The organism is Microbacterium sp. MMO-20, assembly GCF_037147735.1.
GTDB lineage: Bacteria > Actinomycetota > Actinomycetes > Actinomycetales > Microbacteriaceae > Microbacterium.
The window spans coordinates 171,676-228,922 of record NZ_JBBCUU010000004.1; the positions used below are offsets into that span (position 1 = coordinate 171,676).

Annotated in this window: 57 protein-coding genes (2 of these 57 running past the window's edge); 53 read left to right on the top strand and 4 right to left on the bottom strand. The window is 67.5% G+C overall.

What is annotated here, in order from left to right; translation table 11 throughout:
• The 4 genes in view from WFI52_RS07830 to WFI52_RS07845 are tightly spaced (each overlapping or abutting the next) and all read left to right on the top strand, a layout consistent with a single transcriptional unit that may run on beyond the window.
• Nucleotides 1-608, top strand: the 3' portion of a protein-coding gene (locus WFI52_RS07830; RefSeq protein ID WP_336626651.1) for an AAA family ATPase. It extends 358 nt beyond the left edge of the window; only the last 608 of its 966 coding nucleotides appear in the window; its start codon lies beyond the left edge, outside the window; the stop codon is at nucleotides 606-608.
• A complete protein-coding gene (locus tag WFI52_RS07835) occupies nucleotides 605-1,990 on the top strand; it encodes a DUF58 domain-containing protein (protein ID WP_336626652.1) in 1,386 nt (461 codons plus the stop codon). The genes WFI52_RS07830 and WFI52_RS07835 overlap by 4 nt, the downstream gene beginning before the upstream one ends.
• Nucleotides 1,987-4,380 carry a DUF3488 and transglutaminase-like domain-containing protein gene (locus WFI52_RS07840; protein WP_336626653.1) on the top strand — a complete coding sequence of 798 codons (2,394 nt, stop codon included), beginning with the start codon at nucleotides 1,987-1,989 and terminating at the stop codon, nucleotides 4,378-4,380. Before WFI52_RS07835 ends, WFI52_RS07840 begins: the two co-directional genes overlap by 4 nt.
• Nucleotides 4,377-6,095 carry a DUF5684 domain-containing protein gene (locus WFI52_RS07845; protein ID WP_336626654.1) on the top strand — a complete coding sequence of 573 codons (1,719 nt, stop codon included), beginning with the start codon at nucleotides 4,377-4,379 and terminating at the stop codon, nucleotides 6,093-6,095. The genes WFI52_RS07840 and WFI52_RS07845 overlap by 4 nt, the downstream gene beginning before the upstream one ends.
• Nucleotides 6,096-6,304: 209 nt before the next feature.
• On the opposite strand, the gene WFI52_RS07850 is transcribed toward WFI52_RS07845, so the two are convergent.
• Nucleotides 6,305-7,303 (bottom strand): hypothetical protein, encoded by a 999-nt coding sequence (locus tag WFI52_RS07850; protein ID WP_336626655.1) that lies wholly within the window; start codon nucleotides 7,301-7,303, stop codon nucleotides 6,305-6,307.
• 518 nt (nucleotides 7,304-7,821) lie between these two features.
• Here WFI52_RS07850 and rpsL point away from each other — a divergent pair.
• The 38 genes from rpsL (at nucleotide 7,822) to WFI52_RS08040 (ending at nucleotide 43,153) form a co-directional block, all read left to right on the top strand.
• Nucleotides 7,822-8,190, top strand: coding sequence for a 30S ribosomal protein S12 (gene rpsL / locus WFI52_RS07855; protein ID WP_018187369.1), 369 nt, complete (start codon nucleotides 7,822-7,824; stop codon nucleotides 8,188-8,190).
• A 5-nt stretch (nucleotides 8,191-8,195) separates the two neighbouring features.
• Entirely contained in the window at nucleotides 8,196-8,666 is a 471-nt protein-coding gene (gene rpsG / locus WFI52_RS07860) for a 30S ribosomal protein S7 (RefSeq protein ID WP_018187368.1), read from the top strand.
• An 80-nt stretch (nucleotides 8,667-8,746) separates the two neighbouring features.
• Nucleotides 8,747-10,861: an elongation factor G gene (gene fusA / locus WFI52_RS07865; protein WP_336626656.1), complete on the top strand. Its 2,115-nt coding sequence runs from the start codon at nucleotides 8,747-8,749 to the stop codon at nucleotides 10,859-10,861.
• A 156-nt stretch (nucleotides 10,862-11,017) separates the two neighbouring features.
• Nucleotides 11,018-12,211 (top strand): elongation factor Tu, encoded by a 1,194-nt coding sequence (gene tuf / locus WFI52_RS07870; protein ID WP_336626657.1) that lies wholly within the window; start codon nucleotides 11,018-11,020, stop codon nucleotides 12,209-12,211.
• Between the two features lie 137 nt (nucleotides 12,212-12,348).
• Nucleotides 12,349-12,564, top strand: a complete 216-nt coding sequence (locus WFI52_RS07875; protein WP_336626658.1) for a hypothetical protein — start codon at nucleotides 12,349-12,351, stop codon at nucleotides 12,562-12,564.
• Between the two features lie 294 nt (nucleotides 12,565-12,858).
• Complete coding sequence (locus tag WFI52_RS07880; protein ID WP_336626659.1) at nucleotides 12,859-23,823, top strand: DUF5979 domain-containing protein; 10,965 nt, start codon at nucleotides 12,859-12,861, stop codon at nucleotides 23,821-23,823.
• 249 nt (nucleotides 23,824-24,072) lie between these two features.
• Complete coding sequence (locus WFI52_RS07885; RefSeq protein ID WP_336626660.1) at nucleotides 24,073-25,023, top strand: hypothetical protein; 951 nt, start codon at nucleotides 24,073-24,075, stop codon at nucleotides 25,021-25,023.
• Nucleotides 25,024-25,414: 391 nt separating this feature from the next.
• On the top strand, nucleotides 25,415-25,723 hold the full coding sequence (gene rpsJ / locus WFI52_RS07890; protein WP_005050520.1) for a 30S ribosomal protein S10: 309 nt from the start codon (nucleotides 25,415-25,417) through the stop codon (nucleotides 25,721-25,723).
• 10 nt (nucleotides 25,724-25,733) lie between these two features.
• Nucleotides 25,734-26,393: a 50S ribosomal protein L3 gene (gene rplC, locus WFI52_RS07895; RefSeq protein WP_292862933.1), complete on the top strand. Its 660-nt coding sequence runs from the start codon at nucleotides 25,734-25,736 to the stop codon at nucleotides 26,391-26,393.
• Between the two features lie 2 nt (nucleotides 26,394-26,395).
• A complete protein-coding gene (gene rplD, locus WFI52_RS07900; protein ID WP_336626661.1) occupies nucleotides 26,396-27,070 on the top strand; it encodes a 50S ribosomal protein L4 in 675 nt (224 codons plus the stop codon).
• Nucleotides 27,067-27,375 carry a 50S ribosomal protein L23 gene (rplW, locus tag WFI52_RS07905; RefSeq protein ID WP_336626662.1) on the top strand — a complete coding sequence of 103 codons (309 nt, stop codon included), beginning with the start codon at nucleotides 27,067-27,069 and terminating at the stop codon, nucleotides 27,373-27,375. Before rplD ends, rplW begins: the two co-directional genes overlap by 4 nt.
• Before the next feature lie 25 nt (nucleotides 27,376-27,400).
• Nucleotides 27,401-28,240 (top strand): 50S ribosomal protein L2, encoded by an 840-nt coding sequence (gene rplB, locus WFI52_RS07910; RefSeq protein WP_336626663.1) that lies wholly within the window; start codon nucleotides 27,401-27,403, stop codon nucleotides 28,238-28,240.
• A 12-nt stretch (nucleotides 28,241-28,252) separates the two neighbouring features.
• Nucleotides 28,253-28,534, top strand: a complete 282-nt coding sequence (gene rpsS / locus WFI52_RS07915) for a 30S ribosomal protein S19 (RefSeq protein ID WP_204962799.1) — start codon at nucleotides 28,253-28,255, stop codon at nucleotides 28,532-28,534.
• A gap of 38 nt (nucleotides 28,535-28,572) precedes the next feature.
• On the top strand, nucleotides 28,573-28,968 hold the full coding sequence (rplV, locus tag WFI52_RS07920) for a 50S ribosomal protein L22 (RefSeq protein ID WP_336626664.1): 396 nt from the start codon (nucleotides 28,573-28,575) through the stop codon (nucleotides 28,966-28,968).
• Entirely contained in the window at nucleotides 28,968-29,729 is a 762-nt protein-coding gene (rpsC, locus tag WFI52_RS07925; RefSeq protein WP_292862949.1) for a 30S ribosomal protein S3, read from the top strand. Before rplV ends, rpsC begins: the two co-directional genes overlap by 1 nt.
• Nucleotides 29,729-30,148 carry a 50S ribosomal protein L16 gene (gene rplP, locus WFI52_RS07930; RefSeq protein ID WP_215486825.1) on the top strand — a complete coding sequence of 140 codons (420 nt, stop codon included), beginning with the start codon at nucleotides 29,729-29,731 and terminating at the stop codon, nucleotides 30,146-30,148. Before rpsC ends, rplP begins: the two co-directional genes overlap by 1 nt.
• The gene (gene rpmC / locus WFI52_RS07935) at nucleotides 30,148-30,465 is read left to right on the top strand and encodes a 50S ribosomal protein L29 (RefSeq protein WP_336626665.1); all 318 of its coding nucleotides are present in this window, start codon (nucleotides 30,148-30,150) and stop codon (nucleotides 30,463-30,465) included. The genes rplP and rpmC overlap by 1 nt, the downstream gene beginning before the upstream one ends.
• Nucleotides 30,465-30,791: a 30S ribosomal protein S17 gene (rpsQ, locus tag WFI52_RS07940; protein WP_292862956.1), complete on the top strand. Its 327-nt coding sequence runs from the start codon at nucleotides 30,465-30,467 to the stop codon at nucleotides 30,789-30,791. The genes rpmC and rpsQ overlap by 1 nt, the downstream gene beginning before the upstream one ends.
• Nucleotides 30,788-31,156, top strand: coding sequence for a 50S ribosomal protein L14 (gene rplN, locus WFI52_RS07945; RefSeq protein ID WP_121060515.1), 369 nt, complete (start codon nucleotides 30,788-30,790; stop codon nucleotides 31,154-31,156). Before rpsQ ends, rplN begins: the two co-directional genes overlap by 4 nt.
• Nucleotides 31,157-31,160: 4 nt before the next feature.
• Complete coding sequence (gene rplX / locus WFI52_RS07950) at nucleotides 31,161-31,520, top strand: 50S ribosomal protein L24 (protein WP_336626666.1); 360 nt, start codon at nucleotides 31,161-31,163, stop codon at nucleotides 31,518-31,520.
• Nucleotides 31,521-31,522: 2 nt separating this feature from the next.
• On the top strand, nucleotides 31,523-32,113 hold the full coding sequence (gene rplE, locus WFI52_RS07955) for a 50S ribosomal protein L5 (RefSeq protein ID WP_336626667.1): 591 nt from the start codon (nucleotides 31,523-31,525) through the stop codon (nucleotides 32,111-32,113).
• A 66-nt stretch (nucleotides 32,114-32,179) separates the two neighbouring features.
• Nucleotides 32,180-32,578 (top strand): 30S ribosomal protein S8, encoded by a 399-nt coding sequence (rpsH, locus tag WFI52_RS07960; RefSeq protein ID WP_336626668.1) that lies wholly within the window; start codon nucleotides 32,180-32,182, stop codon nucleotides 32,576-32,578.
• A gap of 6 nt (nucleotides 32,579-32,584) precedes the next feature.
• Nucleotides 32,585-33,121, top strand: coding sequence for a 50S ribosomal protein L6 (gene rplF, locus WFI52_RS07965; RefSeq protein ID WP_336626669.1), 537 nt, complete (start codon nucleotides 32,585-32,587; stop codon nucleotides 33,119-33,121).
• Nucleotides 33,122-33,123: 2 nt separating this feature from the next.
• The gene (rplR, locus tag WFI52_RS07970) at nucleotides 33,124-33,483 is read left to right on the top strand and encodes a 50S ribosomal protein L18 (RefSeq protein ID WP_292862973.1); all 360 of its coding nucleotides are present in this window, start codon (nucleotides 33,124-33,126) and stop codon (nucleotides 33,481-33,483) included.
• Nucleotides 33,484-33,503: 20 nt separating this feature from the next.
• A complete protein-coding gene (gene rpsE, locus WFI52_RS07975; RefSeq protein WP_336626670.1) occupies nucleotides 33,504-34,169 on the top strand; it encodes a 30S ribosomal protein S5 in 666 nt (221 codons plus the stop codon).
• Nucleotides 34,169-34,354: a 50S ribosomal protein L30 gene (rpmD, locus tag WFI52_RS07980; protein WP_020098644.1), complete on the top strand. Its 186-nt coding sequence runs from the start codon at nucleotides 34,169-34,171 to the stop codon at nucleotides 34,352-34,354. Before rpsE ends, rpmD begins: the two co-directional genes overlap by 1 nt.
• The gene (rplO, locus tag WFI52_RS07985; RefSeq protein WP_336626671.1) at nucleotides 34,354-34,956 is read left to right on the top strand and encodes a 50S ribosomal protein L15; all 603 of its coding nucleotides are present in this window, start codon (nucleotides 34,354-34,356) and stop codon (nucleotides 34,954-34,956) included. Before rpmD ends, rplO begins: the two co-directional genes overlap by 1 nt.
• Before the next feature lie 129 nt (nucleotides 34,957-35,085).
• Nucleotides 35,086-36,414, top strand: a complete 1,329-nt coding sequence (gene secY, locus WFI52_RS07990; RefSeq protein ID WP_336626672.1) for a preprotein translocase subunit SecY — start codon at nucleotides 35,086-35,088, stop codon at nucleotides 36,412-36,414.
• On the top strand, nucleotides 36,411-36,998 hold the full coding sequence (locus WFI52_RS07995) for an adenylate kinase (protein ID WP_336626673.1): 588 nt from the start codon (nucleotides 36,411-36,413) through the stop codon (nucleotides 36,996-36,998). Before secY ends, WFI52_RS07995 begins: the two co-directional genes overlap by 4 nt.
• A gap of 2 nt (nucleotides 36,999-37,000) precedes the next feature.
• Nucleotides 37,001-37,855, top strand: coding sequence for a type I methionyl aminopeptidase (gene map, locus WFI52_RS08000; protein ID WP_336626674.1), 855 nt, complete (start codon nucleotides 37,001-37,003; stop codon nucleotides 37,853-37,855).
• Between the two features lie 98 nt (nucleotides 37,856-37,953).
• The gene (locus WFI52_RS08005) at nucleotides 37,954-38,640 is read left to right on the top strand and encodes a DsbA family protein (RefSeq protein ID WP_336626675.1); all 687 of its coding nucleotides are present in this window, start codon (nucleotides 37,954-37,956) and stop codon (nucleotides 38,638-38,640) included.
• 132 nt (nucleotides 38,641-38,772) lie between these two features.
• Nucleotides 38,773-38,994 (top strand): translation initiation factor IF-1, encoded by a 222-nt coding sequence (gene infA / locus WFI52_RS08010; RefSeq protein ID WP_028496510.1) that lies wholly within the window; start codon nucleotides 38,773-38,775, stop codon nucleotides 38,992-38,994.
• A 70-nt stretch (nucleotides 38,995-39,064) separates the two neighbouring features.
• Nucleotides 39,065-39,181 (top strand): 50S ribosomal protein L36, encoded by a 117-nt coding sequence (gene rpmJ / locus WFI52_RS08015; RefSeq protein ID WP_005050492.1) that lies wholly within the window; start codon nucleotides 39,065-39,067, stop codon nucleotides 39,179-39,181.
• 170 nt (nucleotides 39,182-39,351) lie between these two features.
• Complete coding sequence (rpsM, locus tag WFI52_RS08020) at nucleotides 39,352-39,726, top strand: 30S ribosomal protein S13 (protein ID WP_336626676.1); 375 nt, start codon at nucleotides 39,352-39,354, stop codon at nucleotides 39,724-39,726.
• Nucleotides 39,727-39,753: 27 nt separating this feature from the next.
• Nucleotides 39,754-40,152 carry a 30S ribosomal protein S11 gene (rpsK, locus tag WFI52_RS08025; RefSeq protein ID WP_292863005.1) on the top strand — a complete coding sequence of 133 codons (399 nt, stop codon included), beginning with the start codon at nucleotides 39,754-39,756 and terminating at the stop codon, nucleotides 40,150-40,152.
• 152 nt (nucleotides 40,153-40,304) lie between these two features.
• Nucleotides 40,305-41,294, top strand: coding sequence for a DNA-directed RNA polymerase subunit alpha (locus WFI52_RS08030; RefSeq protein WP_196323697.1), 990 nt, complete (start codon nucleotides 40,305-40,307; stop codon nucleotides 41,292-41,294).
• Between the two features lie 47 nt (nucleotides 41,295-41,341).
• Complete coding sequence (rplQ, locus tag WFI52_RS08035; protein ID WP_336626677.1) at nucleotides 41,342-41,899, top strand: 50S ribosomal protein L17; 558 nt, start codon at nucleotides 41,342-41,344, stop codon at nucleotides 41,897-41,899.
• 384 nt (nucleotides 41,900-42,283) lie between these two features.
• Complete coding sequence (locus WFI52_RS08040) at nucleotides 42,284-43,153, top strand: hypothetical protein (RefSeq protein WP_336626678.1); 870 nt, start codon at nucleotides 42,284-42,286, stop codon at nucleotides 43,151-43,153.
• Nucleotides 43,154-43,299: 146 nt separating this feature from the next.
• Here WFI52_RS08040 and WFI52_RS08045 read toward each other — a convergent pair whose 3' ends face one another.
• Nucleotides 43,300-45,342 (bottom strand): acyltransferase family protein, encoded by a 2,043-nt coding sequence (locus WFI52_RS08045; protein WP_336637403.1) that lies wholly within the window; start codon nucleotides 45,340-45,342, stop codon nucleotides 43,300-43,302.
• 101 nt (nucleotides 45,343-45,443) lie between these two features.
• On the opposite strand from WFI52_RS08045, the gene truA reads away from it, so the two are divergent.
• Both truA and WFI52_RS08055 read left to right on the top strand, forming a co-directional pair.
• Nucleotides 45,444-46,280 carry a tRNA pseudouridine(38-40) synthase TruA gene (gene truA, locus WFI52_RS08050; RefSeq protein ID WP_336626680.1) on the top strand — a complete coding sequence of 279 codons (837 nt, stop codon included), beginning with the start codon at nucleotides 45,444-45,446 and terminating at the stop codon, nucleotides 46,278-46,280.
• A gap of 79 nt (nucleotides 46,281-46,359) precedes the next feature.
• Complete coding sequence (locus WFI52_RS08055) at nucleotides 46,360-47,043, top strand: endonuclease/exonuclease/phosphatase family protein (protein WP_336626681.1); 684 nt, start codon at nucleotides 46,360-46,362, stop codon at nucleotides 47,041-47,043.
• A gap of 117 nt (nucleotides 47,044-47,160) precedes the next feature.
• Here WFI52_RS08055 and WFI52_RS08060 read toward each other — a convergent pair whose 3' ends face one another.
• Nucleotides 47,161-47,673, bottom strand: coding sequence for an LPXTG cell wall anchor domain-containing protein (locus tag WFI52_RS08060; protein WP_336626682.1), 513 nt, complete (start codon nucleotides 47,671-47,673; stop codon nucleotides 47,161-47,163).
• 146 nt (nucleotides 47,674-47,819) lie between these two features.
• Between WFI52_RS08060 and WFI52_RS14190 the strand changes: the two genes are divergently transcribed.
• From WFI52_RS14190 to WFI52_RS08080, 5 genes are all read left to right on the top strand, one after another.
• A complete protein-coding gene (locus tag WFI52_RS14190) occupies nucleotides 47,820-48,224 on the top strand; it encodes a glycosyltransferase (protein ID WP_442927721.1) in 405 nt (134 codons plus the stop codon).
• A gap of 1,125 nt (nucleotides 48,225-49,349) precedes the next feature.
• Nucleotides 49,350-50,369 carry a glycosyltransferase family 4 protein gene (locus WFI52_RS08065; RefSeq protein WP_336626701.1) on the top strand — a complete coding sequence of 340 codons (1,020 nt, stop codon included), beginning with the start codon at nucleotides 49,350-49,352 and terminating at the stop codon, nucleotides 50,367-50,369.
• Nucleotides 50,369-51,862: an MOP flippase family protein gene (locus WFI52_RS08070; protein WP_336626683.1), complete on the top strand. Its 1,494-nt coding sequence runs from the start codon at nucleotides 50,369-50,371 to the stop codon at nucleotides 51,860-51,862. Before WFI52_RS08065 ends, WFI52_RS08070 begins: the two co-directional genes overlap by 1 nt.
• Before the next feature lie 78 nt (nucleotides 51,863-51,940).
• A complete protein-coding gene (locus WFI52_RS08075) occupies nucleotides 51,941-53,251 on the top strand; it encodes a UDP-glucose dehydrogenase family protein (protein WP_336626684.1) in 1,311 nt (436 codons plus the stop codon).
• A 37-nt stretch (nucleotides 53,252-53,288) separates the two neighbouring features.
• Nucleotides 53,289-53,555: a hypothetical protein gene (locus WFI52_RS08080; RefSeq protein WP_336626685.1), complete on the top strand. Its 267-nt coding sequence runs from the start codon at nucleotides 53,289-53,291 to the stop codon at nucleotides 53,553-53,555.
• Nucleotides 53,556-53,724: 169 nt separating this feature from the next.
• On the opposite strand, the gene WFI52_RS08085 is transcribed toward WFI52_RS08080, so the two are convergent.
• Nucleotides 53,725-54,267 carry a hypothetical protein gene (locus WFI52_RS08085; RefSeq protein WP_336626686.1) on the bottom strand — a complete coding sequence of 181 codons (543 nt, stop codon included), beginning with the start codon at nucleotides 54,265-54,267 and terminating at the stop codon, nucleotides 53,725-53,727.
• Between the two features lie 168 nt (nucleotides 54,268-54,435).
• Between WFI52_RS08085 and WFI52_RS08090 the strand changes: the two genes are divergently transcribed.
• The 4 genes from WFI52_RS08090 to WFI52_RS08105 all read left to right on the top strand — a co-directional run.
• Complete coding sequence (locus WFI52_RS08090; protein ID WP_336626687.1) at nucleotides 54,436-54,630, top strand: hypothetical protein; 195 nt, start codon at nucleotides 54,436-54,438, stop codon at nucleotides 54,628-54,630.
• Between the two features lie 514 nt (nucleotides 54,631-55,144).
• The gene (locus WFI52_RS08095; protein ID WP_336626688.1) at nucleotides 55,145-55,753 is read left to right on the top strand and encodes a DUF2690 domain-containing protein; all 609 of its coding nucleotides are present in this window, start codon (nucleotides 55,145-55,147) and stop codon (nucleotides 55,751-55,753) included.
• 216 nt (nucleotides 55,754-55,969) lie between these two features.
• Nucleotides 55,970-56,773, top strand: coding sequence for a hypothetical protein (locus WFI52_RS08100; protein WP_336626689.1), 804 nt, complete (start codon nucleotides 55,970-55,972; stop codon nucleotides 56,771-56,773).
• 20 nt (nucleotides 56,774-56,793) lie between these two features.
• Nucleotides 56,794-57,247: the 5' portion of a hypothetical protein gene (locus tag WFI52_RS08105; protein WP_336626690.1), read on the top strand. The gene runs 44 nt beyond the window's last position; the window shows 454 of its 498 coding nt (coding positions 1-454); its start codon is at nucleotides 56,794-56,796; its stop codon lies beyond the right edge, outside the window.

Sequence of the window (57,247 nt, forward strand, 5' to 3'; positions counted from 1 at the left end):
CGAAGACGCAGGCGGCGCTCCTGGAGGTCATGGAGGAGGGGCACGTCACGATCGACGGCGTCACGCGATCCGTCGGCAAGCCGTTCCTCGTCCTCGCGACGCAGAACCCCGTCGAGCAGGCCGGCACGTACCGCCTGCCCGAAGCGCAGCTCGACCGGTTCCTCTTGCGCACGTCCCTCGGCTATCCCGACCATGCCGCGACGGTGCGGATCCTCGACCGGGGCGCCGCTCCGATCGGCGAGCTCGCGCCGATCATCACCCCCGGCGCGCTCGCCGGCATGGCCGAGCTCGCCGCCGACGTCTACGTCGATGCGCTCGTACTCGACTACATCGCGCGCATCGTGGATGCCACGCGCTCGGCCGACGAGGTGCGGCTCGGGGTCAGCATCCGAGGAGCTCTCGCGCTCACCCGGGCGACGCGCGCGACGGCGGCCGCGCAGGGCCGCACGTACGCGACGCCGGACGACGTCAAGCGCCTCGCCGTCGCGGTGCTCGCGCACCGACTGATCCTCCACCCCGAGGCCGAGTTCGACGGCGTCACCGCGGAAGCCGTGATCGGCCAGGTCCTCCTCGATGTCACTCCGCCCACCCGCCGGGAGAGTGCGTGACCGAACGCACCGGCACCTTCGGCGCTCGTGATCTGTCCGACACGCGACTGACCCGCACCTCGGCGGGCTCCCTGACGGGGGAGCGCACCGAGGTCACTTCCGCGCGCAGTCGTCGACTCGTCGGTGCCGCCGTGCGCGCATCGCGGGCGTGGGCGGCGACCCGCACGGCGCTGTCCCTGGCGTGGACCTGGGTGCGTCGCACGGTACGGCCGGCGGGCGTGCTCGCGGTCGCCACGGCGACCGTGGGACTCGGTGCGAGGCTCGTGTTCGGGTGGGTCGAGGCTCTCGTCGCCGGCGTCGCGGCGCTCGTGCTCCTCGCTCTGAGTGCGCCGTTCCTGTTCCAGGCGCGCACGTACGACGTCGATCTCGCCCTCGCGCACGAGCGCGTCGTGGCGGGCGCCGGCGTGCAGGCGACCGTGACGATCCGCAACACCGGACGCCGTCCGGCCCTGCCCGGTCGCATCGACGTCCCGGTGGGTGCGGGACTCGTGGAGTTCGGTGTCCCGCTCCTGCGGCCGGGGGCCTCCAGCGCGCAGGTCCTCGCGCTGCCGCCGCAGCCGCGCGGCATCGTGCGGATCGGTCCTGCGACGACGGTACGCTCCGATCCGATCGGGCTCCTTCGCCGCGAGCACGCCTTCGACGACGTCCACGACCTCTACGTGCACCCGCGCACGGTCCCCGTCCCCTCCACGAGCGCGGGACTCATCCGCGACCTCGACGGCAACCCGACGTCGCGGCTCGTGGATGCCGACATGTCGTTTCACGCGATCCGCGAGTACGCCCCCGGCGATTCGCGCCGTCAAGTGCACTGGAAGTCGACCGCCAAGACCGGTCGACTCATGGTGCGTCAGTACGAGGAGTCGCGGCGCTCCCGCATGGCGGTCGTCCTGGGGCTCGACGACGCCGAGTACGAGACCGATGCCGAGTTCGAGCTCGCCGTGAGCGCAGCATCCTCGCTCGCGGTGCGTGCCGTGCGCGACGCCCGCGACCTCGACGTCGTCGTCGGGGCGGAGATCCCGCGGGTCGTGCGCGGTCGGCTGCGCGCGATCCGCCACATCCCGACGACGGCGCCGCGCACCGTCCTCGACGGCTTCAGCGGCGTCGACCGGCTCACCGACACGATGCCGTTCGTCGACGTCTGCAGGCTGGCCGCCGAGGCGAACGAGCATCTCTCGATCGCGGTGCTCGTCACAGGGTCCAAGGTGGGCGTCGGCGTGCTTCGCCAGGCGGCGCTCGCCTTCCCCGCCGACGCCGCGACGGTCGCCGTCGTGTGCGATGAGCGCGCGCACCCGCGCACGCAGGTGCTCGGCGCGCTCACGGTCATCACGATCGGCACGCTCGACGACCTGGCGGGTCTGCTGCTACGGGGAGCGAGCTCGTGAGGCGGATCGTCGCGGGCGCGCTCTACGTCGGCATCGGCGTGCTCCTCGCCGCCGTCGCCGCGTGGCCGATCTACCGCTCGACGTCCTTCCTCCTGCTCGTCGCCGTCGCGACGGTGCTCGGGGCCGGGATCGCTGCACTCGTGCGCTGGCGACGCTGGAGCGGCTGGGCCGCCGCAGCGCTGCTCGCGGGGGCGATCCTCGTCGTCGGCGTACCGGTGGCCGTGCCGGGTCGGCTCGGCGACCCGGCATCCCTCGTGCGGGGTCTCGGGGAGCTGGGCGCGGGTCTCGTCTTCGGCTGGAAGGACCTCCTCACCGTCGACCTGCCCGTCGGCGCCTACCGCAACCTGCTCGTGCCGGCTCTCGTCGTCTTCCTCGTCGGGACGGCCTGCGCGCTCCTGCTCGCATGGCGGCGCGCTTCCGTCGGAGCGGTGGCGGTGCCGATCGTGCTCGCCATGGCGGGGTTCGGTCTGCTGTTCGGACGCACCGACGTCAGCGCGCCGCTGACGCTCGGCCCGCTCACGCTCAGCGCGCCCGTCGAGACCGCGATCGGGCTCGGCTCGCTCGGCTCCGCCGTTCTGTGGCTGTCATGGCGCACCCGCGAGGCGCGCGTCGTCGCGCTGCGGCGCGCCGCGGCATCCAGCGGCGTGCGGCTGCGGCGGGGCACGCGATCGGGGACGCGGCGCGTCGCTCTCGGCGCGGGTATGGTGGCCGTCGCTGTCGCGGCCTCCCTCGCGATCCCGATGGCGGCGGTGCCCGCCGAGCGCACGGTGCTGCGCGAGGCGACCGGGCCGCGCATCGAGATCTCGCGCGCCGTCAGCCCGCTCGCGTCGTACCGATCGATGTTCCGCGACGACCTGCACGACGAGGTCCTCTTCTCGGCGACGGGCGCCCAGCTGCCGGCACGGATCCGCCTCGCCGTCCTCGACGACTACGACGGGGCGGTCTTCCGCACCGGCGGTGGATCCGACTTCGTGCGCAGGGCGTCGGAGCGCGCCGCCGCCCCGGGCACGCCGGTGGACGCGGACATCGTCCTCGGCGCGCTGGACGGGATCTGGATGCCGTCGGCCGGTGTCGTGGCATCCGTCACCTTCTCCGGGGCGCGGGCCGCGGCGCTCGCCGACGGATTCTACGTCGATGACACTCTCGCCGCGGCCGTGCAGACCGCCGGGTGGCGGCAGGGCGACGGCTACCGGCTGCGCGCATCGGAACCCGCGACGAGTGCTCTCGCCGCCGCGTCGTCGCCCGGCGACGCGGGCGACGGCCCCGAAGCCCCCGCAAGCCTGCGCACGTGGATGCAGGAGCATGTGTCGGGCAGTGGAGGCGCGGCGCTCGAGGGCCTCGTCGCCCTCCTGCGCGAGCGCGGGTACCTCAGCCACGCGCTCACCGACGCGCAGGCGCAGTGGATGGCGGATGCCGGCGTCGACACCTTCGTGCCGAGCGCAGCGGGGCATTCCCTCGCGCGCATCGACCAGCTCTTCACGGCGCTCCTCGACCGCGAACAGGACCCGCGCGCGGAAGCCTCCGGCAACTACGTGGCGGCGATCGGCGACGACGAGCAGTTCTCCGTGGCGGTGGCGCTCCTCGCTCGCGAGCTCGGCTTCCCCGCGCGGATCGTCGTGGGCGCCCGGATGGAGTCCGCCGATCCCGACCTCGCGGTCTGCGGTGACGGTGCGTGTCGTGCCGACGACCTGGCCGCGTGGGTCGAGGTGCGCAGTGCTGCGGGGGAGTGGATCCCGGTGGACGCGTCGCCCCAGCACCGGCAGGCGCCGAGCCGCGAAGTGACCTCGCAGCCCGACCCGACGATCGGAACCGAGGTGCGTCCCGACAACGTCGACGAGGTCGAGCCGCCCAAGCCGGCGCAGGAGGATGCCGCGGCGAGCCCCGATCGCCCCGACACCGTCGACCTCGGGTGGCTGTGGGCGTCGGTGCGCATCGTCGGCATCTCGCTGGGGGCGCTTCTGGTCGTGGTCGGGCCGTTCCTCGCGATCCTCGCCGCGAAGGCGATCCGCCGGCGCTCCCGACGAGGCGCGGACGAGCCCGCCGCACGCATCGTCGGCGGATGGGACGAGTACCTCGATGCGGCGGCGGATGCCGGCCACCGCGCGCCCGCGGCGGCGACGCGGCTCGAGGTCGCGGGCGCGCTCGGCCAGGATGCCGCGCCGGGACTCGCCGTCGCGGCCGACCGTGCGGTCTTCTCGGACGGTGGTGCGACGGCCGACGACGCCACGGAGTTCTGGCGGATCGTGGATGCCGAGCGCACCGCCTTCACCGCGACACGCTGGCAACGGGTGCGCGCGGCCCTATCGTTGAGATCGTTCGTCCCCGAGGGTCTCACGAGGTCCTCGTCACGCGCCGAGAGGTCACGCACCGAGAGGTCACGCCCCGCATGAGCACACCCGCCGACGATTCTCTGGGCGCCCTGCTGGGTCTGCTCGCCCTCGCCGTGAGTCTCGCCCTGTACGTCTGGACCGCCCTCGCGCTGTCGGCGATGTTCCGCAAGATGGGCGAGGATGCCTGGAAGGGGTGGGTTCCACTCGTCAACCTCGCGACCCTGCTCGCCTGGGGCGGGTTCAGCCCGTGGTTGGTCCTGCTCGCCTTCATCCCGATCTTCGGTGCGTTCGCCGTGCTCGTGCTCCTCATCATCTCGGCGCACCGCATCAACTCCGGATTCGGCTACGGCGGAGGTATGACGGTGCTGGCCGCCCTGTTGTTGGTCGTCTGGGCGAGCATCCTCGGGTTCGGTCCCGCGCGCTGGCTCGGGGCGCGGCGCCGCGCGCGCGTGGCGCCGCCGACCCTCCCGCCGCCCACGGCGGAGCCGCCGCTCGCACCGGTCGCACCGGTCCCGCCGGTCGCTCACATCGCGCCGGTGGCCCCGATCGCTGAGTCGCACAGCGCTGATGCGTCGCCCGCGCCCGTGGATGTCGCTTCGGCTCCCGCCCCGGACGCACCCGCAGGGGTGTGGCAGCCCTGGGAAGAGATGCCGCAGGACGCCGCCCCGGCATCCTCGCGTGCGCTCGAGCCCGATGCGTCGTTCGCCCCGCCCGCCGCGCCCGCCGCGGATGCGTGGGCGCCGCCGGCCGCACCTGCCGCGCCCGCGCCGGATCCGGCCGATGCCCGCGAGGCGGCGATCGAATCCGTGCCGGTGCCGGGCGCGGGCCACGGCGGTGTCGATGGCGCCGACGAGGTGGACGACGTCGACGTCGACGAAGGGGATGCCGCGTGGCCATCCGAGATCGACGACGTCTCGGCGATCCAGCCTTCGCCGTTCCCGCCGAGTGCGGCAGGCGGTCGCCCGTTCGTCGCGCCACCGGTAGGCCTTGCCGGCCTCGTCGGAGAGGGGGGAGAGGTCGGCGACGATCCGAGTCCGATCGCGTTCGTGCCCGGTCGTCGCGCCGGCTCCGAGTCGTCGCGCCCGTCGGCTCCCGTCACCCGCGTGCCGGCCGTCCGTCCGACCGAAGCCGCACCGCCGGCGTCCCCACCGGCGCGCATGAGCGACCCGAACTCCGCGATCTTCGCGCAGCCGGCGCGCCCACGGCAGAGCGCCGATCCCGACCCGGACGGCTTCCTCGAGCTGTCGGGCGAGGTGTCCGCCGTCGTCGGCGCGCCCGCCGCCGGTCGCCCGCGTTCGGCGACGGGCGCCGTATCGGCCCAGCACCGCCGAGTCGATGACCCCGACGACGATGAGGGCGTCGACGAGCTCACGCGCGCGACGCGCGGCGGTGTGTCCCTCGACGACATCGACCAGACCGTCATCGCGCGTCGCTCGGTGCGGCCGACGTGGGAACTCGTCCCGGCCACGGGCTCCCCCGTGCCGCTCACGGCGCCGGTCGTCATCCTGGGGCGTCGGCCCGCCGCCGATCCCGCGTTCCCTGCGGCACAGCTCCTCGCCGTCGCGGGCGATGCGCGCACCGTGTCGAAGACCCACGCGCGCATCGAGCAGCGCGGCGAGAGCTGGATCGTGACCGACCTCGGATCGACCAACGGCGTCCTCGTGCGCACCCTCATGGGCGACGAGGTGGAGGTCGAACCCGGCGCTCAGCTGGATGCCGGTGAGCGGTTCTTCCTCGGCGACGAGGAGTTCCACCTGCGTCGCATCACGCACTGAACGGCGCCCGCGCGCGGCGAAGCGGCGCCCGCCCGCAGAGCCCGGGTCGGACTTGTGGTCAGTTGCGGCGCCCTCGCGTCGCGGCATCCCGCCATTCCTGTCCACAACTCGTCCCGTCGACGCGACTCATGGACAGAAGTGGCGGCCTCCTCCCCCCGAAGCCCGCCACTTCTGTCCAGGATCGGCCACGCCAGCGTGTCCGCGCGGGTTCAGTGCGCGCGTGAGAGTGCGTCGCCGATGAGTCGGGCCGCCCGCCCCGCGCGCTGCGCCCGCCCTGTGATCCTCACGAGGGTCCACCCGAGCGCCGCAGAGGCGCGATGCTTCTCGATGTCCCGATCCCATTGCGCTGCGCTGACGCGATGGTGGTCGCCCTCCACCTCGACCAGCACGCGCTCCGCGCGATAGGCGGCATCGGCGACTCCCACGAGGCATCCCCGCTCGTCGCGGATCTCCGCGTCGAGCAGTGGCTCGGGCAGGCCGGCGGCCGCGGCATCCAGTCGAACGTCTGTCTCCAGTGGCGACATGCTCCCCACTCGGATCAACGCCAGCGCGGCTTCGAGCGCTGCGCGCCCGCGCCGTTGCGGGGCGTCCGCGGCCGCGCGCAACTGCGCAATCGTCGCGAGCTGGTTCTGCGGGAGTCGGCGACCGCCGACGCCGCGTGGCACCCGCACGAACGCATCGCCGAGACGGACGAGGTCGCGCGTGCCGAGCCGGTTCGCGAATCCTGCCCACACGGTCGCGGGGCTCGCGACGGCGAGGCCCCCTACCTCGCGTACGGTCGCGAGACGCGACGACAGTTGGATGCCGCGCACGCCTCCCACCCGCGGGGCGCGCTCGGGCGCGAAGACCGCGACCTCGAGTGGACCCGAGCCCGGATCGTGGTCGAAGAGCCTGTCGTAGATCGCGACGGCCGTGCGCCCCGTGTAGAAGGCGCCCGGAGCGCGCAGCGGCTCGTATCCGGCAACCCGTCGCAACACGGCAGTGCGCACGGCGCGATCCCGCGCTCCTGGGTCTTCGCCGACGGCGAAGGAAGAGGCGATGGATGCCTCGGCATCCCCCGCCGTCGCTTGGCGCACACCGCGGTGCGGCCGCTGCAGGTCGGCTGCGCGCAGCCGTCCACGCGAGACGCCCGCCGCGCGTGCGGCGCCGACTGTGAACGCGGGAGCTCCGTCGAACGGCGGGGGGAGTGGCCGCGGAGGAACAGACATGCCCCCACGTTCGCAAGTGTGCACGCTCCCTGGAACCGGAACGCCCGATCTGTGGGGGGATCGCGCGCATCACCCTCCTGTGTAGGAGATGTTGCGCCGCGCCGCGAGGCCCCCCCGAGAACTTGTTGACAGTTGTCGTCTCCTTCATCGCCGCGACACTGCCACGGGCGTCCACAAGTCTCCCGCGGCCGCCTCCGCCACGCCCGCGTTCGCCCCACTCCGCACCCGACTCGGCGACACCCCCGCGCGTTTGCCCGCGATCGTCATACGGCGTAGTATTGGGCGGGTGTGCGCTCTGCGCGCCTTGTGTCGTGTCCGGCTCGTGCCGGAGGCGACCGGGCGATCGGCGCCGCACGACCGGGATCGATCTGCGAACAGGTCGCCCCCACGGCATATCCACCACGCAAAGGCACGACGGTTCCGTCGTGCCGGTGGATCTGTGGTGAAACCACGAACGCTGTCACCGTGCAGCACCTGTGCGGAACCAGAAGAACCGTGCAGCACAACAAGGAGAGAACGTGCCAACCATTCAGCAGTTGGTTCGCAAGGGTCGCTCGCCCAAGGTCACCAAGACCAAGGCGCCTGCCCTGAAGGCGAACCCGCAGCAGGCGGGTGTCTGCACCCGCGTCTACACCACGACGCCCAAGAAGCCGAACTCGGCGATGCGCAAGGTCGCCCGTGTGAAGCTCCGCAACGGCACCGAGGTCACCGCCTACATCCCCGGCGAGGGCCACAACCTGCAGGAGCACTCGCTCGTGCTCGTCCGTGGAGGCCGTGTGAAGGACCTCCCCGGTGTCCGTTACAAGATCGTTCGTGGCGCCCTGGACACCCAGGCCGTCAAGAACCGCAAGCAGGCCCGTAGCCGCTACGGCGCCAAGAAGGGCTGAGTCCGATGCCTCGCAAGGGACCCGCACCCCGCCGCGTCGTCGTCAACGACCCGGTCTACGGTGCTCCGATCGTCACCCAGCTGGTGAACAAGATCCTCGTCGACGGCAAGAAGTCGATCGCCGAAGCCATCGTCTACAACGCCCTCAAGGGTGTCGAGGCGAAGAACGGCCAGGATGCCGTCGCGACGCTCAAGAAGGCGCTCGACAACGTCCGCCCCACCCTCGAGGTCAAGAGCCGCCGCGTCGGTGGCTCGACCTACCAGGTGCCCGTCGAGGTCAAGCCGCACCGCGCGAACACGCTCGCGCTGCGCTGGCTCGTCTCGTACGCGAAGGGTCGTCGTGAGAAGACGATGACCGAGCGTCTGCAGAACGAGATCCTCGACGCCTCGAACGGCCTCGGTGCCGCGGTCAAGCGCCGCGAGGACACCCACAAGATGGCCGAGTCGAACCGCGCCTTCGCGCACTACCGCTGGTAATCAGCAGCGTTTCGGTGGCCGGCCGGGCACACCCCGGCCGGCCACCCCACGACATCCGTCACTACACGTAAGGACACCCCGTGGCACAAGAAGTGCTCACCGACCTCAACAAGGTCCGCAACATCGGCATCATGGCGCACATCGATGCCGGCAAGACGACGACGACCGAGCGCATCCTCTTCTACACGGGTGTCAACCACAAGCTCGGCGAGACGCACGACGGTGCGTCGACGACCGACTGGATGGAGCAGGAGAAGGAGCGCGGCATCACGATCACGTCGGCCGCCGTGACCTGCTTCTGGAACAAGCACCAGATCAACATCATCGACACCCCCGGCCACGTGGACTTCACCGTCGAGGTGGAGCGCTCGCTCCGCGTCCTCGACGGCGCGGTCGCCGTCTTCGACGGCAAGGAGGGCGTCGAGCCCCAGTCCGAGACGGTGTGGCGCCAGGCCGACAAGTACGACGTGCCGCGCATCTGCTTCGTCAACAAGATGGACAAGCTGGGCGCCGACTTCTACTTCACGGTCGACACGATCGTGAACCGCCTCGGTGCCAAGCCTCTCGTTCTGCAGCTGCCGATCGGCGCCGAGAACGACTTCGTCGGCGTCATCGACCTCGTCGAGATGCGCGCGCTCGTCTGGCCCGGCGACGCCAAGGGTGACGTGACCATGGGCGCCAAGTACGAGGTCCAGGAGATTCCCGCCGACCTCGCCGACCGCGCTGCCGAGTACCGCGAGAAGCTGCTCGAGACGGTCGCCGAGACCGACGAGGCGCTCCTCGAGAAGTACTTCGGCGGCGAGGAGCTCACGCTCGCCGAGATCAAGGGCGCGATCCGCAAGCTCACCGTCGGCGGCGAGATCTACCCCGTCCTCTGTGGCTCGGCGTTCAAGAACCGCGGCGTGCAGCCCATGCTCGACGCGGTCGTCGACTACCTCCCGTCGCCCCTGGACGTGCCCGCCATCGAGGCGCACGACCCCAAGGACGAGGAGATCGTCATCGAGCGTCACCCCGACGCCAACGACCCGTTCGCGGCGCTCGCGTTCAAGGTCGCCGTGCACCCGTTCTTCGGTCGCCTGACCTACATCCGCGTCTACTCGGGTCACCTCGACTCCGGTGCGCAGGTCATCAACTCGACCAAGGGCAAGAAGGAGCGCATCGGGAAGATCTTCCAGATGCACGCCAACAAGGAGAACCCGGTCGACTCGGTCACGGCGGGCAACATCTACGCCGTCATCGGCCTGAAGGACACCACGACCGGTGACACCCTCGCCGACCCGAACGCGCCCGTCGTCCTCGAGTCGATGACGTTCCCCGAGCCCGTCATCGAGGTCGCGATCGAGCCGAAGACGAAGGCCGACCAGGAGAAGCTGGGCACCGCGATCCAGAAGCTCGCCGAAGAGGACCCGACCTTCCGCACCGAGCTCAACCCCGAGACCGGCCAGACGGTCATCAAGGGCATGGGCGAGCTGCACCTCGACATCCTCGTGGACCGCATGAAGCGCGAGTTCCGCGTCGAGGCCAACGTCGGAAAGCCGCAGGTGGCGTACCGCGAGACGATCAAGAAGGCCGTCGAGCGTCACGACTACACGCACAAGAAGCAGACCGGTGGTTCGGGTCAGTTCGCCAAGATCCAGTTCGCGCTGGAGCCGCTCGAGGTCACGGCGGACAAGACGTACGAGTTCGAGAACAAGGTCACCGGTGGCCGCATCCCGCGCGAGTACATCGAGCCCACCAACCAGGGCTTCCAGGACGCGATGAACGTGGGTGCCCTCGCCGGCTACCCCATGGTCGGCGTCAAGGCGATCCTGCTGGACGGCGCGTCGCACGACGTCGACTCGTCCGAGATGGCGTTCAAGATCGCGGGCTCGATGGGCTTCAAGGAGGCCGTCCGCAAGGCGAACCCGGTCATCCTCGAGCCGCTCATGGCGGTCGAGGTGCGTACGCCCGAGGAGTACATGGGCGACGTCATCGGCGACCTGAACTCGCGTCGTGGTCAGATCCAGTCGATGGAGGACGGCTCGGGCATCAAGATCGTCCGCGCCCTCGTCCCGCTGTCGGAGATGTTCGGCTACATCGGCGACCTGCGCTCGAAGACTTCGGGCCGTGCGGTCTACTCGATGGAGTTCGACTCGTACGCCGAGGTCCCCAAGGCCGTCGCGGACGAGATCGTCCAGAAGAACAAGGGCGAGTGATCGTGAGGGATGCCGGGGGAACGACCCCTCGGCATCCATCGCTCGCTCACCTGTGACACACAACTTCATACCCGTAAACTAGAAACATCCCCGTGGAGCACCGGTCGCAATCCAGCGCCCGGAACCTCCACAACGAAATGTCCTGAGGAGGACCCAGTGGCCAAGGCCAAGTTCGAGCGGACCAAGCCGCACGTCAACATCGGAACGATCGGTCACGTCGACCACGGTAAGACGACGCTGACCGCTGCCATCTCGAAGGTGCTCGCCGACAAGTACCCGTCGGCCACCAACGTGCAGCGCGACTTCGCGTCGATCGACTCGGCTCCCGAAGAGCGTCAGCGTGGTATCACGATCAACATCTCGCACGTCGAGTATGAGACCCCCAAGCGCCACTACGCGCACGTCGACGCGCCCGGTCACGCCGACTACATCAAGAACATGATCACCGGTGCTGCTCAGATGGACGGCGCGATCCTCGTGGTCGCCGCCACCGACGGCCCGATGGCGCAGACGCGTGAGCACGTGCTGCTCGCCAAGCAGGTCGGCGTGCCCTACCTGCTCGTCGCGCTCAACAAGAGCGACATGGTCGACGACGAGGAGATCCTGGAGCTCGTCGAGCTCGAGGTCCGTGAGCTCCTCTCCTCGCAGGACTTCGACGGCGACAACGCCCCCGTCGTGCGCGTCTCGGGCCTGAAGGCTCTCGAGGGCGACGAGAAGTGGGTCGAGTCGATCGTCGAGCTCATGAACGCCGTCGACGAGTCCATCCCGGACCCGGTGCGCGACAAGGACAAGCCGTTCCTCATGCCGATCGAGGACGTCTTCACGATCACCGGTCGTGGCACGGTCGTCACGGGCCGCGCCGAGCGTGGCACGCTCGCGATCAACTCCGAGGTCGAGATCGTCGGCATCCGCCCGACGCAGAAGACCACGGTCACGGGTATCGAGATGTTCCACAAGCAGCTCGACGAGGCATGGGCCGGCGAGAACTGTGGTCTGCTCCTGCGCGGCACCAAGCGTGACGACGTCGAGCGCGGCCAGGTCGTCGTGAAGCCCGGTTCGGTCACCCCGCACACCGAGTTCGAGGGCACGGCCTACATCCTCTCCAAGGAGGAGGGTGGCCGTCACAACCCGTTCTTCACGAACTACCGCCCGCAGTTCTACTTCCGCACCACGGACGTCACCGGCGTCATCACGCTGCCCGAGGGCACCGAGATGGTCATGCCCGGCGACACCACGGAGATGAAGGTCGACCTCATCCAGCCCATCGCGATGGAAGAGGGCCTCGGCTACGCCATCCGTGAGGGTGGTCGTACGGTCGGCGCCGGTACCGTCACCAAGATCATCAAGTGAGCCTCGGCGGGATTCCCGCCGACTCTTGATCACAGTCAACGCCCCTGCGAGTTTCGGCTCGCAGGGGCGTTCTGCGTCTACCGCTCGACGCCGCCGCGCGCCATGATGGGACCACCATCACGTCGAAAGGGGAGCCCATGGGCATCGAGGATCTGGTCAACCAGGGCAAGGAGTTCCTGGAACAGAACAAGGACAAGATCGCGGAGACGCTGCACTCCGACCAGGCGGAGCAGGTCAGCGACAACGTGCTCGACGCGGCGGCCGACTTCGTGAAGAAGGTGGCGCCGGAGTCCGTCCATGGGCAGGTCGACGGCGTCCGCGACTCGATCGACAAGTCGATCGGCAACGAGTAAACGAACGGATCGCGTAGGGGTGGATGCCGCGGCATCCACCCCTACGTCGTGTCGCGGCGGTGCCGAACGCGGATGCGGAAAACAGTTATCTTGACGTTCCCTGAATGCTCACCTAGCGTCAGCAGTGGTCGGTCAGGTGCCGGGGGGCGCCGCTGACTGGACGGACTGTGGGGGTTCGTTCACCCGAGTGGACTGTGGGAGTCCGCTCGTCAGTGACAGGTCGTGGGGAACATGGGCACTGCTCGTGACGGTTTTGGGGACTCTTCGTCGCGGAAGGCGCTTCGCGCGCGTCGCATGCGGGACGAGCGCGAGCGCAGGCTCGTCCTGAGGCATCGCTGGTACGCGGGCGGCATCGCCACCGCGCTGTCGGCGGCGCTCGTGTTCGCGGGGCTGTCGCCCGCGATGGCCGACGACACCGCCTCGCCGTCCCCCTCGCCGAGCGACACGTTCACGGCGCAGGACGCCACCCCGCCCGCGGCGAGTACGTCGGATGCCGGGGACGCCCCCACCGATTCCACCACGCCGCCGGCGGACCAACAGGCCACCGATGCGCCGACGACGGAACCCACCGATACCGCCACGGACACCACGGACACCACCGACCAGCCCTCGCCGGAGCCGACGGAGTCGACGTCACCCCTTGCGCGCTCCCTCGTCGCGCCGCTGTCGATCGTCAACCCCGACCCGGTCGCAGCCGGCAGCACGACGCTGCGGATCTCCAAGGTCGGCGCGCGGACCTCGTCGGGCTCGGTCGCCGCGCTTCAGGGCGCGACCTTCGTCGCGTTCGGCTCGACGCGCGGCGGCGCGCGCACCGGCACGACGTCCTATACCTGCACCACCAACGCCGCAGGCACCTGCGACATCGTCGTGCCCGCGCTGACCGGCGGATCAGGTGGGAGCACCGCCGGTTACTGGGTCTACGAGACGGCGGCGCCGTCCGGCTGGATGAAGGTCGGCGACCTCGGGCTCGGCGACTACAACAGCGCGAAGACCGTGACGCCGTATTCGTACTTCACCAACAACGTCACGGGCACCGCGACGACGTACCTCGTGACGGCCGACTCCGGCGCGTACTACGCGAACGGCAGCCTGACATCGTCGCCGAAGTCGGCCACGGGGGCGTTCGCCGACGTGCGCACGAACCCGTCGTTCCCCGCGTCCTGCGGGCTGAGCATCGCGATCGTCTTCGACAAGTCGACCTCGATCAGCACCAGCGAGATGACGCAGATGCGCGAGGCTGCGCTCGGCTTCGTCGGCACCAACGGTCTCGGCGGCACGCCATCGTCGGTCGCGCTCTATCAGTTCAGCACGACGGCATCCAAGTTCCTCGCGTCCACATCGATCGCCGCGAACCAGACCGCGGTCAACAACGCGATCAACAGCAACATCACCGGTGCGGGCAACGGCTACACGAACTGGGACGACGCGATGCGCAAGGTCGCGTTCAACGGCAGCGAGTCGTACGACGTCGTCCTGTTCCTCACCGACGGCGACCCGACCGTCAGCGGAACGAGCGGCACCAACACCGACACGAACATCGGGTTCCAGAATCTCGAAGAGGGCATCTACTCCGCCAACGCCGTCAAGAGCATGACGGGCCCGGCGGGCGATCGGACGAAGGTCGTCGCCGTCGGCATCGGCCTGGCTTCGGGGTCGGACAACAACCTCAAGGCGATCTCCGGCAACAACCCCAGCGACGACTTCTACACGACCAACTTCTCCGAGCTGGACAGCAAACTGCACGAGATCGCGGTCGCGAACTGCGGTGGCTCGGTCACCGTCGTGAAGAAGACGGTGGATGCCTCGGGCAACACGATCGACGCGCAGGCGGGTGGCTGGACCTTCACCGGCACGACCGCCGGCGGTAACTACATCAAGACCCCTGGCGGCAACGTCGGAACCCTCGCGCAGACGACACCGTCCTCGGGTGCGAGCAAGGGCGCGGTCAACTACTCCCTCGACCTCTCGGGCGGCACTGCACGCACTCTCAACGTCGTGGAGACCGTCGCCGGCGGATTCACTCCCGACAGCGTCACCTGCACCGGCGCGACGCCGACCGGCACCGCGGGCAACTTCTCGGTTTCGGTGAGCGCGAACGCCATCATCAGCTGCACGGTCGTCAACAAGCAGACGACGGGCAAGCTGACGCTCAAGAAGGTCGTGAATGCCGGGTCGTCCGGCAGCACCGCCACGACGGCGGACTGGACTCTCACGGGAACCGGACCGACGACGGGTGTCTCAGGCAAGACGGGCGATGCTGCGATCACGAACAAGGTCGTTCTGACGGGCGACTATGCGCTGTCGGAGGTCGGTCCCGCCGGCTGGACCCCGTCGGCGTGGACCTGCACGGGCGGCACCGTTACGACAGGGGGTGTGGTGACGGTCGCGAAGGACGCGAACGTGACCTGTCAGATCACGAACACGGCCGTCATGCCGGAGATCACCCTCGTCAAGGTCGTCGACCAGGGCGCGAGCGGCGGGTCGGCCGCGCCGACCGCGTGGACCCTGACCGCGGCGCCCGCGACGGCGAATCAGACGTCCGGTGTGACGGGCACGATGGGGGCCGCCGCCGTCACGAACAAGGCCGTGAAGGTCGGCCAGTACAACCTCAGCGAGTCGGGCGGGCCCGGCGGGTACACGTCGACGAACGTCTGGACGTGCACGAACTCGGGGACGGGCACGTTCACGCAGACGAACACGAGCGTCACCGTGAACCCGGGCAACAAGATCAGCTGCTCGATCACCAACACAGCCGTCGCACCCAAGCTGACCCTCGTGAAGAGGATCGTCTCGGCAGGCGGCGTCGTCGACCCGGCGACCTCGTGGCAGCTCACGGCCGCCGGCGCGCCCGGGTGGGTCGCAGCAACGACGGGAACGGTCGCAACGGCATCCACAGCGACGCAGAACGTGAAGGCGAACACACCGATCACGCTCGGTGAGGCCGGACCGACGACGGGGTACACCGCCAGCGCCTGGTCCTGCGACTCCGGGGTCACCCCCTCTACGGGCGGAGTGATCTCTCTCACGCTCGGGCAGAACGTGACCTGCACGATCACGAACACGCAGGCACCGGCGAAACTCACCGTCGTCAAGAAGGACATGGGCGAGACCGTCCTCGAGGGTGCGACGTTCCAGCTGTGGCGTGAGACGAACGGAACCACCGGACTGCAGACCCTCGCCGACCAGCTCGTGGCGATCGTATCCGCCGGTACCTACAACTGGACGAACCTGGCCTGGGGCACCTACTACCTCGTCGAGACGGTGCCGCCGGCGGGCTACGACCTGGCGACGCCTGCCACGCAGGAGGTGGTTCTGGGCGCTGCCCACACCAGCGCCGCCGCGGTCGTGACCTTCCACAACCCGCGCTCGACGGGACAGCTCACGATCAAGAAGCTCGTGAACGACCCGAACGGCGGCTACAACGGCGCACCGGGCAAGACCTTCACCGGGACGTACGACTGCGGCACGGGATACACGGGGGACTTCTCCGTGACGATCGCGACGGGTCAGACGATCAGCGGCATCCCGGCAGGGAACACCTGCACGGTGCAGGAATCCGCACCGAGCGGCGGGCTCCGGAACGACTCGTTCTCGTGGGGTGCCGCGATCTACGACCCGTCGCCCGTGAAGATCGTGGCGAACCAGGCCGTCACGCTGACCATCACGAACCCGGTCGTCCAGTCGTTCGGGTCGCTCACCGTCAGCAAGACGATCGTGGGAACGCCGTCCGATTACACGGGCACGTTCACGGGCACCTGGCAGTGCTCGTTGACCAACGGTCCGTCGCCGACGGGAACGTGGAGCATCGCGTTTACGAACGGCTCCCCGGCGGCGACCCAGTACAGCGGTTCGGATGACCACACCAAGATTCCGCTCAACTCTTTCTGCACCGTGTCGGAGAACACGGGTGCGCTGCCGCCGTTCGCCGACGGCTCGTATTCGTGGAAGTCGTCGTCGGTCTCGCCGTCGGGCCAGACCAAGATCACCTCGACCACGACGCCCGTCGCCTTCACCGTGACCAACACGGCGCAGCGTACGTCGCTTCAGCTCGTGAAGGTCATCTCCAACACTCACGGCGGGACGGTCACGGACCCGACGAGATGGAACGGTCTCCTGCAAGCCCAGAAGAGCGGCTCGGGTGCGGTGACGTTCGACCACCAGCAGGTCCAGTACGTGCCGAGCGGCACATACGCGATCAGCGAGCTGTCGGGCGGACCCGCGGGGTACGAGCTCAGCGGCATCCGGTGTTCCATCGACAACGGACCTTTCTCGGCCGGCGCGAATGTCGTGATCCCGGCGGGCAGCGCTGCGGTCTGTCAGCTCACGAACACCGACGTCGCCCCGAAGCTGACCCTCGTCAAGAAGGTCGACAACAAGAACGGCACCGGGTCGGCGACCCCCGACCAGTGGCTGCTCACCGCGGCCGCGGGCAGCAACCCGCCGGTCGTCAGCGGGAACGGCACGGCCACGGGACCGGTCGTGGGTGGCACGACCTACACGCTCAAGGAGCAGAACGGTCCCTCCGGCTACACGCCGGGGCTGTGGAGCTGCGTCGTCACGGGGACGCAGACGCCGTTCCCGATGGCCGGGGCCAACGTCACGCCGGTCGTCGGCAAGGATCTGACGTGCGAGATCACCAACACGGCGATTCCGGCGACGGGGACCGTGGCCAAGTCGGTCACCTCCACGACACAGCAGGCGAACGGGTCGTGGCAGATCACCTACGACGTCGTCGTCACGAACAACTCGTCGACCTCGACCTACTTCTACAGCCTGACGGATGCACTGTCTCTCGGAGCCGGCATCACACCGACGGCGGCGTCGTGGGCAGGGCCAGGCGGGACATCCGGCACGTTCGTCCTCCCCGCCGGCACAGCGACGCTCGCGTCCAGCGCCTCGCTCTCGGCGGCGACGCACACGCACACCTACACGATGACCGTCACCGCGACGGTCTCGAACGCCGCCTCGACGGCGCCGACGAGCGTCTGCACGTCCACCGAGCCGAAGCGCGCCTTCCGCAACACGGCCACGATGACGTCGGACGGCACGCCCACCACCGTGGACGCGTGCGCCCAGCCCTGGTTCCCGACGGTGACCAAGACGGCTGCGGCGCCCACGCAGAACCCGGATGCCTCGTGGAACGTCTCCTACACGGTGACCGTCGCGAATCCCGGCAGCGGTCCGCTGCAGGCGACCCTGAAGGATGCCTTCCCGGCGGCTCCGTCCGGCTGGTCGTTCGCCCCTGCGACGTGGCAGGTCGCCGCGGTCGGATCCGCGCCCGCGCCCGTCTCCAGCACCTACACGCCCGGCACGACGGGCACGATCTTCACGGGGACGCTCCCGGCCAGCACCTCCTACGCGTACACGGTGAGCGCGAAGCTCGTGCCGTCCGCCGCGGCGGTCGCGCTCGGCTCCTGCGAAGCGGGCGCCGGACTGAGGAACACCGCGACGGTCACGTCCGGTGACGTGACGCGGGACCAGACCGCCTGCACCACGGTGAAGACCCCGCCGGTCGTCGTCGCGAAGTCCGTCACGGCGACGCAGCAGCTCGCCGACGGTACCTGGCAGATCGACTACTCCATCGCGGTGACGAACACCGACCCCACCGTCGCGACCGTCTACACGCTGACCGACCTGCCGCAACTGGGCACGGGCTTCACCGTCGTCAGCGGCACATGGGGCACGGCTCCCGTGGCGAACACGCCGATCGCGGGCGGTGCGACGCAGACGTACACGTACACGATCGTCGCCTCGTTCGACGAGAAGGTGCAGAACCCGCAGCTGACCTGCAGCCCGCAGGAGACCGGCGCCTTCTCCAACAAGGCGGTCATCGCCTTCCCGGGCGGCACAGCGAACGACGTCGCCTGCTCGCAGCCCGGCACCCCGACCGTCGCCAAGGCGGCCCAGCCGGCCGTGCAGGTGTCGGCGACGCAGTGGAAGCTGACGTACACGGTCACCGTGACCAACACGTCGGGCAAGACACTCGCCTACACGGCATCCGACATCCCGGCCGCGCTCCCCGCGAACGTCACCGGCTCGGGCTGGTCGGCGACCGGTCCGACGATCACGGGCGGGGGCAGCGGAACGCTCACAACCGGCTGGACCGGCGGCCCCGGGCACACCGAGCTCGCGAAGGGGACGATCCCGAACGGTGCGACGCACGTGTACACGCTGACGACGACGGTCACGCTCGGCACCTCGGTGAACCCCGCTGACCTCGTGTGCTCCGAAGCCTCCCCGACGAAGGGATTCTGGAACACGGCATCGGTCACCAACGGCATCGGCGGCAACGACTCGAGCGCCTGCACGAGCGTCACCCCGCCGAAGGTGAGCATCGTCAAGTCCGACGCGACGGTCGCTCAGGGCGCGGGCGGCGTATGGGACCTCACCTACCAGGTGAGTGTGACGAATGAGAGCGCGACCGCCTCGGCGAGCTACAGCCTCACCGACACGCCGCAGTTCGACCCGCTCTTCCAGGTGACGGTCCCGGCGACTCCCTGGACTCCCTCGGGCGGCGGTACGCCGGTGGCAACCCCGAGTGGTGTCCTGGCGCCGAGTGCGACCACCACGTGGACCTATCACGTGACCGCGACGGCGGAAGCCGAGGATGCCACGCCCGACGAGCTCGCCACAGCGCTGCGCTGCACGGACAAGGGGGACAAGCCCGGCGGCGGGTTCTACAACGTTGCGACGGTCACCTTCCCGGGCGGTACCGCATCGGACGCCGGCTGCGGTGTGCCGGCGACGCCGACCATCACCAAGACGGCCGCGGCGGCGACCTACGCCGGAGGGGCGTGGCAGCTGAGCTACACCGTCACGGTGACGAACGGGTCGACGATCCCGCTCTCGTACACGGCATCCGACACGCCTCCCGCGACGCTTCCGACCGGTGTGACGCTCTCGACGCCGTGGGCCGTCGCGGGCCCGGCGGCGCTGAACGGCGGCACGGCGACCCTCGTCGCCAACTGGAGCGGAGGCGACTTCGCCACCGGTACCCTCCCGGCGGGGAAGGCGCACGTGTACACCGTGACCGCGGCGGTGAAGATCGCGGCGGGGACGAACCTCGACGTCCTGCGGTGCACGAGCGGTGAGGGCCGTACGGGCATCTGGAACGAAGCCTCGGTCACCAACGGCCTCGGCCACCACGACGCCGAGGACTGCACCCCGTTCACCTTCGCGCCGGTGACCGTCGCGAAGTCGACGACCCAGGTGCAGCAGCTGACGGACGGCAACTGGCAGATCGATTACCAGATCACCGTCACGAACGGCGGCACAGTGCCGGCGCCGTACACCCTGGTCGACACGCCCAAGCCCGACACGAGCTTCGACATCGTGTCGCAGGGATGGGTCGGCGCGACGCCGGGCGACGAGGTCGCCCCGGTCGGCACACCCGTCGTGTGGAACTATCGCGTCGTCGTGAAGGCGAAGTCCGGCGACGCGTTCAACGAGAAGACGGCGACCACGTGCTCCGAGACGCAGGACGGCAAGAGCGGCTCCGGTGGCTTCTACAACACCGTCACGGCGACGTATCTGGGCGGTACGGTCTCGGCGGATTCCTGCGGTGTTCCGGTGAAGCCCTCGGTCGTGAAGACCGGCGCCGCGGTGCAGGACCCCGCAACGGGGCTCTGGACCGTCACCTACACCGTCACGGTGCGCGACGACGACCCGGCGAAGATCGCCCTCGCCTACACGCTCGGCGACATCGCGGCATCCGTACCGACGGGCGCGCAGCAGCAGGGCGGGTGGACGGTGAACCCGGCGACGATCACGGGCGGAACGCCAGCCGACACGGCGACCGCGGACGCCGCGTGGGCGGGCTCGGGAGCGCTGGGCGCGGGCTACATCACTCCCGGCGCGACGCACACCTATACGGTGACGGCGACGTACAAGGTGCTCGCGAGCGCCGACCCGGCCTCGCTCACCTGCCAGCAGGAGGGCCCGGGCGGTCTGTCCAACAGCGCGACGGTGACGAACGGCATCGGTGAGGCGACCGACGACGCCTGCGTCACGATCCCCGTGCCGACGGTCACCATCGCGAAGACGGTCACCTCCACCGCGCTGCAGGACGACGGGCGATGGAAGGTCACCTACGACGTGAAGGTCACGGGCGACACCGAGCTCGCCGCCACGTACTCGCTCAGCGACACGCTGACCTTCGGGGGTGACATCGTCATCGACACGGCCGACTCCGGCTGGACCGGACCGACGAGCGGCTCCTTCGGGTCGTCGACGACGGCGCAGCTCGCGACCGACCGCGCGATCGCGAAGAACACGACCGACACCTACACGGTGACGGCCTACGCGACGATCGACCAGGCCGCGTTCAACGGCGACACGCTCACGTGCGATGACGGCCGCGAACCGGAAGCCGGGGGTTTCCTGAACGTCGCGACGGTCACCGCCGCGGGCGCGTCGCAGACGGCGCACGACTGCTCCGAGCCCGGCTTCCCGAAGATCGTGAAGGAGGCGCAGAGCGTCTCGCAACACTCGGACGATCCCGACCAGTACGACGTGACGTACCTGATCACGGTGACGGGCGGCGCCTCGGCGGGGTACTACGACCTCTCCGACACGCCGGAGTTCGCGCCGGGGCTCGACATCCTCTCCGGAACGGCGACGCAGCAGGCGCCGACGCCCGGTGACCCGATCGTGATCGAGTCCGGTGTCGACTTCGCCGAGGGCGTGGCGATCGCCGCGAAGGAGGTGCACATCTGGCAGGTGACGTGGACGATCGAGCGGACGAGCGAGTTCGACCCGAACGGACTCGAGTGCACGGGTGAACCCGGACACGGTCTGTTCAACACGGCCGCGCTCGACTTCGGGGGCGTCGTGCAGACCGGCGAGGACTGCATTCCGCTCGTCGATCGGGTGTACCCGACGGTGAGCAAGACGGTCACGGCGGTGACGCAGGATGCCACGACCGGCCAGTGGACGATCACGTACGACGTGACCGCGACCCTCGCCGAGAACGCGAAGGGCCTGTCGGCGAAGTACGACCTCACCGACGCGCTCGACTACGGCAGCGGCATCACCGTCGACTCGGCTGTGTTCAGCGGGCATCGCTCCGGTACGTTCACCGACGGTGAGGCGACCCTCGCGACGGGCGAGGTCATCGCATCCGGCGCGACGCACACCTACACGGTGACCGTCAAGGCGACCGTCACGCCCGCGGCGGTCGAGGATGACAGTCTCACGTGCATCCGGGGCGAGAGCGGCCCCGAGGCGGGCGGCTTCCTCAACACGGCATTGATGACGTCGGGCGGCAAGAAGAGCACCGCGTTCGACTGCGCCGAGCCGCAGCTGCCGACGATCGAGAAGTCCGCGCAGGCCACGACCGACAACCCCGACGGCTCGCAGCGTGTGAGCTACCTCGTGACGGTCACGGCGCCCGCGCCGGTCGAGGGCGACCCCGTGTCGAACCTCGGCTACAGCCTCACCGAGCAGCCCGACGCGCTGCCGAGCGGCACGGTGTTGGTCGGCGACTGGCACGCCGTCGCGGTGGCGCCGAGCGATCTCACGATCGACGAGCCGACCTGGGGTGGCACGGGGGAGTGGAACGTCGTCTCCGGCGCTCAGTTCACCGCGGAGGAGCGCGGTGAGGGCGTGGTGACGCACACCTACCGCATCTGGGCCGATATCGACGTGACGGAGCGGCCGTCCGAGCCGGCACCCTGCGAAGAGGGCGGCACCGGGATCGCGATCTGGAACGAGGTGCAGCTCTCGATCGGCGAGAACACGGCCTCCGACCGGGCCTGCGGCTCCGTCGACTGGGACGAGGTGACGATCGAGAAGACCGCGCAGCTGCCCAGCGAGCAGGTGAGCGTCGAGCCGGGCGACACGTTCGACTACGTCCTCACCGTGACGAACGACGGCACGCGTGCCGCGACCGACGTGCACGTGACCGACCACGACCTGAACGCGCGCCTGGACATCCAAGCGCTGACGGTCTCGGGTGGCGTCACGTGGGGTCCGGCTCCGGGGTACATCGGACGCGACGTCGATCTCACGATCGCCTCGCTCGGCGTCGGGCAGTCGGTGGAGATCCGCATCACGGTGGAGTTCCAGCCGGCGCCGGTGACGAGCGGCGGCGAGGCGAGCGCGCCCGTGGAATCGCTCCAGAACGAGGCCTGTGTGGACTCGGCCGAGGACGGCACGCCCGACTGCGCGACCCACGAGATCCCGGTGCGCGACATCACGGCATCCGTCTGGACGACCTGCCAGAGCGACGCGGCGGTGCTGAACTGGACCGTCCGCAAGTCGCAGACGCTGCAGAGCCTTCCGATCGACATGAGCTGGCTGCCGACGTCCGGGGGACCGTCGACGACGCCCGCGAACGTCGAGATGTCGCAGCCGGGAGGCACGCTCCAATGGACCGGGTCGACGACCTGGCCAGGAGCCGCGTTCACGCCGAGCGGAATCGCGATCGACTACCCGGGCTGGCGTCCGCTGGTCGCCGGTGACCTCGTGCCGGGGTCGAACCCGACGCAGTACTACCTGCCGGGTACCTCCACCGTGATGACGCCCGCGCAGCAGGCGGAGTACGTGTACAACGGGCTCATCCTCGACCCGAGCACGCTCGACTTCGCGTGGCGCGAGCCGAGCACGGTGACCTTCTCGGTCAACCCGTCGCTCTCGACGACCGTGAGTTACCCGCCGGCCAGCGAGGACTGCTACCAGGCGCGGCACAGCACCGTGGAGATCGAGAAGACGGCATCCACCCAGAAAGCCATGCCGGGCGACCCGTTCAGCTACACGCTCGCGGTCGCGAACACGAGCGACGACAGTGCCGCCGACGGTGTGGTCGTCACCGACGCGATCCCGTCGACGGTCAAGGTGAACGACATCACCTGGCCGGGCAAGGGCGACGCGAGCGTCTTCCCGAACTGGAACGCCTGCACCATCACGGGTCAGGACGCCTCCGGCTACGGCGGGCAGCTCACCTGCACCCTGTTCGGACCGCTGCAGCCCGCCGGGCAATCGGGCAGCTCCGCCCCGACGATCACGCTGCACGCGATGATCAGCAAGTCGGCGCCGGTGGGGGCCATCACCAATGTGGGTGTCGTGGATTACTACACCTTCGGCGATCCCGAGGACAGCGGCCGGGATGCCGACGACGCGGTGATCCTCGTATCGCTGCTGCCGGCGACGGGTGGCACGTCAGCGCTCTGGGTGCTCTGGACCGCCCTGGCCGCGGTCGTCGTCGGCACCGGGGTCGTGCTCGTCGTGACCCGACGCCGTCGCGAAGCCGGCACGCTCTGAAAAAGCGCGCCACCCGTGGGAGGGGCGGGTAACCCCCAAGGCCCGCTCCTCCCACCCTCTTCACCTTCATCCTTCGCCGAGGGTGCATTCGTTCCAGCCGAGGGTGCATTCGTTCTCGCCGAGGGTGCATTCGTTCTCGCCGAGGGTGTGCTCGCATCGTCTTCTCCACAGCGTGCCGAACTGCGGATCCCTCCACCGATCTCACGTCGACGTCACCGCTGGACGGGCCGGCAACGCACGATCGGTTTCATGGAGTCCCACGCCGAGGCGCGGCATGTCTATCCGCACCGCTCACTCACCCGTCCGCTGAGCGGCGCGAACCGCTTGCGCTACGGCGTCGCCGTCGCGACCACGCCGTGGGGGCTCGCCCACGACGAAGCTCGTCAGCGGATGCACGCGCACGCCGTAGCGTCGCTGGCGCGCGGCGAGCGTTTCGCATTCTCCGACATCACCGCGGCGGCTTTCCACGACATCCCGCTGGTCGGCGTCGACGCCCGTCGTGTGCACACCATCCCCTTCGGCGACAATCCATCGAAGACGCACCGCGATGTCGTGAGGCACAAGATCCCCCTCCGTGCGGGTGATGTCACGATCCGAGACGGGCTCTGGGTCACCTCGCTCGACCGCACGCTGTTCGATCTCGTTCGCCGGCTGCGATTCGAGCCTGCGCTCGCCGCGATGTGCGCCGGATTGCACCGGTGCCGCATCGGGGGCGCGGAGCGAGCGGCGGTCGATCGCGCCGCTGAGGCGCAGCTGCGCGCACTTGTCGCCGCGCGTGTGGATGCCGCGGTCGGCAGCCGCGGCATCCACAATGCCCGTCTCGTGTTGGAGCTCGCGGACGGTCGCGTGGAATCACCCGGCGAGAGCCGATCACTTGCGCGCATGTGGGAGACGCGTCTGCCGATGCCGGAGCTCCAGTTGCCGGTCGTGACCGACGAAGGGGTCTACCTGCCGGACTTCTCCTGGCCGGAACTGCGAATGTTCGGCGAGTTCGACGGTGAAGTGAAGCGGTTCGACCCCGCGATGGCATCGGGGCGCACGCCGATGCAGGTCACGGAGGCTCAGGTACATCGTCGTCGCGCGATCGAGCTGGCCACGGGGTGGCGGGGGATGCACTGGCGATGGGATGAGGCCGCCGACGCCGACGTCTTCTGGAAGACTCTCGTCGCGCAGGGGTGGAAGCCTCGGTGGCGGGCGTGAGTGCACCCTCGCGCGAAACGAGTGCACCCTCGCGCGAACCGAGTCGCGCGACACGCCCGAGTTTGCGACACGCCCGGGCGGCACGTAGACTAGTCAGGTTCCACATTCCTGCGTGCGCGCTTCTGTGAAGTCGCGCGGCGTGCGGGATCACTGCCAGGGCAGTGCATAGGCCGGCCGACATCCTCGAGATGACGGCGAGAGCCTAGGCCGCGGGCAGCAGAACACCACAATCCGATCCCCTCCCAAAAGGGTTCCGTGCGCGTGCGCGCGGCGATCGGGCCTGACATCAGAACAGTGGTGCGCCTCGAAAGAGTAGTGCCCGGCACGGATTCCTGTGCCATGTGCGTCCAATGCCCCTGAGGTACGACGCGAGAAAGAGAGTGAGCAGACAATGGCGGGACAGAAGATCCGCATTCGCCTGAAGTCGTATGACCACGAGGTCATCGACACGTCGGCGCGCAAGATCGTCGACACGGTGACCCGCGCAGGCGCCACCGTCGTGGGCCCCGTGCCCCTTCCGACCGAGAAGAACGTCGTGTGCGTCATCCGGTCGCCCCACAAGTACAAGGACAGCCGCGAGCACTTCGAGATGCGCACCCACAAGCGCCTCATCGACATCATCGACCCGACGCCCAAGGCCGTCGACTCGCTGATGCGTCTCGACCTCCCGGCCGACGTCAACATCGAGATCAAGCTCTGAGGTCCCGGTCATGGCACACATCAACGAAAAGGTTTCCAAGGGCCTGCTCGGCACGAAGCTGGGTATGACCCAGGTCTGGGATGAGAACGGCAAGCTCGTTCCCGTCACCGTCATCGAGGTCGCGCCCAACGTCGTCACCCAGGTGCGCACGCCCGAGCGCGACGGCTACAAGGCCGTCCAGATCGCCTACGGCCAGATCGACCCCCGCAAGGTCAACAAGCCCCTGACGGCCCACTTCGAGGCCGCGGGCGTGACCCCCCGCCGCCACCTCACCGAGGTGCGTACCGCGGATGCCGCTGACTACTCACTCGGTCAGGAGCTCACCGTGGACGGCACCTTCGAGGCCGGCCAGCTGGTCGACGTCGTCGGCACCAGCAAGGGCAAGGGCACCGCGGGTGTCATGAAGCGTCACAACTTCAAGGGTGTCTCCGCTTCGCACGGTGCGCACCGCAACCACCGCAAGCCCGGTTCGATCGGCGCCTCGTCGACTCCGAGCCGCGTCTTCAAGGGCATGCGCATGGCCGGCCGTATGGGTGGCGAGCGCGTGACCGTCCTCAACCTCACGGTGCACGCCGTCGACGCCGAGAAGGGTCTGCTGCTCGTCAAGGGCGCCGTCCCCGGTGCGCGCGGCCGCATCGTCTACGTCCGCAACGCAGTGAAGGGTGCCTGATCATGGCTGACTCGACTCTCGCGCTCGACGTGCTGAAGGCCGACGGCAAGAAGGCCGGCTCCGTGGAGCTGCCCGCCGCGATCTTCGACGTCAAGACGAACATTCCCCTCATCCACCAGGTCGTCGTCGCGCAGCTCGCGGCGGCTCGCCAGGGCACCCACTCGACGAAGCGTCGCGGTGAGGTCTCCGGTGCCGGCCGCAAGCCCTTCAAGCAGAAGGGCACGGGTAACGCCCGTCAGGGCTCGATCCGCGCGCCGCACATGACCGGTGGTGGCATCGTGCACGGTCCCAAGCCGCGCGACTACTCGCAGCGCACCCCCAAGAAGATGATCGCCGCCGCCCTGCTGGGCGCGCTCAGCGACCGCGCCCGGGGTGGCCGTCTGCACGTCGTCGACTCGTTCGGCATCGACGGTGCGCCCTCGACGAAGGCCGCGGCATCCGTGCTCAAGGCCCTCGGTGCGGTGAAGAACGTCCTCGTGGTCATCGGCCGCGACGACGAGCTGACCCTCAAGAGCGTCCGCAACCTCGGCTACGTCCACGTGCTCGAGGTCGGCCAGCTCAACGCCTACGACGTGCTCGTCTCCGACGACATCGTCTTCACCAAGGCCGCCTACGACACCTTCGTCGCCGCGAAGTCGGATGCCAAGGCTGCCGCCACCGAGGAGGTCTCGGCATGACCGCGAACATCGCCCTGAACAAGGACCCGCGCGACATCATCCTGAAGCCGGTCGTCTCGGAGAAGAGCTACGGGCTCATCGACGAGGGCAAGTACACGTTCCTCGTGGACCCGCGCGCCTCGAAGACCGAGATCAAGCTCGCCATCGAGAAGATCTTCGGCGTCAAGGTGGCTTCGGTCAACACGCTCAACCGCGTCGGCAAGGCCCGTCGCACCCGCTTCGGCACCGGCAAGCGCAAGGACACCAAGCGCGCCATCGTCACGCTGAAGTCGGGCACCATCGACATCTTCACGGCCGTCGGCTGACCGCTGGGATAGAGGACTAGAGAACATGGCTATTCGCAAGTACAAGCCCACGACCCCGGGTCGTCGCGGTTCGTCGGTGGCCGACTTCGCCGAGATCACGCGATCGACGCCCGAGAAGTCGCTGCTGCGCCCGCTGTCGAAGACCGGTGGCCGCAACAACCAGGGCCGCATCACGACGCGTCACATCGGTGGCGGTCACAAGCGTCAGTACCGCGTCATCGACTTCCGTCGCAATGACAAGGACGGCGTCAACGCCAAGGTCGCGCACATCGAGTACGACCCCAACCGCACCGCGCGCATCGCGCTGCTGCACTACTTCGACGGCGAGAAGCGCTACATCCTCGCGCCGAACAAGCTGTCGCAGGGTGACATCGTCGAGTCGGGTGCGAGCGCGGACATCAAGCCGGGCAACAACCTGCCGCTGAAGAACATCCCCACCGGTACCGTCATCCACGCGATCGAGCTCCGCCCCGGCGGCGGCGCGAAGATGGCGCGTTCGGCGGGTGCCTCGGTGCGTCTCGTCGCCAAGGACGGCCCCTACGCGCAGCTGCGTCTGCCCTCGGGCGAGATCCGCAACGTCGACGCGCGCTGCCGCGCCACGATCGGCGAGGTCGGCAACGCCGAGCAGTCGAACATCAACTGGGGCAAGGCCGGCCGCAAGCGCTGGAAGGGCGTCCGCCCGACCGTCCGCGGTGTCGCGATGAACCCGGTCGACCACCCGCACGGTGGTGGTGAGGGTAAGACCTCCGGTGGTCGTCACCCCGTCACTCCTTGGGGCCAGGCTGAGGGTCGTACCCGCCACGCCAACAAGGAAAGCGACAAGTACATCGTCCGTCGTCGCAACGCCGGCAAGAAGCGCAAGTAGGAGTAGAGGAAGATGCCTCGCAGCCTGAAGAAGGGCCCCTTCGTCGACGAGCACCTGCTCCGCAAGGTCGCCTCGCAGAACGAAGCCGGTACCAAGAACGTCATCAAGACCTGGTCGCGCCGTTCGATGATCATCCCCGCCATGCTGGGACACACCATCGCCGTGCACGACGGACGCAAGCACATCCCCGTGTTCGTGTCCGAGACCATGGTCGGCCACAAGCTGGGCGAGTTCGCGCCCACCCGCACCTTCCGCGGCCACGTGAAGGACGACAAGAAGGGCCGCCGCCGCTGACGCGGGGGCAGTTCCAGAGAGGACAGAGGAGGAGAGACATGGTGGATTCCATCGCACGCGTCAAGCACATTCGCGTGACCCCTCAGAAGGCTCGTCGTGTCGTCGCGCTCATCAAGGGCAAGCAGGCTCAGGAGGCTCTCGCCATCCTGAAGTTCGCCCCGCAGAGCGCCAGCGAGCCGATCTACAAGCTCGTCGAGTCCGCGGTCGCCAACGCGCGAGTGAAGGCAGACCGTGACGGCGAGTACCTGGACGAGCAGGACCTGTACGTGCGCAACGCGTACGTCGACGAGGGCACGACGCTGAAGCGTTTCCAGCCCCGCGCACAGGGCCGCGCGTTCCAGATCAAGAAGCGCACGAGCCACATCACCGTCGAGCTCGCGACCCCCGAGGTCGCCGAGACGGCCGGTGCCACGACCAAGAAGGCGAGCAAGTAATGGGACAGAAGGTCAACCCGTACGGCTTCCGCCTCGGCATCACCACGGACCACGTGTCGCGTTGGTTCTCCGACTCGACCAAGCCGGGCCAGCGTTACGCCGACTACGTGGCCGAGGACATCAAGATCCGCAAGCTCCTGCAGACGCAGCTCGACCGCGCCGGTGTGTCCGGCATCGAGATCGAGCGCACGCGTGACCGCGTCCGCGTCGACATCCACACCGCCCGTCCGGGCATCGTGATCGGTCGCCGTGGCGCCGAGGCCGAGCGCATTCGTGCCGACCTCGAGAAGCTCACCGGAAAGCAGATCCAGCTGAACATCCTCGAGGTGAAGAACCCCGAGGCCGACGCTCAGCTCGTCGCGCAGGGCATCGCCGAGCAGCTCTCCGCTCGCGTGGCGTTCCGCCGTGCGATGCGCAAGGGTCTGCAGGGCGCGCAGCGCGCCGGTGCCAAGGGCATCCGCATCCAGGTCTCCGGCCGCCTCGGCGGCGCCGAGATGAGCCGCTCGGAGTTCTACCGCGACGGTCGTGTGCCGCTGCACACGCTGCGCGCGAACATCGACTACGGCTTCTACGAGGCCAAGACCACCTTCGGCCGCATCGGCGTGAAGGTCTGGATCTACAAGGGCGACCTCACGGCCAAGGAGCTCGCTCGCGAGCAGGCCAACGCCCCCAAGCCGCCGCGCGGTCGCGATGACCGCGGTGGCGACCGTCGTCGTGGCCCCCGCAACGAGGCCCCCGTCGCAGAAGGAGCGTCTGCCTGATGCTTATTCCCCGCAAGGTCAAGTACCGCAAGCAGCACCACCCGGGTCGCTCGGGCGCTGCCACCGGTGGCACGAAGGTGTCGTTCGGTGAGTTCGGCATCCAGGCCCTGACGCCCGCGTACGTGACGAACCGTCAGATCGAGTCCGCTCGTATCGCGATGACGCGTCACATCAAGCGTGGCGGCAAGGTGTGGATCAACATCTACCCCGACCGTCCGCTCACGAAGAAGCCGGCCGAAACCCGCATGGGTTCCGGTAAGGGCTCGCCGGAGTGGTGGGTCGCGAACGTCAAGCCCGGCCGCGTCCTCTTCGAGGTCGCCGGTGTCAATGAGGAACTCGCCCGCGAGGCCCTCACCCGGGCAATCCACAAGCTGCCGCTGAAGGCACGCATCATCAAGCGCGAGGAGGGCGACGCGTAATGGCCGTCGGTACCAAGACGCTCGCACCCAGCGAGCTCGACACGTTCGAGGACCAGCGCCTCGTCGAGGAGCTGCGCAAGGCCAAGGAGGAGCTGTTCAACCTGCGCTTCCAGTCGGCCACCGGCCAGCTCGACAGCCACGGCCGCATCCGTGCGGTCAAGCGCGACATCGCGCGGCTCTACACCGTGATCCGTGAGCGCGAGCTCGGCATCCGTGCCACGCCCGCTCCCGCCGAGGCTGCGCCCAAGGCGAAGAAGAAGGCGACGAAGAAGGCGGATGCCGCCGACGACGCCGCTGCGAAGGAAGAGGCTGAGTGATGGCCACCAAGAAGACTGAAGAAGCAGTCGTCGAAGGTCACGAGCACGCGGCGCACGACGTCCGCGACGCCGAGGCTCGCGGGTACCGCAAGTCGCGTCGTGGCTATGTCGTCAGTGACAAGATGGACAAGACGATCGTCGTCGAGGTCGAGGACCGCGTGAAGCACCCGCTCTACGGCAAGGTCATCCGCCGCACGTCGAAGGTCAAGGCCCACGACGAGGCGAACACCGCCGGCATCGGCGACCTCGTGCTCATCAACGAGACCCGCCCGCTGAGCGCCACGAAGCGCTGGCGTCTGGTCGAGATCCTGGAGAAGGCCAAGTGATCCAGACAGAGTCCCGCCTCAAGGTCGCCGACAACACCGGCGCCAAGGAGCTGCTCACGATCCGTGTTCTCGGTGGTTCCAACCGCCGCTACGCGGGCCTCGGCGACATCATCGTGGCGACCGTCAAGGACGCGATCCCGGGCGGCAACGTCAAGAAGGGCGACGTGGTCAAGGCCGTCGTCGTCCGCACCAAGAAGCAGACCCGTCGTCCCGACGGTTCCTACATCAAGTTCGACGAGAACGCCGCCGTCATCCTGAAGAACGACGGGGAGCCCCGCGGCACCCGCATCTTCGGCCCGGTCGGTCGTGAGCTTCGCGACAAGAAGTTCATGAAGATCGTCTCGCTCGCACCGGAGGTGATCTGACCTCATGGCCAAGATCAAGAAGGGTGACCTCGTCCAGGTCATCACTGGCAAGAAGCAGGACAAGGGCGGCGACCGCGGCAAGCAGGGCAAGGTTCTCGACGTTCTCGTCGCGGAGAACCGTGTCATCGTCGAGGGCGTCAACTACGTCACGAAGCACAACCGCGTGGGCCAGTCCCAGCGCGGCACCAAGACGGGCGGCATCGAGACGATGGAAGCCCCGATCCACATCTCCAACGTCGCCCTCGTCGACCCCTCGAGCAAGAAGCCGACCAAGGTCGGTCACCGCGTCGAGGAGCAGACGAAGGACGGCGTGAAGCGCACCGTTCGCGTGCGCTACGCGAAGAAGAGCGGCAAGGACCTCTGAGCATGAGCAACGCAACTGCCGTGGAGGCTGGCAAGATCCAGCCCCGCCTGAAGCAGAAGTACCAGAGCGAGATCAAGAAGGCGCTGCAGGACGAGTTCGGCTACGCGAACGTCATGCAGATCCCCGGTCTCGTGAAGGTCGTCGTGAATACCGGTGTCGGCGAGGCCGCCCGTGACTCCAAGGTGATCGATGGTGCGGTCGAGGACCTCACCAAGATCACGGGTCAGAAGCCCATCGTCACGAAGGCCCGCAAGTCGATCGCGCAGTTCAAGCTGCGCGAGGGTCAGGCCATCGGCGCGCACGTCACCCTGCGTGGGGACCGTGCGTGGGAGTTCGTCGACCGTCTCGTGAACCTCGCGCTGCCCCGCATCCGTGACTTCCGTGGCCTTTCGCCCAAGCAGTTCGACGGCAACGGCAACTACACGTTCGGTCTCCAGGAGCAGTCGGTCTTCCACGAGATCAACCAGGACAAGATCGACCGCGTCCGCGGCTTCGACATCACGATCGTCACGACGGCGAAGACGGATGCCGAGGGTCGCTCGCTGCTCAAGCAGCTGGGCTTCCCGTTCCAGTCCGAAGAGACCGCGCAGTAACACCCATCAAGAAGGTCGGCTGTCGTGTAACGGCATCCGAAACCACTGAACAAAGGAAACCAAGAAATGACGATGACAGACCCGGTCGCAGACATGCTGACCCGTCTGCGCAACGCGAACTCGGCGCACCACGACACCGTGGCGCTGCCGAGCAGCAAGCTCAAGACCAACATCGCCGAGATCCTCAAGCAGGAGGGCTACATCTCCTCCTGGGAGGTCTCGGACGCCCGTGTCGGACAGACCCTCACGCTGACGCTGAAGTACGGCCCGAACCGCGAGCGGTCGATCGCCGGCATCAAGCGCGTGTCCAAGCCGGGTCTGCGTGTCTACGCACGCTCGACCGAGATCCCCACGGTCCTCGGCGGCCTGGGCGTCGCGATCCTGTCCACCTCCTCCGGTCTTCTCACCGACCGTCAGGCCGAGCAGAAGGGCGTGGGTGGGGAAGTCCTCGCCTACGTGTGGTGATCTGACATGTCGCGTATCGGACGCCTGCCCATCACCATCCCCGCCGGCGTGACCGTCTCGGTCGACGGCCAGGATGTCGCGGTCAAGGGCCCCAAGGGCGAGCTCGCGCTCACCGTGTCCAAGCCCATCGAGGTCACGGTGGAGGAGGGCCAGGTTCTGGTCTCCCGCCCCGACGACGAGCGCGCCTCGCGCTCGCTGCACGGCCTGACCCGCACTCTCATCAACAACAACATCATCGGCGTCACCGAGGGCTACACCAAGGGCCTCGAGGTCGTCGGCACGGGTTACCGCGTCGCGCAGAAGGGCTCGGCCGTCGAGTTCGCGCTCGGCTTCTCGCACCCGGTGCTCATCGAGCCCCCGGCCGGCATCACGCTGACCGTCGAGGGCAACAACAAGCTCACCGTGAGCGGCATCTCCAAGCAGGCAGTGGGTGAGGTCGCGGCCAACATCCGCAAGATCCGCAAGCCCGAGCCCTACAAGGGCAAGGGTGTGCGGTACGCCGGCGAGGTCGTCCGCCGCAAGGCCGGAAAGAGTGGTAAGTAATCATGGCTGTCACGTCAAAGTCCGTCGCGCGCTCGCGTCGTCACCTGCGTCTTCGCAAGAAGGTCGTGGGCACCGAGGTCCGCCCGCGTCTGGTCGTCACCCGTTCGGCCCGCCACGTCTTCGTGCAGGTCGTCGACGACAGCAAGGGCCACACCGTGGCCTCGGCATCCACCCTCGAGAACGACCTGCGCACGTTCGATGGTGACAAGACCGCCAAGGCCCGCAAGGTCGGCGAGCTCGTCGCCGAGCGCGCGAAGGCCGCCGGCGTCTCGGACGTCGTGTTCGACCGCGGTGGCAACCGCTACGCGGGCCGTGTCGCTGCGATCGCCGAGGGCGCCCGCGAGGGAGGTCTGAACCTGTGAGCGAGATCAAGGAGAACGAAGTGTCCACTGAGGCTACGGCTGCCGTCGAGGCGCCCGCTGCCGAGGCTCCCGCGGAGCGCGAGCGCGAGCCGCGTCGTGGTGGCCGCGAGCGCAGCCAGACCCGTGGTGACCGCGGGTCGCGCGACGCCGACAAGAGCCAGTTCCTCGAGCGCGTCGTCACGATCAACCGCGTGTCGAAGGTCGTCAAGGGCGGTCGCCGCTTCAGCTTCACGGCGCTCGTCGTCGTGGGCGACGGCAACGGGCTCGTGGGCGTCGGCTACGGCAAGGCGCGTGAGGTCCCCCTCGCCATCTCGAAGGGTGTCGAAGAGGCCAAGCGCAACTTCTTCCGCGTGCCGCGCGCCGGTTCGACGATCCCCCACCCCGTTCAGGGTGAGGCCGCTGCCGGTGTGGTGCTCCTGCGCCCCGCCGCCGCCGGTACCGGTGTTATCGCCGGTGGTCCCGTCCGTGCCGTGCTCGAGTGCGCCGGTATCCACGATGTCCTCTCGAAGTCGCTCGGCTCGTCGAACACGATCAACATCGTGCACGCGACCGTGGCGGCTCTGAAGAGCCTCGAGGAGCCCCGCGCCGTCGCCGCCCGTCGTGGTCTCGACTTCGACCAGGTGGCTCCGGCCCGTCTGATCCGCGCCGAGGCCGAGGCCGCGAAGGCGCAGAAGGTTGGTGCCTGATGGCTGCCCGTCTCAAGGTGACCCAGGTCAAGTCCAAGGTGAGCGAGAAGCAGAACCAGCGTGACACGCTGCGTTCGCTCGGTCTGAAGCGGATCAACGACTCCGTCGTTCGTCCGGATGACGCGCAGACGCGCGGCTACATCAAGACCGTCGCTCACCTCGTGAAGGTTGAGGAGATCGACTGATGGCCGAGAAGGCTGAGAAGGTGACCGAAGAGGTCGCCGAGAAGAAGACCGCCGCGAAGAAGCCTGCTGCTGCGAAGAAGCCGGCTGCGGAGACCAAGCCCGCTGCTGCGAAGAAGCCGGCCGCAGCGAAGGCTGCTCAGGGGAAGGATGCCGAGGTCTCGCGCCCCGGTGTCCTGAAGGTGCACCACCTGCGTCCCGTCCCGGGTGCCAACACCGCCAAGACCCGCGTGGGTCGCGGTGAGGGCTCGAAGGGTAAGACCGCTGGTCGCGGTACCAAGGGTACGAAGGCCCGCTACCAGGTCAAGGTCGGGTTCGAGGGTGGGCAGATGCCCCTCCACATGCGTACGCCGAAGCTGCGCGGGTTCAAGAACCCGTTCCGCGTCGAGTACCAGGTGGTCAACCTCGACAAGCTCGCGGAGCTCTACCCGAAGGGCGGTGACGTCACCGTCAGCGACCTCGTCGCCAAGGGCGCCGTCCGCAAGAACGAGAAGGTCAAGGTGCTCGGCACCGGCGACATCTCGGTCAAGCTGACCGTGTCCGTCGACAAGGTCTCGGGTTCGGCCGAGCAGAAGATCGTCGCCGCCGGCGGCTCGATCAAGTAAGTCCACGGCAGGGGCCGGAGGGTCTCTCGACTCGCTCGAGAACAGTCCTCCGGCCCCTGTTGCCGTACTCTGGTAGGCGGTGTCCCTGCCCCAGGCGGCTGGATGCCGCCACACCTCTGGAGGAAATCCTTGTTCAGCGCCATCGCGCGGGTCTTCCGCACGCCGGATCTCCGGCGGAAGATCGCCTTCACTCTGGGCATCATCGCCATCTACCGTCTCGGCGCGCACGTCCCGACGCCGTTCGTGAGCTATCCGAACGTCCAGGACTGCCTTCAGCAGACGGGCTCGGCGAGCGAGGGGCTGCTCTCCCTCGTCAACCTGTTCTCCGGCGGCGCCCTGCTGCAGCTGTCGATCTTCGCGCTCGGCGTCATGCCGTACATCACCGCGACGATCATCGTGCAGCTGCTGCGCGTCGTCATCCCGCACTTCGAAACGCTGTACAAGGAAGGGCAGGCCGGCCAGGCCAAGCTCACACAGTACACCCGGTACCTCACGATCGCGCTCGCACTCCTGCAGTCGACGACCCTCGTCACGGTCGCGCGATCGGGCCAGCTCTTCGGCACCACTTCGATCGCGTCGTGCAACAGCCTCCTCACCAATGACGCGTGGTGGGCGCAGCTGCTCATGATCATCACGCTGACCGCCGGCACCGGACTCATCATGTGGTTCGCCGAGTTGGTGACCGAGCGTGGCGTCGGCAACGGCATGTCGATCCTCATCTTCACGTCGATCGCCGCGACCTTCCCGGCGGCGATGTGGGCGATCGCCCAGGCGCGCAGCTTCGAGGTGTTCCTGCTCGTCCTCGCCGTGTCGATCGTCGTCGTCGCTCTCGTCGTGTTCGTCGAGCAGTCGCAGCGCCGCATCCCGGTGCAGTACGCGAAGCGCATGGTGGGCCGTCGCACGCTCGGCGGCACGAACACCTACATTCCGATCAAGGTCAACATGGCCGGCGTCGTGCCCGTCATCTTCGCCTCGTCGCTGCTGTACATCCCCGCCCTCATCGCGCAGTTCAACCAGACGCCGGATGCCAATGGCAACATCCCGGGATGGGTGACGTGGATCCAGTCCTACCTGACGAAGGGCGATCACCCGCTCTACATGCTGCTGTACTTCCTCCTCATCGTCGGGTTCACGTACTTCTACGTCGCGATCACGTTCAACCCGGTCGAGGTCGCGGACAACATGAAGAAGTACGGCGGCTTCATCCCCGGCATCCGTGCCGGACGGCCGACCGCCGAGTACCTCGACTACGTACTGACGCGGATCACGCTGCCGGGCTCCATCTATCTCGGTCTCATCGCCCTGCTGCCGCTCATCGCGCTCGCGACGGTCAGCGCCAACTCCAACTTCCCGTTCGGGGGCGCCTCGATCCTGATCATCGTGGGCGTCGGTCTCGAGACCGTGAAGCAGATCGACGCGCAGCTGCAGCAGCGTCACTACGAAGGGCTCCTGCGATGACCGCGCCCCGACTCCTCATCATCGGACCGCAGGGCTCGGGCAAGGGCACGCAGGGCGAGCGCATCGCCGGCGCGTTCGGCGTCCCGGCCGTCTCGACGGGAGACGTCTTCCGAGCGAACGTCAAGGAGGGCACGCCCCTCGGCCTCGAGGTCAAGGCGATCATCGATGCCGGCGACCTCGTGCCCGATGCACTGACCGGCGCGATCGTGCGCGACCGCCTCGCGCAGGACGACGCTGCGGGCGGGTTCCTGCTCGACGGCTACCCGCGCAACCTCGGTCAGGTCGGCGACCTCGACGCGTTCCTGGACGAGCGTGGCGAGCAGCTCACGGCCGTCATCGAGTTGAGCGTGCCGCGCGACGAGTCGATCCGCCGCATCGCCCTGCGCGCGCGCGAGCAGGGCCGTGCCGACGACAACGACGAGTCGATCGCGAAGCGACTGTCGATCTACGAGTCCGAGACCGCTCCGATTCTCGACGTCTATCGCGAGCGCGGTGTGGTGGATGAGATCGACGGCGTCGGCAGTCTCGACGAGGTCTTCGAGCGCATCATCGTCGCTCTCGCGGCGCGCGGCATCGTCGCCTGATCGTGGCGTTCCGCCGTTCGCTCTACAAGACGCCCGCGCAGCTGCGGGCGATGGTCGAGCCCGGTCTCATCACGGCGGCCGCACTCGACGCCGTACGCGCTCTCATCGCTCCGGGCGTGACGACGGAAGAGCTGGATGCCGCGGCATCCGCCGTCATCGTGGCGCGGGGTGCGGAGTCGAACTTCCAGCTCGTGCGCGGCTACCGGCACACGACATGCGTGTCGGTGAACGACCAGGTGGTGCACGGCATCCCCGGCGCGCGCGTGCTCGCCGCGGGCGACATCGTGTCGATCGACGCGGGTGCCCAGTTCGAAGGCTGGAACGGTGATTCGGCGATCACGGTCGTCGTGCCGGGGGATACCCCGGCTGTGGACCCAGCTGTGATCGCGCGCCGAGAGCGGCTCTCCGAGGTGACCCGCGGGTCGCTCTGGGCCGGCATCGCCGCGCTCGCGTCGGCGCGCCGGGTGGGTGAGATCGGCGACGCCGTGCAGGGCTTCATCGAGCGGGCCGAGGCTGCGGACGGGGCGGAGTACGGCATCTTGCGCGACTACGTCGGGCACGGCATCGGCCGCAAGATGCACGAGGGGCCGACGGTGTTCAACTACCGGGTCTCCGATCTCGGCGCCGAGGTCAAGCCGGGTCTGTGCCTCGCGATCGAGCCGATGGTGACGTCGGGTTCGGACGCGACGTTCGTGGAGGACGACGACTGGACCGTCACGACCGTCGATGGCAGCGATGGCTCCCACTGGGAGCATTCGGTGGCGGTGCACGCGGACGGAATCTGGGTGCTGACCGCGCACGACGGCGGTGCCGCCGACCTCGCGCCCTACGGCGTGATCCCCGTTCCGATCCCCTGAGGGCCGCGTCTCCCGCGGGATTCACGGGCGATCCATAGGGGTGCATGGGCGAGAATAGAAGTCGGTGCGGCGGTAAGCCGCGACGAGGAGAGGCATCGATGGCACAGGCAGCAGCGGGCAAGACGAACTGGTTCGCGATCTGGGTGAGCGTGGCGGTCGTCGCCGTCGTGGCGCTCGTGATCGCGCTCGTGGTGTGGATGAACAACGCCGCGACCGACCCGGGCACGCCCCCGAGCGGGTCGGGCGTCAACCAGGAGACGGGCGCCGTCGTTGTGGGCTCGGGCGAGCAGACGCTCGACACCTACATCGACTTCATGTGCCCGATCTGCAATCAGTTCGAGCAGACGTACGGCGACGAGATCCTCGACCTCGTGAACAACGGCACGATCACGCTCAACATCCACCCCATCGCGATCCTCGACCGCTACTCGCAGGGGACGGCGTTCTCGACGCGCGCAGCAAACGCGATGTACTGCGTCGCCGAGGCCGACCCGGATGCCGCGGTGCCGTTCATGCAGGCCATGTTCAAGAACCAGCCGGCCGAGAACTCCACCGGCCTTACCGACGACCAGATCCTCGAGATCGCGAAGAGCGTCGGCGTCGAGGGCATCGACTCGTGCGTCACCGACGGCACGTACAAGAAGTTCGTGACATCGACGACCGAGAAGACGCCCATCGCGCCGGGATCGAGCGGCATCGGCACCCCGACCATCGCCGTCAACGGCGAGACCGTCGCCAACAGCACCATCCCGGCGAAGGGCCAGTTCGCGACGCTGTTCCAGTAAGCGCGCGGTTTGCCGGTACCCGGCATATCACGTACACTGGATCTTTGGTGCCTTGCGCCTTCATTGGCGTGTCTCCGGCACCACCATCCCATCCACCGCAGACCGGCCGGTCTGCCGAGCGTAAGCGAGCGTATGGCGAAGAAAGACGGAGTCATCGAGATCGAGGGTGTGATCTCCGAGGCGCTGCCCAACGCGATGTTCCGCGTCGAGCTGACCAACGGACACAAGGTCCTCGCGACGATCTCCGGAAAGATGCGGCAGAACTACATCCGCATCATCCCCGAGGACCGCGTCGTCGTGGAGCTTTCGCCCTACGACCTCACGCGCGGTCGCATCGTCTACCGCTACCGCTAGACCGGTCGAGAAGTAACACCCCCTCCGCGCTCGCGCGAAGGCCCGGTGAAGACAGCGAGAAAAGAAAATCATGAAGGTCAACCCCTCCGTCAAGCCCATCTGCGACCACTGCAAGGTCATCCGTCGTCACGGTCGCGTCATGGTCATCTGCAAGTCGAACCCGCGTCACAAGCAGCGCCAGGGCTGAGTGGATGCCGGGCTCCCCGGCATCCCTTCGCACACAACTCAATACGAACACACAGGCAGGTTCAGATCCCGTTCGCACGTCGAGTCCGCTCGTCGAATTGGGGGACACCCCGGGGCGGAGGCCCGGGCACCGATCCTGCTCCACACCTCCACAACTCCTAGGAGCATCGCATGGCGCGTCTTGCCGGCGTCGACATCCCGCGTGACAAGCGCGTGGTGATCGCCCTCACGTACATCTACGGCATCGGCCGTACCCGTTCGGCCGAGATCCTCAAGGCCACCGAGATCGACGAGTCGATCCGCGTCAAGGACCTCACCGACGACCAGTTGGTCGCCCTGCGCGACCACATCGAAGGCACCTACAAGGTGGAGGGTGACCTGCGCCGCGAGGTCGCCGCTGACATCCGCCGCAAGGTCGAGATCGGCTCCTACGAGGGCCTGCGCCACCGTCGTGGCCTGCCCGTCCGTGGTCAGCGCACGAAGACCAACGCGCGTACGCGCAAGGGTCCCAAGCGCACCGTCGCCGGCAAGAAGAAGGCGCGCTAAGGCGCGGTCCCAGGTTAGGAGAAACTCATGGCACAGGCCAAGACCGCCGCGCGCAAGCCGCGCCGCAAGGAGAAGAAGAACATCGCGCTGGGCCACGCCCACATCAAGTCGACGTTCAACAACACGATCGTCTCGATCACCGACCCGACCGGCGCCGTCATCGCGTGGGCCTCGTCGGGTGGCGTGGGCTTCAAGGGCTCGCGCAAGTCGACCCCGTACGCCGCCGGCATGGCTGCCGAGTCGGCCGCCCGCCAGGCCGCCGAGCACGGCGTCAAGAAGGTGGACGTCTTCGTCAAGGGCCCGGGTTCGGGTCGCGAGACCGCCATCCGCTCGCTGACCGCCGCCGGCCTGGAGGTCGGCTCGATCAACGACGTGACGCCGCAGGCCCACAACGGCTGCCGTCCGCCGAAGCGCCGCCGCGTCTGATCCTTCGACAGGCTCAGGGCCCCGTCCGGACGCCCTGAGCCTGTCGACACGCGTGTGCGGATGCCCCGGCATCCGCCGTCGTCTTACACAACTCAACACCTCATGCAATCGCACGTGTCATATAGCGGGCACGTGACGGAAAGGAACACATAGTGCTCATCGCACAGCGTCCCACTCTGACCGAGGAGAAGATCGGCGAGTTCCGCAGCCGGTTCGTCATCGAGCCGCTCGAGCCCGGTTTCGGTTACACCATCGGCAACGCGCTGCGTCGCAGCCTGCTCTCCTCGATCCCCGGGGCTGCGGTCACCAGCATCCGCATCGACGGCGTGCTGCACGAGTTCAGCACCATCCCGGGCGTGAAGGAGGATGTCACCGAGATCATCCTCAACATCAAGCAGCTCGTGGTCTCGTCAGAGCGTGACGAGCCCATCACGGCGTACCTGCGCAAGACCGGTGCGGGTGAAGTCACGGCCGCCGACATCTCGGCTCCCGCGGGTGTCGAGGTGCACAACCCCGAACTCGTGATCGCGACCCTCAACGACTCGGCCCGCTTCGAGCTCGAGCTCACGATCGAGCGTGGCCGCGGCTACGTCTCGGCGACGCAGAACCGCAACGAGTACGCCGAGGCGGGGCAGATCCCGATCGACTCGATCTACTCGCCCGTGCTCAAGGTGTCGTACCGCGTCGACGCGACGCGTGCGGGTGAGCGCACCGACTTCGACAAGCTCGTGCTGGACGTCGAGGCGAAGCCGTCGATCACGCCGCGCGACGCCGTCGCGTCGGCCGGTCGCACCCTGACGGAGCTGTTCGGCCTCGCTCGCGAGCTGAACGTCGAGGCCGAGGGCATCGAGATCGGCCCGGCGCCGGTCGCGGAGGTCGTCTCCGGCGAGCTGTCGATGCCGATCGAGGACCTGGACCTCTCGGTCCGTTCGTACAACTGCCTGAAGCGCGAGGGCATCAACACGGTGTCGGAGCTGGTCGCCCTCTCCGAGACGCAGCTGATGAACATCCGCAACTTCGGTCAGAAGTCGGTCGACGAGGTGCGCGACAAGCTCATCTCGCTCGGACTGTCGCTCAAGGACTCGGTGCCCGGGTTCGACGGCGCGCACTTCTACGGCGGCTACGACGACGAGACCATCTGATCGGCGCCCGACCGGTCTGCTGACACCTTTCCACTGGAGTAATTGACATGCCCAAGCCCACCAAGGGTCCCCGCCTCGGAGGCGGCCCCGCCCACGAGCGCCTGCTGCTCGCCAACCTCGCCGCCGCGCTGTACACGCACGGTGCGATCACGACGACGGAGACCAAGGCCAAGCGCCTGCGTCCCCTCGCCGAGCGCCTCATCACGTTCGCCAAGCGCGGCGACCTGCACGCCCGTCGTCGGGTGCTGTCGGTCATCGGCGACAAGGAGGTCGTGCACGTCCTCTTCGCCGAGATCGCTCCTCAGGTCGCGGAGCGCGACGGCGGCTACACGCGCATCACGAAGATCGGCAACCGCAAGGGTGACAACGCCCCCATGGCCCGCATCGAGCTCGTCCTCGAGCCCGTGACGCCGAAGAAGAAGGCGACCAAGAAGGCTGCTCCGGCCGCCGAGGCGGCGCCGGTCGTCGAGGAGGCCCCGGCCGAGGAGGCTCCCGTCGAGGAGACCGCCGCCGACGCCGGTGCCGAGTCGCAGGCCGAGGGCGAGGCGGCTGAGGCTGCCGCGGCCGACGCCGTCGAGACCCCCGCGGAGGAGAAGGCCGAGTAAGCCTCCCCGCGCACGAAAGCCCGCACCCGGTTCTCCGGGTGCGGGCTTTCGTCTTTCGTGCGGGTGTGCGGGTGTGCGGGCGCGCGGGCGTGCGGGTGTGCGGGCGGCGCATCGTGCCGGCGGCGCGGCTGTCGGTGCTGGGCCGTCGCGGGGTACCGAGATCGTATGTGCACTTTCTCAGGAGCGCTGCGGGCGCGAGCGTTCACGGGAGGGAGATCGGTGCGGTGTGCGTGCGCGTCGAGGGGTGCCGCTCCTGAGAAAGTGCGCGTGCGAAGCCCGATCCGGAGTCGAATCGACTGCTCCACAGGGTGCGATTGTGCGGAGCCGTCCACAGATCTCCACTCGTCCCGCCCGGGGGTAATGCAACGCCGCCACAGTGAGGGCGTGTCGACTTCAGCGCCCTTCCGTCCCCACGAACGCGTGCTCGCACGCGCCGAGCTCGCCGCGCTGGGGTACACCCGTCGGCGCCTGACGGCGGCACTGGAGCGAGGCGAGTTGGTCCGCCTGCGACGTGATCGGTATGTGTTCGGCGATGGGGCAGCGGATCTCTGGACGGCGAGCCTCGACCGCGCGGTGCGCCTGGGTGGGCGCCTCACCTGTGTGAGTCTGCTGGTCGCGCTGTCGGTGTTCGTCTTCGACGACGCGCGATTCCATGTGCGCGTCGGCGCGCACGCGAGCCGTCTCCGCGAGCGGGCTCGCCTGCCGCGATCGGGGTTGTGCTTCCACTGGTCGGACGCGTGGGAGTGCGGTCCTACGCGCGGCGTCGTCTCCCTGCTCGACGCCGTGCGGGATATGCTGCGGTGCACGCAGCCGCGCCATGCGATCGCGTCCCTCGACAGTCTGCTGTACCTCGGCCTGCTGACAAGCGATGCCCTCGAGGAGCTGTTCGCATCCCTTCCTGCGCGCTTCGGCGTCCTCCTCGCGCTGACCGATGCGCGCGCCGAATCGGGAACCGAGACGCTCGTACGACTCATGCTCCGACAGCTCGGAGCGCACGTTGACGTGCAGGTGCAGATCGACGGCGTTGGCCGCGTCGACCTCCTGGTCGACGGATGGCTCGTCGTCGAATGCGACAGTCGGGGCTTTCATTCGACGTGGGCGGAACGTCGGCGCGACCTCCGTCGCGACCTCGCGGCCGCCGCGCGGGGATACACCACCGTGCGTCCGATCGCGGAAGACATCCTCTACCGCCCTGACGAGGTGCTCGCGCTCCTGCGGGGCATCCTGCGGGCGCCGTCGCGGCGGCCGCAGTGAGCCGTCAGCATCGTGCTGCGCCGAGCGGCGAGCACGTTCTCAGGAGAGATTCTCCGGGTCTCGGGCGAGGATCCCCGCGAAGCCGCGCGGCGCCGCCAGCAACGGCGCCACCGTTCCTGAGAAAGTGCTCGCCCGGCCGTCGCGCGTCAGGGCGTCGGAGAGGCGGCGGATGCCAGGGCGCGCGCCGTCGCCCAGCGGACGAGCGCGACCTGGTAGGCGACCTCGGCGCGCTGATTCTCGGCGGCATCCACGGCATCGGCGACGGTAGCGGCGTAGAGCTGGCCGCCGGTGGGGCCGGGGTGGATCTCGTCGCCGGCGAGGTAGTCGAGGTGCGGCGCGATCGCCTGCGACCAGTCGGCGAGCACGACGCGCGGGTGCGACGCTGCGAAGGCGGCGAGTTCCGCGTTGACGCCGGGGATCCAGTCGCGCGGCGCATAGGCCGTCACGAGCACGAGCGAGCGGTGCGGGCCGAGGGTGTCGTAGATCTCCTGCAGGTCGGCGCCGTCGACGGGGCCGTTGGTCCCGAGTCCGACGACGAGGTAGTCGCGCAGCGCGCCCTGCGCGGACAGCCCGTCGATGATCTCGCCGCCCGCCCACATCGATCGCGACACGGCGGCGTCGACCTGGATTCCGGGGAATCGCCCCAGCAGTCCCTCGGCGGAGGCGAGCATCACCGAGTCGCCGACAGCTGTGATGCGGTCGCCGCTCACTTCGGCGGGCGGCGGGGGCAGTGGCTTGCCGTGTCGGCCCGTGCGTGGCGTCGCATCCGAGGCAGGAGAGGGGGTCGGCGAGGGGCTGGGCGCGGCGCCGAGTGCGCTCGGTTCCGATGCGGCTCGCGGTGTCGTCGCGGCGGACGGCGCTGCGGATGCCTCCGCCAGCGCTCGAGCTCCCGCGGCGACGACGGCCTCGCTCGAGGAGACGGCCGGGGCGGCGGCGACAGCGGCCGTCGTGCCGCCCACCACGAGGACGCCGGCGGCGAGCGTCGTGAGGGCACCGAACCGCCGTGCGGGCGCGCCGCCGAGGCGTGCGCCGAGCGCGCGCAGAGCGCCGCGGAACCCGAGGCGTCGCACGGGCTGCTCGAGCAGACGATAGGACAGCGCCGCCGCGACAGTCGTGACGAGGGCCGCTGCGATGCCGACGGGAATCGGCACCGTGGCATCCGTGAATCGTCCGACGGCCGCCTGCCCGAGGAGGACGACGACGGGCCAGTGCCACAGGTAGATTCCGTATGACCGCTCGCCGATCCAGCGCAGCGGCGCGACGTCCAGCGCCGCTCCGAGCGGCGATGCCGGGTGAACGGCCGCGGCGATGAGGACGGCCGTGGCGAGGGATGCCGCGAGCGGCACCATCGGATAGTTCGACGCGCCGCCGGGCCACGCGGAGATGACGACGAGCGCCGTGAGCGCGACGACTCCGACCGTGGCGAGCGTCGCGGCGATGCGGCGCGTTGCGGCGGGAGCGAGTGCACCTTCGGGGCGAACGAGTGCACCCTCGGGGGAGGGGGAGGGGGAGGGGGAGGGGGAGAGCGCGAACGCGACGGCGACTCCGAGGAGGAGGCCGAACGCGTGTGTGTCGGTGCCGAAGTAGGCGCGAGTGATGCTCGCGCCGCCCGCTTGCGCGGCGACTGCCCACACCGCCGAGCCGGTCGCCAGCGCGAGCGCGACGGCGACACGGGCGACGCGGCCGCGCACGAGCAGCACGAGTGGCAGCAACAGGGGCCACAGGACATAGAACTGCTCTTCGACGGCGAGCGACCACAGGTTCCGCAGCAGCTCGGGCTGGCCGCCCGCCATGCCGGCCGAGAAGTACGACGTGCCGGCGGCGATCGACAGCCAGTTGTACGAGAAGGTCGCCGCCCCCAGCACCTGCCGGCCGAGGCCGACGAGCACGTCGCCGCCGACGAGCCACGCCGCGCTCGCGCTCACCGTCACGACGAGGGCGAGTGCCGGCAGCAGTCGCCGCGCGCGGCGCACCCAGAACGCGCGCAGTGCGATGCGGCCGGTCGCCGCCCGCTCCCGCAGCAGGAGCGAGGTGATGAGGAACCCGGAGATGACGAAGAAGGCATCCACACCGACGAATCCGGAGTGCAGGAACGCGCTCGGGAACAGGTGGTAGACGACGACCAGCAGGACCGCGACGGCGCGAAGACCGTCGAGTCCCGCGTAGCGGGGGGCAGGGGAGGAAGGCATGACGAAGTGAGGGGTCGAACGGGGGGAGGAGGCGGCACGACAAGTGTACGTCGCGACCCTGAACGCAGAAGGGCCCGCGCCCGCCCGGCTAGGCTGACGGGGTGCGTCTGCGCCTCGATCTCGCCTACGACGGCACCGCCTTCCGCGGCTGGGCGCGGCAGCCCGGGCTGCGTACGGTGCAGGGCGTGCTCGAGCAGGCGATCACCCGCGTGCTCGGCGGCGAGCCGCAGCTCGTCGTCGCCGGACGGACGGATGCCGGGGTGCATGCCGCGGCGCAGGTCGCCCACCTCGATCTCACCGAGGCGCAGCTCGCCCGCCTGCGCAAGGGGCGCAACCCCACGCCCGAGGCGCTCGCCGCCCGCCTGACCGGCGTGCTCGGCCCCTACCCGGATGTCGCCGTGCATCGCACCGCGGAAGCGGCGCCCGGCTTCGACGCGCGTTTCTCCGCCGTCTGGCGCCGGTACGAGTACCGCGTCGCCGACCTCGCGACCGCCTACGATCCGCTCGAGCGAGCCCGCACGACAACAGTGAAGGCGCACCTCGACGTCGCCGCGATGGATGCCGCGGCGCGCTCCCTGCGCGGCCTTCACGACTTCGCGGCGTACTGCAAATGGCGTGAGGGCGCGACGACGATCCGCACGCTGCTCGAGTTCGGCTGGCGGCGCGACGACCTCGGCATCCTCGTCGCGAACGTCAAGGCGGATGCCTTCTGCCACAGCATGGTGCGCGCACTCGTCGGAGCGTGCGTCGCCGTCGGCGAAGGACGGCTGGATGCCGCCGACGTTTCGCGCATCCGCGACGAGGGCGTGCGCACGGCCGCGGTGAAGGTGCTCGCGGCGCGCGGCCTCACGCTGACCGAGGTCGGCTACCCCGCCGACGACCTGCTCGCCGCGCGCGCCGAGCAGACCCGGGCGCATCGCTCTCTCGACACCGACTGACCACACGCGGCCGACACCCACGCAATGCTGTGTCAAGACTGGGCGGATCCCCGGTTTGCGGGCCTAGGCTGGCGGCACCATGAAGGTGATCTCGTACAACCTCAACAAGCACAAGGCGATCGGCGAGCTCGACGATCTCGTGGAGTCGACGGATGCCGACATCCTGTGCCTGCAGGAGGCGGAGACCGACGCGCTCCCCGCGGAGGTCGCCGGCTTGCAGCTCGTCGATGCGACGGCGCGCAACCGGCTGGGGCTTGCGGTGTACCTGCGGGCGAACACGTTCACGGCGCTGGAGGTGCGCACCCTCGCCCTGAAGAAGTCGCTGCATGATCGCGTGCTCAAGCCTGCCGAGGAGCGGATGCTCGCGGTGCGCGTCCGCGACATCGATCACGGGCGCGAGCTCATTGTCGCGAGCTTCCACGCGGCGCCGCTGACAGCGCTCAACTCATTGCGGCGCAAGCAGATCACGGCGGCGCTCGAAGAGCTCGCGGGGCTCGGCGATCGCCTGCCGATCCTCATGGTCGGAGATTACAACTACCCCGTGTTCAAGGAGAACCTCGGTCAGAAGGTCCGCGAGGCAGGGTACGAGCTGAGCCTCAGCGATGCCCGCACGTACACAAGGTACAAGTTCTTCCGCGGGCATTACGACTTCGCGACGAGCGTGGGATTCGAGATCGAGACCGTGACGACGTTGCCGCAGGGGCGCAGCGATCACCTGCCGATCCTCGTGACCGCGACCGTCACCTCACTGTCGCCCGCCTGAGACGCCGGATACCGCGGGCGCTCGGCGGCGCATCGCTCGCTGGGCGTGGTGAAGTCCCGTCCAACGACGAACCCCCGCCCGGCTGAGCCGAGCGGGGGTTCGTGTGAAGGGTGTTCGTCAGGCGTCTGCCTGCTGGCGACCACGACGGACGGATGCGCCCACCGCGATCGTGGCGCCGGCGAGCACGAGCGCGCCGCCGCCGATCCAGATGCCGAGCAGCGAGTCGCTGTCGCCACCCGTGGAGGGGAGCGTAGACGAGCCGCCGGCCTCGGAGGACGCGCGGGTTCCGGTGGCGGAGAGCTCGTAGGAACCGCTGGCGTTCGAGGGCAGCGTCACCGACACCGTCGCGACACCGGTCTCGCTCGCCGTCTTGGTGACGGGCGACGAGGAGTTGACGGCGAGCTTCGCGTAGGCGAGCGAGGCACCGGCCGCGTTCTCGCCGACGAGCGTGAACGTGACATCGGCGCCGGCCGTGAAGCCGCTGAAGTCGTACGTTCCGCCAGCGGTGATCGTGATGGTGGTCGTGTTGGGGCCGGTCGGCGTGTACGCCTGCGCGGCGGCGGGGGCTGCGAACAGAAGGCCCACCGCGACGATGCTCGCCGCGACAGCCTGGGAGAGCTTGTTCTTCATGGGGGGATGCCTGCTTTCGAATCCGGTCTGCGTGTAAAACCGTCTAGCACTCGTTCCGTATATCCGGTCGAACCGCGTACCTATCCGCAGTCATAGATGACATCGGAAGGCTCAACGCGACGTATGGTGAACACACGGCCGCCTATTTGGGTCCCCTACCGCATGCAGATGTCCTCAGGCAATTTGAGGACTCGGATCTTTTTGTGTTTCCTTGTCAATGGGATGAACCGTTCGGCATGGTGGCGGTAGAGGCTATGTCGCGAGGATGCATACCGGTTGTTATAGGTCGAGGCGGGCTCGCCGAGGTTGTGCAAGGCGCCGGTCATGTGATTTCTCCACTGAACGCGGACCCGATTTCGGAGATGGTCGCCTACATGTCCGAACTTTGTCGCGACCCATCTCTCCTTGAAGCCAAGCGTCGGGAGTGCGTTATTCGCGCTGATGAATTCAATTGGGACAGGGTTGCACACGAGATGGACAGAATGATCGAAGAGATATCCCTCACGGTCGACGATAAAGTCAGATTGAGACCCGACGGGACTATGCAGTGATTGCTGGCAGGAATCTGGCCGCGCGGTACCTGCGTTCCTCACGCAGTCGGCTTCTCTCGTACTACAAGCGTGCTCGATTCGAGCTATCAAGCCGGCTATCCCACCATCGCCTGGTCGACGCAAGTAGTCCTGCGGTAGTGTCGTTGACCTCGTACGGCCGACGCTTAGAGACGGTGCATCTTGCAATCGAGAGCATCGGCGCCGGGACTGTTCGACCGAAGCGAATCATGTTGTGGATTAGCGACGATGACCGACCACGAATTACGCCGGCTCTGCGACGGCTTACGTCGAGGGGGTTGGAAATTCTCACTTGTTACGACTGGCGATCGCACAAGAAGTACTTTCCCTATTGCGTCTCGCATACTAGAGACCGCAGCGTCTTCGTTACTTGTGACGACGATGTGTTCTACCCACGTGGGTGGCTACGCGATCTATTGGTCGTTAGTGAAGCGTACCCCGATCATATAGTTGCTCACCGAACTCGTGTCATGGCGGTCGACGGCAACGACTTGCTTCCCTATGCCAATTGGGTGCCATCCCCCCCGATGTCAGTCGGATATCGGCATTTGCCGATCGGCGTGGGAGGTGTCGCCTATCCCCCTTCGCTTCTGGATCAAATTGCATCGAGAGGGACGCTGTTTTGGACGTTGGCGCCGTCTGCTGACGATCTGTGGCTTAAATCCTGCTCACTGAAGAGTCGTCTGAAGGTCATTGGTCTAAACTGTAGGCCACACTGGACGTTTCCAGATATTCGTTCTGCTGGCTCACGTACGGGACTTGCAGCAGAGAACGTCGGCGGTGGCGGGAACGACATCCAAAGCCGCGCGATATTCGACGATTCAGATATTCAGTTGATAGCGGGAGAGATTGATTCGAATCCCGCGGGCTCCACGGTAAGTTGCGCTGTAGTGCGATGAACCCCAGAACCCGAGCGAGTCTTTTTTTGCGCTATGGGCCTCGCTCGGTGCACGATCGCGGCATGCGAAATTGTATGCCCTCATTGAACAGCGAGTGGGGCTTAGCCCAAACGGAAAATCGGAGCGAGTAGCAATTTTGAACAGTGAAAAGCCAGGATCCGGATCAGTAGTGGTCAATGGACGCTTTCTAACCCAGCGAATAACTGGGGTGCAAAGGTTTGCGCTTGAAAGCTTGCGTGAACTTGCGCGTCTTCGACAGATTGTGATCGTTGCTCCCAGCGGTACCGCTATCCCTGATGGCCTCGATGGTTGCGACGTTGTACACGTAGGTTCCGGTTCGGGTCACAAGTGGGAACAGATGCAACTCCCGCTATATCTTCGAAGGAACGGTTCGCCTCTCCTGCTTAATCTCGCGAGTACAGCCCCCGTGTGGTACGGAAATCAAATCGTCACCCACCATGACATAACCTACGTCAGATTTCCGCAAAGTTTCAGTTGGCAATTTCGCCTCCTTTACGGATTCATTGTCCCGCCATTTCTAAAGAATTCATTGGCTATAATCACTGTGTCAGAGTTCTCCCGCCGGGAGATATCGAGCCATTACCGGATTCCCGCGGGTAAGATCCATGTTGTGCCCAATGGGGTGTCAGCCTTCTTCAGGCGGTCACCAGTTTTGGTCAGATCGGGTGCCCCCTACGCGCTAGCAGTATCCTCGCCGAATTCGCATAAGAACATTGCCCGTCTCATAGAAGCCTTCAGCAATGCGGATCGATTACCGGTGGAACGATTGGTCATTGTGGGCTCGCAGGCTAAAACCTTTTCCCGCCAGACATATAGTCTGCCGAAATCTGTAACACTTGTGGGATCGGTTGAGGACCCGGAATTGCTCAAATTGTACGCGGGCGCGGAAGTTTTTGTGTTCCCCTCCCTTTATGAGGGATTCGGAATTCCGCCCTTGGAAGCTCAGGCATTAGGTACCGTGGTCGCCGCTTCGGCGGCTGCATCAATACCCGAGGTGCTGGGGGAATCTGCCGTCTACTTCGACCCTGATGACACTGAGGAAATCCGCGCGGCGATCCAGCGGGTGGTATCGGATAAGGGTCTCGCCGAACAGTTGCGCGTCAAGGGATACGAGAATGTGAGCCGCTATACCTGGTCGCGATCGGCATCCCTTATAGATGCAATCATCGAACGCACGAAGTCCTCAAACCGCAGCTTGGGGGACTAATGTCCTTAACGTCTAAGTCGATTCGGGGAAGCGCATGGATAGGCATTGCAGTTGTGCTTGGGGCAATAGTACAAATTGTCCAACTCGCAGTTTTAGCACGACTCTTGACCCCCCATGATTTGGGGGTTGTGGCCGCCGTACTGGTGATAACGGCGTTCGCAGACCTCATCGCGACGATGGGCATATCAAATTCGATCATACAGAGACAAACTGCGACTGCGTCGGAGCTCTCATCGCTAAGCTGGTTAAACGTGATGGTCGGAGTGCTTGTGGCCATTCTAACCCTGCTGACATCGCCGCTGGTTGGGTTGTTCTTCCGCGACCCGCAGATTGCGACGCTGACGGCGCTGCTCGCTGTGGTGTTTGTTGTAAGTCCTTTTGCGCAAGTACCGCGAGGTGTATTGGAGCGTGACTTGCGCTTTCGCTCAGTTGCACTAACTGAGCTAGCATTCACCTTGGCGTACGCAGTTTTGAGTATACTTGCTGCCTATTTTGATGCGGGGGCGTTCGGTGTACTTGTCTCGTATGTATTTGCGGTGATCATTAGGAGCGCATGTCTGGTGCTCTTGGCTCGTTCGGCATTTCGTCTGGAGTTTCACTTCAAGTTTGCAGAAACCCGACGCTTTTTGTCTTTCGGGGTGTTCCAGTCCCTCGATTCGCTAATTTCCTTCGCCTCCGCAAATGCTGGCACGCTAGTCGTTGGTCGGGTTGTATCGCCTTCGGCGCTGGGCGGTTACAACTTGGCGACGACGTATGCAGTTAACTTCCCCGCTCGCGTCAACACCATCTTGACTCGAGTTGCTTTCCCCGTGCTATCACAAGTGCAGAACTCGCGTACACGCCTTGCAGCTGGTTCTGCATCTGTGATTTCAGCGGCAGCGATACTCAATGGGCCTATTCTTTTTGGCCTCATAGCGGCGGGACCTACTTTTGTGGTGGCTGTGTTCGGATCGAGCTGGCTGTGGGTCACTCCTGTACTCCAAGTGCTTGCGCTAGCGGGATACACCCGGGCGGTGGGCAATCCGATGGGTGCGATACTGATGGCAGCGGATCGCATGAAGCTCGGTGCGCTGGTGAACCTGGTGAAGTCGATTGTCTCGATTGCGATTATTGTTGTTTTCGGCTTGTCGTGGTCCACGATTGGTGTTGCCTACGGGATGTTCGTCGTAGGTCTGGCAGGAATGCTTGTCAACTACTTCCTTCTGGTGTACACGATCGGCTTGAGTCCTCGGTCTGCGATCACATCCAATTTGGTGGGCGTCCTCTTCTCGCTGCCGGTATTTGTAGTCGTGTGGGCTATTAGCGCCTTCGGTAATCTCGCTGGTCTGTCTGTCTATCTGAATCTTGCCATCTGCGTCTCCGCGGGTGCCATTGTCTTTGTCTTGCTGTTGGCGCTCGTGCCCTCGGTGCTGCGGGAGCCGTTCCAGGGAGTTCTCATTTCTCTGTGGGTATTTGCGTCGCGTCGTTGGCGCGGTGATCGGGGCCGGGCGTAATTTCTAAGCCAATTGGTCTCTGCTAGTGAGTGCTTCTCACGCAAATGGTGAGGATCGCGGTTTTACTGGGAGGTATATATGAGGTTCTCTGTCATCGGTTGTGGCTACCTCGGCGCGGTGCATGCCGCCGCCATGGCATCCATCGGTCATGAGGTCGTCGGTATCGACGTCGACCAGCGCAAGATCGACGCGCTGTCGAAGGGCGAAGCGCCGTTCTTCGAGCCCGGGCTGCAGGAGATCCTGACGGCGGGGATCGCGGCGGGCAATCTGCGGTTCACGACCGACATGGCCGAGGCTGCTGGCGCGAGGGTCCACTTCGTCGGCGTCGGCACGCCGCAGCAGAAGGACGGCTACGCGGCCGACCTCACCTACGTGAACGCCGCAATCGACGGGTTGCTGCCGTATCTCGCTGAAGGCGACATCGTCGCGGGTAAGTCGACCGTGCCGGTCGGGACGGCGGCGGGGCTCGCTCCGCGGGTCTCGGAGACCGGTGCGACGCTCGTGTGGAACCCCGAGTTCCTGCGAGAGGGTTTCGCCGTGCAGGACACGGTCGACCCCGACCGCCTCGTCGCGGGCGTCCCGGCTGGCGAGGAGGGGGAGCGGGCGGCATCCATTCTTCGCGAGGTGTACCACCCGTCGGTAGCGAAGGGGACCCCGTTCATCGTCACGGACTACGCGACGGCGGAACTGGTGAAGGTGTCGGCCAACGCGTTCCTCGCGACGAAGATCTCGTTCATCAACGCGATGGCCGAGATCGCCGAGGTCACCGGCGCCGACGTGACCCAGCTCGCCGACGCGATCGGACACGACGCCCGTATCGGGCGCCGATTCCTCGGCGCGGGTATCGGGTTCGGCGGCGGATGCCTGCCGAAAGACATTCGCGCGTTCTCGGCGCGTGCGGAGGAGCTCGGGCGCGGGGAGTCGGTGGCGTTCCTGCGGCAGGTCGACGAAATCAACCTGCGCCGTCGCGAGCGTGCCGTGCAGCTCGTCGTCGAGGGTCTGGGCGGATCGGTGTTCGAGAAGAACGTGACCGTGCTGGGGGCGGCGTTCAAGCCGCACTCCGATGACATCCGCGACTCTCCCGCACTCGACGTCGCCGTGCGGCTGCACGGGCTCGGCGCGAACGTGACGGTGACCGACCCGGCCGCGATCGAGAACGCGCAGCGCGTGCACCCGCAGCTGACCTACGTGCTCGACCGCGATGAGGCTCTGCGCGACGCGGACGCGGTCGTGCTCGTCACCGAGTGGGACGAGTACCGGCGAGAACTCGACCCGGAGCACGCGTCAACGCTGGCACGCGGCCGGGTTGTCGTCGACGGGCGCAACGGGCTCGACGCGGCGGCGTGGCGCGCGGCGGGGTGGACCTACTTCGGGATGGGGCGGCCGTAGGGTCGCGCTGCGGCCTTTTCGCAGTCAGGATCGAGTCATGGATATGTGGGCTCTCTCGGCTGGTGTGACGACAGCCGTTCTGGCCCTGCTTCTCTTGCTGATCCGGGCGGTGTTCATCCTCATGGACGGGCAAGAGGACTTCGTGTCGCTCATGGAATGGGCGACGGCTGGGGTCGCGTTGTTGGCCGCAGTTCTGACATTCGGCGCGCTGGGATGGGTTGCCATCGCGACGGGCCTGGCGTTCGCGGTTGCGATCATCGTCTTGGCAGCAGCGGTCATACGAGCTCGGCGCCGTCGTCTGTAGGGTCGCCTCAGGGGCGGAATCAGACGGGCACAAATGACTTCAGGCCGGCGGGGACGAATAAGCTACTTCTCCGTACCTGGGAGCGAAAGTCAACATGTGCGAAACGAACGGACCGATGAGCTGGTGTCAGACGGCACTAGCTGCAGGCCTCCCCGTAGCACACGTCAATTCAGGTGACCCATCGTCGATCACGGAACCCGGCGTAGGTGTCGTTCGCGGCTGCGAGGATCTCCGCGATGTAACCGTGTCGGACTACATCCGGGGCTGACTGGGGCGAAGTGCCCGGGGGTAGCGTGAGATCCACGCGCATCACTGCGCCTTGTAGACGGGGGCTCGTGGCGATGAGATCGTCGACCCCGTCGCGGAAGTTGCGTGTCGCGGCGAAGTCGCGTTCCTGACGCCGTCTCTCAAGGTCTGACCGGTGCCGCACGGCGAACTCGAGAAGGTCGTCGTCTTCTCGGAGCCACACGACCCTAGTGCCGTCATCCGGCAGCAGGGCGAGCGCCTCAAGGGTGCGCGAGTCGCGGGCTGCGGACGACTCGTAGTGGTACGAGACGTAGCGTCCTGGCGGATTCCGGATCAGGAGAAACGTTTGCTCGGCCCGCTCTGCCGAGAGCGTCTGGTCGATGGACTTGTTGTGCACGCTCGCTGCGATGTCGAGTCCGCTCGTCAGGCCATAGTTGAGAGAATCGGCAAGATGGCGTGCGAACACAGGCGTCCAAGCCTTGATGGTTGTGCTGATAACGACGACCGCGGGGCATCGCGGGTAACTGGGAGCAGAGATTTGAGGCTCGCGCGGCCGCGTGTACACGGGCACCGAGAATCGAGCAGGAGTGCCACTCCCTCCTAGCGGCCAGCCGCCGACCCGACTTTCGGATGCGTGGAGACCGTGCAAGTGGCGCCCGAACTCGTGAAGTACGTCGGCCACGGATGTATCCGCACCGTCGGTGCGGCGAAAAGCAAGTCGGTCCGCGAGGTGGATGCGATCTTCGGCCGGCCCTTCGAAGGCGGGCTCGACGGCCAAACCCCAGCGCGGCTGTGCAAGTACGGCTTCGACGAGTTCGGTCATCGCTGATCGTCTCATTCGGAGGAGTTGCTCTGCTTGGAACGTCGCAACTGCTGACTGGAGTTCGGAAAGCCTGATCGCCATATCGACGTGTGCGCGACCCGAATAGGACGGTGGAAGGACGCCGAGCCTAATCGCTATGTCGACGGGGTCCAGGCGGAGTGCACGTGCAACGGCGGGAAGATCCTCGAGCCGAGGATGCTGGACGCCAGACCGCCACTTGGCGATGGTCCCCGCGGTGATGCGCCCGTCCGTGTCGAGCAGTCGGGCGAGCGAAGCTGAACCGACTTGAGCTCGGGTCATCTCCTGAATAAGCCACGCGCCAAAGCCCGCCCAGGAGGGATCTCGATTTCGACATGATCATCCCATTATTGGCATAGTTTCCTATGCGGAATCGGACATTTCGAGGTTCGACATCGAATGATTATCGGGCGAGGCTAAGACCACGCCGGGCGCGGTGCACGGGTGCACCAAACCAGGCGGCGTGAAGTTCACCCGCTGACAAGTTGAAAGGCTCGCTCCGATGATCGATCAGACTGCACCCGCTCACGCTCGCAATTCAGACGTCACCACAACGCTCAGCCGCGGTGTCGCTGTCCTCATCGGCATCGGACTGCTCGTTGCCAGCATTACTAGTGCAGGCTCGGCCTCGGCCGTTGGCCCGTCCAAGAACGGAGCCCCGGGCTGTTATCAGAACAGCTGCGCTGGCAAGGATCCCGTGGCCATGGGGTGCGCTCAGGACGCCGTGACCTGGGACCGCAGGGACTACAGAAACGGAAACCTGGAATTGCGATACTCCGTGAAGTGCTTCTCGACGTGGGCTCGCTACACCCCCTACCCCGACGGTGTCACGCGGACGCTGCAGGCAGCCGGAGGAGGTTGGCGGACTTGGGTGGGGCCTGAGATCTGGGAGCGGGTGGGGCCGAACAAGCCGACGTACCGCAGCGTTCCGTCGAGCAACGGCAAGCGGTCGCAGTACTACGACACAAGGTGGACCTACATGGTCCCTGCCGGAGTGGACACATGTGTCGGGCTGGAGGAGCGTAACTCCTACCCTGCTGAGAAGAACTCTGCAGGCATCTCCACCCACTCCGAGTACGACACGTCGGAATACCAGGCCTTCTGCGCCTGACTGCCACGGGAGACGCGCCTCTTTGACTATCGGTCACGGGGCGTTTCTCGTGGCTGGACGCGGCAAGCCGACTTCCCTGCCCACGCGGACGCGCTATAACGCGCGGTTACGGCCTGTGATGGGGTTGCGGTGCAGCCAATGATCCGACACCTTGCGCGGTGGTGGCACCGCACAGACCGCTACTGTGGCTCCGGGGAGCACAGAGACGGATGCGCCGTGCCGCGAATTGCCGTGACAAGCGCGCGGCGCGCTGCTGTGGTCGCGGTCGCCGCGGGGCTGGTGGCGGTGGCGCTCGCCGCGTGTGCGCCTGACCAGGAGCTTGTGATCGATGCCTGCCCGAACGGTGCCGTGGTGATCGGCACCTCGGCATCCGATCTGCAAGAAGCGCTCGATGGGGCGCAGCCGGGCGCAGTCATCCGCCTCGCCTACACGACCTATGCGGGGCGGTTCACGATCACCGTGTCGGGCACCGACGACCGACCGATCGTGCTGTGCGGGCCGGGCTCGGCCCGGATCGACGGCGGCGACACCGCGAGCGGCTACGCGCTCCACCTCGACGGCGCCTCGCACTGGGTGGTGCGCGGCTTCGCGGTGACCGGCGCTGCCAAAGGCATCATGCTCGACGGCTCGTCCCACAACGAGCTGCAGAGCCTCATCGTTACGAACACCGGCCAAGAAAGCGTGCACCTGGGGGCCGGCAGCTCCGACAACCTCGTCCAGGGGCTCGTGGTGAGCGACACCGGCAAGACCACACCCGAGTACGGCGAAGGCATCTACATCGGCACCGCGACATCCAACAGGTGCGACATCAGCGCCTGCGAACCCGACCGCAGCGACCGCAACCGCGTCCTCGACAACAAGGTCTTCGCCGTCACCGCAGAAGCCGTCGATGTCAAAGAAGGGACGACCGGCGGAGAGCTCCGCGGCAACGACCTCACCATGGGTGACACCCCCGCCGTCGACTCCGTCGTCGACCTCAAAGGCAACGAGTGGACCGTCTCGGCCAACCACGGGCCATGACCGCGCCATAGGATCTGCACATGAGCTTCAGGGGGAAGGGCCTCGCCGTCGCGGCGCTGATCGTTGCTTCCGTCGGGTTCACGGGGTGCGCGGGCCCGGCGCCGACGCCGACGCCCACGCCGAGCGCCACCCGCACCGCGACGCCCGCGCCCAGCGTGACGGCGACACCCTCGGCATCCCCCTCGCCGTCAGCGACGTCGACGGCGAGTGCGGAGGCATCCGAGGGGGAGATGACGGGCGACCAGGCGATCGAGGTGTGCCTGCGGCTGCACGACGAGTACGCGAGCGCGGGGGAGAGCCTCGTGCCCACCGGCGCGGCGCAGGTCTACGACCGCACCGTCGAGCCGCACTGGCTCGTGCTGATCCCGGCGTCGAACAGCTACGGACCGGGGTACATCCAGTGCATCCTCGGCGGAACCTACGCCGACCCCGTGCACACCGGCGTCGGCGAGATGGTCAGCGACATCGTGACCG

Coding starts and splice junctions, on each gene's coding strand:
- infA (WP_028496510.1), top strand. CDS start 38,773: ATGGCGAAGAAAGACGGAGTCATCGAGATCGAGGGTGTGATCTCCGAG.
- WFI52_RS07875 (WP_336626658.1), top strand. CDS start 12,349: ATGGGCATCGAGGATCTGGTCAACCAGGGCAAGGAGTTCCTGGAACAG.
- rplP (WP_215486825.1), top strand. CDS start 29,729: ATGCTTATTCCCCGCAAGGTCAAGTACCGCAAGCAGCACCACCCGGGT.
- rpsJ (WP_005050520.1), top strand. CDS start 25,415: ATGGCGGGACAGAAGATCCGCATTCGCCTGAAGTCGTATGACCACGAG.
- rpmJ (WP_005050492.1), top strand. CDS start 39,065: ATGAAGGTCAACCCCTCCGTCAAGCCCATCTGCGACCACTGCAAGGTC.
- rpmC (WP_336626665.1), top strand. CDS start 30,148: ATGGCCGTCGGTACCAAGACGCTCGCACCCAGCGAGCTCGACACGTTC.
- rplD (WP_336626661.1), top strand. CDS start 26,396: ATGGCTGACTCGACTCTCGCGCTCGACGTGCTGAAGGCCGACGGCAAG.
- rplO (WP_336626671.1), top strand. CDS start 34,354: ATGGCCGAGAAGGCTGAGAAGGTGACCGAAGAGGTCGCCGAGAAGAAG.
- rplE (WP_336626667.1), top strand. CDS start 31,523: ATGAGCAACGCAACTGCCGTGGAGGCTGGCAAGATCCAGCCCCGCCTG.
- rplQ (WP_336626677.1), top strand. CDS start 41,342: ATGCCCAAGCCCACCAAGGGTCCCCGCCTCGGAGGCGGCCCCGCCCAC.
- rplC (WP_292862933.1), top strand. CDS start 25,734: ATGGCACACATCAACGAAAAGGTTTCCAAGGGCCTGCTCGGCACGAAG.
- rpmD (WP_020098644.1), top strand. CDS start 34,169: ATGGCTGCCCGTCTCAAGGTGACCCAGGTCAAGTCCAAGGTGAGCGAG.
- rplV (WP_336626664.1), top strand. CDS start 28,573: ATGGTGGATTCCATCGCACGCGTCAAGCACATTCGCGTGACCCCTCAG.
- WFI52_RS08070 (WP_336626683.1), top strand. CDS start 50,369: ATGTCCTTAACGTCTAAGTCGATTCGGGGAAGCGCATGGATAGGCATT.
- WFI52_RS07995 (WP_336626673.1), top strand. CDS start 36,411: ATGACCGCGCCCCGACTCCTCATCATCGGACCGCAGGGCTCGGGCAAG.
- rplW (WP_336626662.1), top strand. CDS start 27,067: ATGACCGCGAACATCGCCCTGAACAAGGACCCGCGCGACATCATCCTG.
- rpsM (WP_336626676.1), top strand. CDS start 39,352: ATGGCGCGTCTTGCCGGCGTCGACATCCCGCGTGACAAGCGCGTGGTG.
- WFI52_RS07845 (WP_336626654.1), top strand. CDS start 4,377: ATGAGCACACCCGCCGACGATTCTCTGGGCGCCCTGCTGGGTCTGCTC.
- rplB (WP_336626663.1), top strand. CDS start 27,401: ATGGCTATTCGCAAGTACAAGCCCACGACCCCGGGTCGTCGCGGTTCG.
- WFI52_RS07880 (WP_336626659.1), top strand. CDS start 12,859: ATGCGGGACGAGCGCGAGCGCAGGCTCGTCCTGAGGCATCGCTGGTAC.
- rplX (WP_336626666.1), top strand. CDS start 31,161: ATGGCCAAGATCAAGAAGGGTGACCTCGTCCAGGTCATCACTGGCAAG.
- WFI52_RS08060 (WP_336626682.1), bottom strand. CDS start 47,673: ATGAAGAACAAGCTCTCCCAGGCTGTCGCGGCGAGCATCGTCGCGGTG.
- WFI52_RS08075 (WP_336626684.1), top strand. CDS start 51,941: ATGAGGTTCTCTGTCATCGGTTGTGGCTACCTCGGCGCGGTGCATGCC.
- rpsH (WP_336626668.1), top strand. CDS start 32,180: ATGACGATGACAGACCCGGTCGCAGACATGCTGACCCGTCTGCGCAAC.
- WFI52_RS08080 (WP_336626685.1), top strand. CDS start 53,289: ATGGATATGTGGGCTCTCTCGGCTGGTGTGACGACAGCCGTTCTGGCC.
- rpsG (WP_018187368.1), top strand. CDS start 8,196: ATGCCTCGCAAGGGACCCGCACCCCGCCGCGTCGTCGTCAACGACCCG.
- rpsC (WP_292862949.1), top strand. CDS start 28,968: ATGGGACAGAAGGTCAACCCGTACGGCTTCCGCCTCGGCATCACCACG.
- rpsK (WP_292863005.1), top strand. CDS start 39,754: ATGGCACAGGCCAAGACCGCCGCGCGCAAGCCGCGCCGCAAGGAGAAG.
- WFI52_RS08055 (WP_336626681.1), top strand. CDS start 46,360: ATGAAGGTGATCTCGTACAACCTCAACAAGCACAAGGCGATCGGCGAG.
- rplR (WP_292862973.1), top strand. CDS start 33,124: ATGGCTGTCACGTCAAAGTCCGTCGCGCGCTCGCGTCGTCACCTGCGT.
- rplF (WP_336626669.1), top strand. CDS start 32,585: ATGTCGCGTATCGGACGCCTGCCCATCACCATCCCCGCCGGCGTGACC.
- WFI52_RS07885 (WP_336626660.1), top strand. CDS start 24,073: ATGGAGTCCCACGCCGAGGCGCGGCATGTCTATCCGCACCGCTCACTC.
- WFI52_RS08045 (WP_336637403.1), bottom strand. CDS start 45,342: ATGCCTTCCTCCCCTGCCCCCCGCTACGCGGGACTCGACGGTCTTCGC.
- WFI52_RS08095 (WP_336626688.1), top strand. CDS start 55,145: ATGATCGATCAGACTGCACCCGCTCACGCTCGCAATTCAGACGTCACC.
- rpsS (WP_204962799.1), top strand. CDS start 28,253: ATGCCTCGCAGCCTGAAGAAGGGCCCCTTCGTCGACGAGCACCTGCTC.
- rpsQ (WP_292862956.1), top strand. CDS start 30,465: ATGGCCACCAAGAAGACTGAAGAAGCAGTCGTCGAAGGTCACGAGCAC.
- WFI52_RS07850 (WP_336626655.1), bottom strand. CDS start 7,303: ATGTCTGTTCCTCCGCGGCCACTCCCCCCGCCGTTCGACGGAGCTCCC.
- WFI52_RS08005 (WP_336626675.1), top strand. CDS start 37,954: ATGGCACAGGCAGCAGCGGGCAAGACGAACTGGTTCGCGATCTGGGTG.